General features: G+C 59.6%; 55 protein-coding genes (1 of these 55 cut by a window edge). 23 read left to right on the forward strand and 32 right to left on the reverse strand.

Features of this window, described 5'->3' with window-relative positions; all coding sequences use genetic code 11:
• Positions 1–222: 222 nt before the first annotated feature.
• Positions 223–687 (reverse strand): MarR family winged helix-turn-helix transcriptional regulator, encoded by a 465-nt coding sequence (locus tag CKW18_RS15350; RefSeq protein WP_170947263.1) that lies wholly within the window; start codon positions 685–687, stop codon positions 223–225.
• A 73-nt stretch (positions 688–760) separates the two neighbouring features.
• Positions 761–1717: a LysR family transcriptional regulator gene (locus CKW18_RS15355; RefSeq protein WP_095189567.1), complete on the reverse strand. Its 957-nt coding sequence runs from the start codon at positions 1715–1717 to the stop codon at positions 761–763.
• A gap of 110 nt (positions 1718–1827) precedes the next feature.
• Between CKW18_RS15355 and CKW18_RS15360 the strand changes: the two genes are divergently transcribed.
• A complete protein-coding gene (locus tag CKW18_RS15360; RefSeq protein WP_170947262.1) occupies positions 1828–2577 on the forward strand; it encodes a sulfite exporter TauE/SafE family protein in 750 nt (249 codons plus the stop codon).
• On the opposite strand, the gene CKW18_RS15365 is transcribed toward CKW18_RS15360, so the two are convergent.
• Entirely contained in the window at positions 2567–3421 is an 855-nt protein-coding gene (locus tag CKW18_RS15365) for a LysR substrate-binding domain-containing protein (protein WP_170947264.1), read from the reverse strand. The genes CKW18_RS15360 and CKW18_RS15365 overlap by 11 nt on opposite strands.
• Positions 3422–3517: 96 nt before the next feature.
• On the opposite strand from CKW18_RS15365, the gene CKW18_RS15370 reads away from it, so the two are divergent.
• The gene (locus CKW18_RS15370; RefSeq protein WP_095189570.1) at positions 3518–3739 is read left to right on the forward strand and encodes a DUF1127 domain-containing protein; all 222 of its coding nucleotides are present in this window, start codon (positions 3518–3520) and stop codon (positions 3737–3739) included.
• Positions 3740–3803: 64 nt separating this feature from the next.
• Positions 3804–5030, forward strand: a complete 1227-nt coding sequence (locus CKW18_RS15375; RefSeq protein WP_095189571.1) for a winged helix-turn-helix domain-containing protein — start codon at positions 3804–3806, stop codon at positions 5028–5030.
• 98 nt (positions 5031–5128) lie between these two features.
• Here CKW18_RS15375 and CKW18_RS15380 read toward each other — a convergent pair whose 3' ends face one another.
• Positions 5129–6475 (reverse strand): class II 3-deoxy-7-phosphoheptulonate synthase, encoded by a 1347-nt coding sequence (locus CKW18_RS15380; RefSeq protein ID WP_095189572.1) that lies wholly within the window; start codon positions 6473–6475, stop codon positions 5129–5131.
• Positions 6476–6626: 151 nt separating this feature from the next.
• Here CKW18_RS15380 and CKW18_RS15385 point away from each other — a divergent pair, with 151 nt between their 5' ends.
• Positions 6627–7382, forward strand: a complete 756-nt coding sequence (locus CKW18_RS15385) for a spermidine synthase (protein WP_095189573.1) — start codon at positions 6627–6629, stop codon at positions 7380–7382.
• A 110-nt stretch (positions 7383–7492) separates the two neighbouring features.
• On the opposite strand, the gene CKW18_RS15390 is transcribed toward CKW18_RS15385, so the two are convergent.
• Positions 7493–8284, reverse strand: a complete 792-nt coding sequence (locus CKW18_RS15390; protein ID WP_095189574.1) for a crotonase/enoyl-CoA hydratase family protein — start codon at positions 8282–8284, stop codon at positions 7493–7495.
• A 421-nt stretch (positions 8285–8705) separates the two neighbouring features.
• On the opposite strand from CKW18_RS15390, the gene CKW18_RS15395 reads away from it, so the two are divergent.
• Entirely contained in the window at positions 8706–10379 is a 1674-nt protein-coding gene (locus CKW18_RS15395; RefSeq protein ID WP_008088238.1) for a DEAD/DEAH box helicase, read from the forward strand.
• A 159-nt stretch (positions 10380–10538) separates the two neighbouring features.
• Here CKW18_RS15395 and CKW18_RS15400 read toward each other — a convergent pair whose 3' ends face one another.
• Complete coding sequence (locus tag CKW18_RS15400) at positions 10539–11306, reverse strand: class III extradiol ring-cleavage dioxygenase (RefSeq protein WP_095189575.1); 768 nt, start codon at positions 11304–11306, stop codon at positions 10539–10541.
• A 101-nt stretch (positions 11307–11407) separates the two neighbouring features.
• Between CKW18_RS15400 and CKW18_RS15405 the strand changes: the two genes are divergently transcribed.
• Positions 11408–12064, forward strand: coding sequence for a thiopurine S-methyltransferase (locus CKW18_RS15405; RefSeq protein ID WP_095189576.1), 657 nt, complete (start codon positions 11408–11410; stop codon positions 12062–12064).
• A gap of 198 nt (positions 12065–12262) precedes the next feature.
• Here the strand turns inward: CKW18_RS15405 and htpX are convergent, their stop codons facing one another.
• Entirely contained in the window at positions 12263–13150 is an 888-nt protein-coding gene (htpX, locus tag CKW18_RS15410) for a protease HtpX (RefSeq protein ID WP_007908619.1), read from the reverse strand.
• Between the two features lie 303 nt (positions 13151–13453).
• Positions 13454–14665, reverse strand: a complete 1212-nt coding sequence (locus CKW18_RS15415) for a pyridoxal phosphate-dependent aminotransferase (protein WP_095189577.1) — start codon at positions 14663–14665, stop codon at positions 13454–13456.
• A 224-nt stretch (positions 14666–14889) separates the two neighbouring features.
• Between CKW18_RS15415 and msrB the strand changes: the two genes are divergently transcribed.
• From msrB to CKW18_RS15430, 3 genes are all read left to right on the forward strand, one after another.
• Complete coding sequence (gene msrB, locus CKW18_RS15420; protein ID WP_095189644.1) at positions 14890–15285, forward strand: peptide-methionine (R)-S-oxide reductase MsrB; 396 nt, start codon at positions 14890–14892, stop codon at positions 15283–15285.
• Between the two features lie 228 nt (positions 15286–15513).
• Entirely contained in the window at positions 15514–15999 is a 486-nt protein-coding gene (locus CKW18_RS15425; protein ID WP_095189578.1) for a glutathione peroxidase, read from the forward strand.
• Entirely contained in the window at positions 15996–16457 is a 462-nt protein-coding gene (locus CKW18_RS15430; protein WP_095189579.1) for a MarR family winged helix-turn-helix transcriptional regulator, read from the forward strand. Before CKW18_RS15425 ends, CKW18_RS15430 begins: the two co-directional genes overlap by 4 nt.
• Here the strand turns inward: CKW18_RS15430 and CKW18_RS15435 are convergent.
• A complete protein-coding gene (locus tag CKW18_RS15435) occupies positions 16441–18762 on the reverse strand; it encodes a response regulator (RefSeq protein WP_095189580.1) in 2322 nt (773 codons plus the stop codon). The genes CKW18_RS15430 and CKW18_RS15435 overlap by 17 nt on opposite strands.
• A gap of 166 nt (positions 18763–18928) precedes the next feature.
• On the opposite strand from CKW18_RS15435, the gene CKW18_RS15440 reads away from it, so the two are divergent.
• Both CKW18_RS15440 and CKW18_RS15445 read left to right on the forward strand, forming a co-directional pair.
• Positions 18929–19819, forward strand: coding sequence for an ATP-binding protein (locus CKW18_RS15440; protein ID WP_095189581.1), 891 nt, complete (start codon positions 18929–18931; stop codon positions 19817–19819).
• Complete coding sequence (locus CKW18_RS15445; RefSeq protein WP_095189582.1) at positions 19816–20298, forward strand: GAF domain-containing protein; 483 nt, start codon at positions 19816–19818, stop codon at positions 20296–20298. The genes CKW18_RS15440 and CKW18_RS15445 overlap by 4 nt, the downstream gene beginning before the upstream one ends.
• Here CKW18_RS15445 and CKW18_RS15450 read toward each other — a convergent pair whose 3' ends face one another.
• The 8 genes from CKW18_RS15450 to CKW18_RS15485 form a co-directional block, all read right to left on the reverse strand.
• Complete coding sequence (locus CKW18_RS15450; RefSeq protein WP_095189583.1) at positions 20299–23244, reverse strand: HD domain-containing phosphohydrolase; 2946 nt, start codon at positions 23242–23244, stop codon at positions 20299–20301.
• Between the two features lie 47 nt (positions 23245–23291).
• Complete coding sequence (locus CKW18_RS15455; protein WP_095189584.1) at positions 23292–26936, reverse strand: transporter substrate-binding domain-containing protein; 3645 nt, start codon at positions 26934–26936, stop codon at positions 23292–23294.
• Between the two features lie 8 nt (positions 26937–26944).
• A complete protein-coding gene (locus CKW18_RS15460; protein WP_095189585.1) occupies positions 26945–27571 on the reverse strand; it encodes a response regulator transcription factor in 627 nt (208 codons plus the stop codon).
• A gap of 318 nt (positions 27572–27889) precedes the next feature.
• Positions 27890–29218: a deoxyguanosinetriphosphate triphosphohydrolase gene (locus CKW18_RS15465; RefSeq protein WP_095189586.1), complete on the reverse strand. Its 1329-nt coding sequence runs from the start codon at positions 29216–29218 to the stop codon at positions 27890–27892.
• Between the two features lie 78 nt (positions 29219–29296).
• Entirely contained in the window at positions 29297–30460 is a 1164-nt protein-coding gene (locus CKW18_RS15470; protein WP_095189587.1) for an EAL domain-containing protein, read from the reverse strand.
• Between the two features lie 125 nt (positions 30461–30585).
• On the reverse strand, positions 30586–30924 hold the full coding sequence (locus CKW18_RS15475) for a hypothetical protein (protein ID WP_095189588.1): 339 nt from the start codon (positions 30922–30924) through the stop codon (positions 30586–30588).
• Positions 30921–31307: a phage holin family protein gene (locus CKW18_RS15480; protein WP_095189589.1), complete on the reverse strand. Its 387-nt coding sequence runs from the start codon at positions 31305–31307 to the stop codon at positions 30921–30923. Before CKW18_RS15480 ends, CKW18_RS15475 begins: the two co-directional genes overlap by 4 nt.
• A gap of 2 nt (positions 31308–31309) precedes the next feature.
• Positions 31310–31624 (reverse strand): YqjD family protein, encoded by a 315-nt coding sequence (locus tag CKW18_RS15485; protein ID WP_025113166.1) that lies wholly within the window; start codon positions 31622–31624, stop codon positions 31310–31312.
• A gap of 306 nt (positions 31625–31930) precedes the next feature.
• On the opposite strand from CKW18_RS15485, the gene CKW18_RS15490 reads away from it, so the two are divergent.
• Positions 31931–33139 (forward strand): ammonium transporter, encoded by a 1209-nt coding sequence (locus tag CKW18_RS15490; RefSeq protein ID WP_095189645.1) that lies wholly within the window; start codon positions 31931–31933, stop codon positions 33137–33139.
• Here CKW18_RS15490 and CKW18_RS15495 read toward each other — a convergent pair.
• Positions 33136–34848, reverse strand: a complete 1713-nt coding sequence (locus CKW18_RS15495; protein WP_095189590.1) for a monovalent cation:proton antiporter-2 (CPA2) family protein — start codon at positions 34846–34848, stop codon at positions 33136–33138. The genes CKW18_RS15490 and CKW18_RS15495 overlap by 4 nt on opposite strands.
• Positions 34849–35055: 207 nt before the next feature.
• Here CKW18_RS15495 and CKW18_RS15500 point away from each other — a divergent pair, with 207 nt between their 5' ends.
• The 3 genes from CKW18_RS15500 (at position 35056) to CKW18_RS15510 (ending at position 36684) form a co-directional block, all read left to right on the forward strand.
• Entirely contained in the window at positions 35056–35292 is a 237-nt protein-coding gene (locus CKW18_RS15500; RefSeq protein WP_095189591.1) for a glutaredoxin family protein, read from the forward strand.
• A 112-nt stretch (positions 35293–35404) separates the two neighbouring features.
• Positions 35405–35722 carry a transcriptional regulator gene (locus CKW18_RS15505; protein WP_095189592.1) on the forward strand — a complete coding sequence of 106 codons (318 nt, stop codon included), beginning with the start codon at positions 35405–35407 and terminating at the stop codon, positions 35720–35722.
• Between the two features lie 71 nt (positions 35723–35793).
• Complete coding sequence (locus CKW18_RS15510) at positions 35794–36684, forward strand: pseudouridine synthase (RefSeq protein WP_095189593.1); 891 nt, start codon at positions 35794–35796, stop codon at positions 36682–36684.
• A gap of 79 nt (positions 36685–36763) precedes the next feature.
• On the opposite strand, the gene CKW18_RS15515 is transcribed toward CKW18_RS15510, so the two are convergent.
• Positions 36764–36985 carry a YgdI/YgdR family lipoprotein gene (locus CKW18_RS15515; protein ID WP_008088233.1) on the reverse strand — a complete coding sequence of 74 codons (222 nt, stop codon included), beginning with the start codon at positions 36983–36985 and terminating at the stop codon, positions 36764–36766.
• Between the two features lie 78 nt (positions 36986–37063).
• Positions 37064–37666 carry a molybdenum cofactor guanylyltransferase MobA gene (gene mobA / locus CKW18_RS15520; protein ID WP_095189594.1) on the reverse strand — a complete coding sequence of 201 codons (603 nt, stop codon included), beginning with the start codon at positions 37664–37666 and terminating at the stop codon, positions 37064–37066.
• An 82-nt stretch (positions 37667–37748) separates the two neighbouring features.
• Here mobA and moaB point away from each other — a divergent pair, with 82 nt between their 5' ends.
• Positions 37749–38288: a molybdenum cofactor biosynthesis protein B gene (gene moaB / locus CKW18_RS15525; protein ID WP_095189595.1), complete on the forward strand. Its 540-nt coding sequence runs from the start codon at positions 37749–37751 to the stop codon at positions 38286–38288.
• Positions 38272–39498: a gephyrin-like molybdotransferase Glp gene (gene glp, locus CKW18_RS15530; protein WP_095189596.1), complete on the forward strand. Its 1227-nt coding sequence runs from the start codon at positions 38272–38274 to the stop codon at positions 39496–39498. The genes moaB and glp overlap by 17 nt, the downstream gene beginning before the upstream one ends.
• A gap of 60 nt (positions 39499–39558) precedes the next feature.
• On the opposite strand, the gene CKW18_RS30590 is transcribed toward glp, so the two are convergent.
• The gene (locus tag CKW18_RS30590) at positions 39559–39867 is read right to left on the reverse strand and encodes a hypothetical protein (protein ID WP_170947265.1); all 309 of its coding nucleotides are present in this window, start codon (positions 39865–39867) and stop codon (positions 39559–39561) included.
• 317 nt (positions 39868–40184) lie between these two features.
• Here CKW18_RS30590 and yegS point away from each other — a divergent pair, with 317 nt between their 5' ends.
• On the forward strand, positions 40185–41102 hold the full coding sequence (gene yegS, locus CKW18_RS15540; protein WP_095189598.1) for a lipid kinase YegS: 918 nt from the start codon (positions 40185–40187) through the stop codon (positions 41100–41102).
• Here the strand turns inward: yegS and CKW18_RS15545 are convergent.
• From CKW18_RS15545 to CKW18_RS15555, 3 genes are all read right to left on the reverse strand, one after another.
• Positions 41086–41745 (reverse strand): response regulator transcription factor, encoded by a 660-nt coding sequence (locus CKW18_RS15545; RefSeq protein ID WP_095189599.1) that lies wholly within the window; start codon positions 41743–41745, stop codon positions 41086–41088. The genes yegS and CKW18_RS15545 overlap by 17 nt on opposite strands.
• Complete coding sequence (locus CKW18_RS15550; RefSeq protein WP_095189600.1) at positions 41742–42635, reverse strand: sensor histidine kinase; 894 nt, start codon at positions 42633–42635, stop codon at positions 41742–41744. The genes CKW18_RS15545 and CKW18_RS15550 overlap by 4 nt, the downstream gene beginning before the upstream one ends.
• A 489-nt stretch (positions 42636–43124) precedes the next feature.
• On the reverse strand, positions 43125–43595 hold the full coding sequence (locus tag CKW18_RS15555) for a hypothetical protein (RefSeq protein WP_095189601.1): 471 nt from the start codon (positions 43593–43595) through the stop codon (positions 43125–43127).
• A gap of 454 nt (positions 43596–44049) precedes the next feature.
• Between CKW18_RS15555 and CKW18_RS15560 the strand changes: the two genes are divergently transcribed.
• Entirely contained in the window at positions 44050–44985 is a 936-nt protein-coding gene (locus CKW18_RS15560; RefSeq protein WP_064391361.1) for a chemotaxis protein CheV, read from the forward strand.
• A 190-nt stretch (positions 44986–45175) separates the two neighbouring features.
• Complete coding sequence (locus tag CKW18_RS15565; RefSeq protein ID WP_095189602.1) at positions 45176–45982, forward strand: MOSC domain-containing protein; 807 nt, start codon at positions 45176–45178, stop codon at positions 45980–45982.
• Positions 45983–46054: 72 nt separating this feature from the next.
• Here the strand turns inward: CKW18_RS15565 and CKW18_RS15570 are convergent, their stop codons facing one another.
• The 8 genes from CKW18_RS15570 to CKW18_RS15605 form a co-directional block, all read right to left on the reverse strand.
• Positions 46055–46339, reverse strand: a complete 285-nt coding sequence (locus CKW18_RS15570; RefSeq protein ID WP_095189603.1) for a pyrimidine/purine nucleoside phosphorylase — start codon at positions 46337–46339, stop codon at positions 46055–46057.
• 71 nt (positions 46340–46410) lie between these two features.
• Positions 46411–46953, reverse strand: coding sequence for an exonuclease domain-containing protein (locus tag CKW18_RS15575; protein WP_095189604.1), 543 nt, complete (start codon positions 46951–46953; stop codon positions 46411–46413).
• A 58-nt stretch (positions 46954–47011) separates the two neighbouring features.
• The gene (locus CKW18_RS15580) at positions 47012–48973 is read right to left on the reverse strand and encodes an acetyl/propionyl/methylcrotonyl-CoA carboxylase subunit alpha (RefSeq protein ID WP_095189605.1); all 1962 of its coding nucleotides are present in this window, start codon (positions 48971–48973) and stop codon (positions 47012–47014) included.
• Between the two features lie 108 nt (positions 48974–49081).
• Positions 49082–49879, reverse strand: coding sequence for an enoyl-CoA hydratase/isomerase family protein (locus tag CKW18_RS15585; RefSeq protein WP_095189606.1), 798 nt, complete (start codon positions 49877–49879; stop codon positions 49082–49084).
• Positions 49876–51033 (reverse strand): citronellyl-CoA dehydrogenase, encoded by a 1158-nt coding sequence (gene atuD, locus CKW18_RS15590; RefSeq protein WP_095189607.1) that lies wholly within the window; start codon positions 51031–51033, stop codon positions 49876–49878. Before atuD ends, CKW18_RS15585 begins: the two co-directional genes overlap by 4 nt.
• A 30-nt stretch (positions 51034–51063) precedes the next feature.
• On the reverse strand, positions 51064–52680 hold the full coding sequence (gene atuC / locus CKW18_RS15595) for a geranyl-CoA carboxylase subunit beta (RefSeq protein WP_095189608.1): 1617 nt from the start codon (positions 52678–52680) through the stop codon (positions 51064–51066).
• A gap of 3 nt (positions 52681–52683) precedes the next feature.
• On the reverse strand, positions 52684–53568 hold the full coding sequence (locus tag CKW18_RS15600) for an SDR family oxidoreductase (protein ID WP_095189609.1): 885 nt from the start codon (positions 53566–53568) through the stop codon (positions 52684–52686).
• 12 nt (positions 53569–53580) lie between these two features.
• Complete coding sequence (locus CKW18_RS15605; RefSeq protein ID WP_095189610.1) at positions 53581–55365, reverse strand: acyclic terpene utilization AtuA family protein; 1785 nt, start codon at positions 55363–55365, stop codon at positions 53581–53583.
• Positions 55366–55548: 183 nt separating this feature from the next.
• Between CKW18_RS15605 and CKW18_RS15610 the strand changes: the two genes are divergently transcribed.
• The 3 genes from CKW18_RS15610 to CKW18_RS15620 all read left to right on the forward strand — a co-directional run.
• The gene (locus CKW18_RS15610; protein ID WP_095189611.1) at positions 55549–56172 is read left to right on the forward strand and encodes a TetR/AcrR family transcriptional regulator; all 624 of its coding nucleotides are present in this window, start codon (positions 55549–55551) and stop codon (positions 56170–56172) included.
• A 90-nt stretch (positions 56173–56262) separates the two neighbouring features.
• Positions 56263–57060 carry an ABC transporter substrate-binding protein gene (locus CKW18_RS15615; RefSeq protein WP_095189612.1) on the forward strand — a complete coding sequence of 266 codons (798 nt, stop codon included), beginning with the start codon at positions 56263–56265 and terminating at the stop codon, positions 57058–57060.
• Between the two features lie 87 nt (positions 57061–57147).
• Positions 57148–57157: the 5' end (the start) of a GNAT family N-acetyltransferase gene (locus tag CKW18_RS15620; protein ID WP_095189613.1), read on the forward strand. 1004 nt of this gene lie beyond the right edge of the window; the window shows 10 of its 1014 coding nt (coding positions 1–10); the start codon lies at positions 57148–57150; its stop codon lies off the right edge, out of view.

Here is a 57157-nt window from a genome sequence, read left to right on the forward strand (position 1 = left end):
GGGCTGGAGCACGATCTACATCACAGGCAAAAAGCCTAAGGAGCTGCACGGCTTCCAAATCCCTCCCTCGATGATCAGTCGAGAACTATCGCTCCTGATGGAGCGATAGTCGAGATACAAGGAGCTGTCGAGTGAAACGAGGCTGCGATCGTTTGATCTCGTCTTTTTAAAAGCAAGATCAAAAGATCGCAGCGTGCCGCAGCTCCTACATGGATGCCGTCGTCAGTTCAGGCTGTCTTGCAGATGGCTGCGCAGTACCTGCAATTCCGCTTGCAGATTCTGCAGGCGCTCCAGAGTGAAGCCGCTGGCGCCGAGAATGCATTGCGGAACGGTCTTGGCCTTTTCTTTCAGCGCCCGACCCTGGGCCGTCAGTTCGACAATTACAACTCGCTCATCCTCTCGGCTGCGGGTGCGGCTGAGCAAGCCTTCACCTTCCAGCCGCTTGAGCAGTGGCGTCAGCGACCCCGGATCCGTCAGCAGCCGAGCGCTGATTTCTCCTACCGTCAAACCATCCTTCTCCCACAGCACCATCATCGCCAGATACTGCGGATAGGTCAGGCCCAGCGCTTGCAGCAATGGTTTGTAGACCTTGGTCAGCATCAATGAAGTGGAGTGCAGGGCGAAGCAGGCCTGATTATCCAGCAGCAGGTCTTCGCAGTGGTCGGTAGTGTTGCGGTCGGTGGTCATGTGTAAACCTTGATCAGTGATGCTCATGAATCTAGCGCTCGAATCTTTAATGCGCCAGATAAATATCCCGCCGTTAGTGGCGGCCCAAGTCCCTTTGCAGGGCCAGATCCCACGGCGGCACCGGGCTGAAGCGAGTCTTGAGGTACTCCAGCAACAAGCGGCTGCGTGAGTGGGGTTGCTGCTCCATCCGCAAGGCGTAAATGCCAGTAGTCTCCGGTTCCGGCAGTCCGTTTTCACAAAACAACGGCAACAATTCGCCGCGCAGCAGGTATTCGCTGGCCAGCCAGGTTGGCAAGTGGGCGATACCCAGACCGGCCAAAGCGCCGCATACCAGCGCTTCGGCGTTGTTGGCGCTCATGCGGATGCGCGCGGGGCGATGCAGCTGCATCTGGCCGTCCTGCTTAAAGCGCCAGGCGAACGGCGGGGCGAGACCGTCCCAATCCAGACCGTCATGTTCGCTCAACTGCGCAGGATGATTCGGTACTCCGCGACGCTTGAGGTAGTCGGGACTCGCGCAAGCGATACGTACCATGCTCGCCAGTGGAGTGGCGACCAGTCGGGTATCGGCCATTTGTCCGGCGCGCAGCACCAGATCAACCTTGCCCAGATTCGAGCCGTGCATGTCGACGAAGCTGTCAATCAGGTGCAACTGCACATCGAGCCCCGGATACAACACCAGAAAGTCGGCAATCACCGGTGCCAGGTGTCGGCGCCCGAATGCGGCCGGCGCATCGATGCGGATCAGGCCTTCCGGCGCACTGCTCAGGGACACCGCTTCGGCCCGGGCCAGTTGCAATTCGGCGACGATCCGCCGCGCCCGTTCGGCAAAGGCCAGACCGGCCGGCGTGGCGCGCACGGCGTGAGTGCTGCGGATGAACAGCTGACTGCCGACAGCGCTTTCCAGACTGTCGATGCGTCGCGCGACGGCAGACGGCGTCAGTGGATGAAGACGAGAGGCGGCAGAAAAGCTGCCGCTTTCCAGTACATCGAGAAACAGCCCGAGTTGCTCGGTTAACTGGTTGGGATTCATGTCGGTTCAGTGCTTGTGCGAAAGTGGCATAGCCATTGTGCGTTGCTGTGCGTTTCCCCGCCAGCCGCGACTGCGTAGGATGAATCGCCTGACGTAAGAGGAATTCGGCTGTGATGGAGTTTTTGTTGTATCTGCTGTTTGGTGCTGCCCTCGGCACACTCGGTGGCATCTTCGGTATCGGCGGCGGCTTGATCGCGATTCCGTTGCTTGGCGTGTGGTTTGGTCTCGATCAGCAGATCGCTCAAGGCACGGCGCTGGTGATGGTGGTGCCGAACGTGATGCTGGCGCTGTGGCGCTATCACCAGCGCAATCGCATCGAGCTGCGTCATGCGTTGCCGTTGGCGTCGATGGGCTTCTGCTTTGCGTGGATCGGTTCGATCTGGGCTGTGGGCATCGATGCGCAAACCATGCGCATCGGTTTCGTCGCGTTCCTGGTCGCGTTGTCGGCCTATAACCTGCTGAAGATGTTCGGCGAACGCCCGGCGCCGACGTCCGAGATGCGTTATTCCTGGCCATGGCTGGGTGTACTTGGCGCGGCGTCCGGGACCATGGGCGGCTTGTTTGGTGTCGGTGGAGCAGTGGTGGCGACGCCGGTGCTGACCAGCCTGTTCGGCACCAGCCAGGTCGTCGCCCAGGGGTTGTCGCTGGCGCTGGCATTGCCGAGCACCGGCGTGACATTGGTGACCTACGCGGTACACCACGAAGTGGACTGGATGATCGGCCTGCCGCTGGCCATCGGTGGACTGGCCAGCATCAGTTGGGGCGTGAAAGTCGCCCACGCCATGCCGGAAAAACGCCTGCGTGGGCTGTTCTGCGGCTTTCTGGTGCTGTGCGCGGTGATGCTCGCCTTTAAAGTTTGAAGCCTTCGACGATGTGCTCGGCCAGGCATTCGGTGATCGGCGACGGATTGTTCAGGTTGCGGATCAGCATGATGCTGGCCTCGGGCAACAGCGGCAAATCTTCGCCGGCACCGAGAATGCGCATGTCCGGGGTGATCAGGCTTTCCAGTTGCGCGGTGATCGCCAGACCCGCGCTCACCACCGCCATCAGCGCCGACAGGCTGGTGCTGTTGTAGGCGATACGGTAATCGCGGCCCATCGCGTCCAGCGCATTGCAGGCCCACAAGCGGCAGAAACAATCACTGTTGAACATCGCCAACGGCAGTGGCGTTTGCTCGTGGGCGCTGAAGTTTTGCGCTTCGGCCCAGACGAAGCGCTCCTTGCGCAGCAACTGGCCGATCTCGTTGCCCGGCTCGCGAGTGACGATCGACAGGTCCAGGTCGGTGCGTTGCAGAAGCTGTTTGGTCGACTCGCAATGCACTTCGATCTGGATCAGCGGATAGAACTGCGCGAATCGCGACAGAATCCCCGGCAGAAAGCGCATCACGTAGTCGTCAGGCGTGCCAATCCGCACCGTGCCGACCATGTGCGGCTCGCGCAGGGTGTTGAACACTTCACTGTGCAGCTTGAGGATGCGCCGCGCATAACCGAGCAGCACCTGGCCTTCGGCGGTCAGGCGCACCTGACGCCCGTCACGCTCAAACAATTGACGCTGCAACACGTCCTCTTCCAGACGCTTCATCTGCATGCTCACCGCCGATTGCGTGCGGTTGACCATCTCGCCGGCGCGGGTGAAACCGCCCTGATCGGCTATTGCGACAAAGGTGCGCAGGACATCGGTATCGATACTGGGGTAGGCCGACAATTGATGAATCTCCGTGATGCATGCCATCAGAAACATTCGTTGGATTGATCTTAGCGCTGGCGCGAGACTTGAGCCATCCACAAAGGAGGTCACACGATGAAAGGTCAAACAGAGTACGTAGACGAAAAAAAATATTCCGGCCAAGGCCACATGGTTTCCGACCTGCTGCACAAGTTTAGCCGCTGGTACGAACTGCACCGTGAGCGAGAGTTGCTTGCCAGTCTGAGCGACGAAGCGCTGAAGGACATTGGGGTCAGTCGTGCCGACGTTGAACACGAAGCCGTGCGTCCGTTCTGGGATGACCCGATGCATAAATGATGAGGCCATCGCTACACAAAACCTTCTGGACTGAGGTAGGTTGCGAGCAGACAAGGAGATGCTCATGCCCGCGACACTGTCCTTTTCCCTCAAACAGGCGCGACGTCTGGCGCTGGCTGTCCAAGGGTTCAACGGGCGCCAGCCGCCGAACGTCAACGCAGCTCACGTCAACCGGCTGATCGAACGGCTGGGCCTGCTGCAAATCGACTCCGTCAACGCCGTGGTGCGCTCGCACTACCTGCCGCTGTTTTCCCGTCTGGGTTCCTATTCTTCTGATTTGCTCGACCAGGCTGCCTGGAGTTCGGGGCGTCGTCGCACGTTGTTTGAGTATTGGGGGCATGAAGCATCGTTGCTGCCGATGTCGATGTACCCGTTGATGGGCTGGCGCATGCAACGGGCCAGAAATGGCAGAGACATTTATCAGCAACTGGCGAAGTTTGGTCTTGAACAGCAGGACGTTGTACGCCGGGTTTTAAGTGCGGTCGAAGAACGCGGTGCATTGGGCGCGGGCAGTTTGTCGACCCGCGAAGACAAGCCCGGTCAGTGGTGGGACTGGAGTGCTGAGAAGCATGCGCTGGAATGGCTATTCGCTGCCGGTGAGGTGACGGTGGCGGGGCGCCGTGGCTTTGAGCGTTTGTATGATTTGCCGGAGCGGGTGATTCCTGCATCAATCCTGCAGCAGGCATTGCCTGACGAGGCCGAGGCGCAGCGTGGTTTGTTGCTGCATGCGGCGCAGGCGTTGGGCGTCGGCACTGACAAGGATCTGCGCGATTACTTCCGCCTGAATCCGGGAGATGCGCGTCCGCGTCTGGCGGAACTGGTCGAGAACGGTCAGTTACAGACCTGCGAGGTAGCGGGCTGGCGGCAAATCGCCTATTGCCTGCCGGAACCGAAAATCCCTCGCAAAGTCCCGGCCAGTGCCTTGTTGTCACCCTTCGACTCGTTGATCTGGGAGCGCAGTCGCACCGAGCGGTTGTTTGATTTTCGCTATCGGCTGGAGATCTACACGCCGCAAGACAAGCGGGTTTATGGGTATTACGTGCTGCCGTTTTTGCACAACGAACGGATTGCGGCGCGGGTGGATTTGCGCGCCGAGCGGGCAGCAGGGCGGTTGGCGGTGCATGCGGTGCACGAGGAAGAGCCGGGGCTGGATGATGAGGGGATGTTGGCGCTGGCGTTGAGTTTGCAGCGGATGGCGGATTGGTTGGGGCTTGCGCGGGTGCAGCTCAATTGTCAGCGTGAGAGTGCGGGGCGGTTGCGGGTGGCATTGGCTCAAAGCGGTGGTGACTGAACAGACACCTTCGCGAGCAGGCTCGCTCCCACATTTGATTTGTGTACGACACAGATCCTGTGTGGGAGCGAGCCTGCTCGCGAAGGAGGCGACGCGGTTTAGCGGCGAACCTGCTTCAGGGTCTCAGCAATCAAAAACGCCAACTCCAGCGACTGGTCGGCATTCATCCGCGGATCACAGTGCGTGTGATAGCGATCAGACAACCCGTCTTCAGTAATCGGCCGCGCCCCACCGATGCACTCGGTGACATTCTGCCCAGTCATCTCGATGTGAATCCCGCCGGCATAACTGCCTTCAGCTTCGTGCACCTGGAAGAACTGCTTCACCTCGCCCAGGATCTGCGCGAAATCGCGGGTCTTGTAGCCGCTGCTGGCCTTGATGGTGTTGCCGTGCATCGGGTCGGAACTCCACAGCACCTGCTTGCCCTCGCGTTGCACCGCGCGGATCAGCGCCGGCAAGTGATCGCCGACCTTGTTCGCGCCCATCCGCGCGATCAGATTCAGGCGCCCAGGATCGTTGCTCGGGTTGAGCACGTCGATCAGGCGGATCAGGTCGTCCGGGTTCATGCTAGGGCCGACTTTCACGCCGATCGGGTTGTGCACCCCGCGCAGGAATTCGACATGCGCGCCGTCGAGCTGACGGGTGCGGTCGCCGATCCACAGCATGTGCGCCGAGCAATCGTAGTAATCGTTGGTCAGGCTGTCGCGACGCACGAAGGCTTCTTCGTAATTCAGCAGCAGCGCTTCGTGAGCGGTGAAGAAACTGGTTTCGCGCAGTTGCGGTGAGCTGTCCATGCCACAGGCGCGCATGAACGCCAGGGTTTCATCGATGCGGTCGGCCAGGTGGCTGTACTTCTCGGCCAGCGCGGAGTTGGCGATGAAATCGAGGTTCCACTTGTGCACCTGATGCAGATCGGCAAAGCCGCCCTGGGCGAAGGCGCGCAGCAGGTTCAGGGTCGCGGTGGACTGGTGATAGGACTGCAGCAAGCGCTCGGGATCCGGCACGCGGCTCTTTTCGTCGAAGCCGATGCCGTTGACGATGTCGCCACGGTAGGCGGGCAAGGTCACACCGTTGATGGTTTCGTCGTTGGCCGAACGCGGCTTGGCGAACTGGCCGGCCATGCGCCCGACCTTGACCACCGGGCAACCGGCGGCGAAGGTCATGACGATGGCCATCTGCAGCAACACTTTAAAAGTGTCGCGAATCTTTGCCGCGGAGAACTCGGCGAAGCTTTCCGCGCAATCGCCACCCTGCAGCAGGAATGCCCGGCCCTGAGTCACCTCGGCGAACTGACGGCGCAGTTCCCGCGCTTCGCCGGCAAACACCAGCGGCGGATAACTGGCCAGGGTTTGCTCGACCTGGCGCAGATGCGCGGCGTCGGGGTATTGGGGTTGTTGCTGGATCGGCAGGGCGCGCCAGCTGTCAGGGCTCCAGGGTTGGCTCATCACGGTCTCTAAGGTTCTACGCACGGAAGGCCATGGTATCAGCAAATTAGTGCGTGACCTGTTCCCGCCCCATCGCCGACAATCGCCGCTTTGCCACGGCGCCATAGCGGTGCCATCGCGTCACCGCGCCCGGTGACCATCAGGAGACGAAATGACTGAGGAGCGCGTCGAGCATCTGCTCGCCGAAGTACAGGATGAGTTCGGCGTGATTCGCGTGCTGGAAGTGGCCGATTACCGCTTTCTCGAGTTCGGCGATGCGATCGAGCAGAGCTGCGTGTTCACCGCCGACCCGAGCTGGCTGGAATACGACTACACCCGGGCGATGCTGATTGGCGCGTTGTGCCACGAGCACCCGGAAAGTGCGTTGTTCCTCGGCTTGGGCGCGGGCACGCTGACGCAGGCCTGCCTCAAGTTCCTGCCGCTGGAAGATGTCGAAGCCATCGAACTGCGCCCGGACGTGCCGCGTCTGGCCATTGAATACTTGGGGCTGGATGACGATCCGCGCCTGTACATTCGCGTCGGCGATGCCCTCGAACTGCTACCGAGCGCCGAGCCTGCGGATCTGATTTTTGTCGACCTCTATACCGATGTCGGGCCGGGTGTCGGGCATCTGGCCTGGAGTTTTCTTGGCGACTGTCAGAAACGCTTGAACTCGGGCGGCTGGCTGGTAATCAACCAATGGGCCACCGATGACGGCAAACCACTGGGGGCGGCGTTGTTGCGCGGCCTCTATCACCGGCATTACTGGGAACTGCCGGTGAAGGAGGGCAATGTGATTCTGATTGTGCCGGCGGATCTGGATCAGGCGCTGGACATGCAGGCGCTGACTGACCGGGCCGAAGCGCTGGCGCCGCAGTTGGGGTATTCGTTGCAGTCGTTGATCAAGGCGATTCGCCCGGCGACTTGAGTGGTCAGAAATGGCCCTCTTCGCGAGCAAGCCCGCTCCCACACTTGAAATGCATTCCAAATGTGGGAGCGGGCTTGCTCGCGAAGAGGGCCTGAAGAGCACCACACTTCTCAGATCCCTTTGAAGATGCCCGGGCGCCGTTCAACCAGCGACTTGATGCCTTCCTTGGCATCCTCACTACTCAGCAACTTTTTCACCAGCGCCGGCAACCCCTGCGCCGCCGCTGTCTCACCTTCGTATCGGGCCTGGCGGGCCGACATCAACGTCGCCTGCACCCCCAACGGCGCCTGTCGGGCAATTCGCTCAGCCAGTTCAATCGCCCGGGGCAGCAAGTCCTCGCTGGCCATCACCTCCTGCACCAAGCCCAGGCGCAGCGCATCGTGCGCGTCAAACTCATCCCCGGTCAGCAGCCAGCGCATGGCATTGCCCCATCCGGCCACCTGATGAAAACGCAAAGTCGCACCACCGAAAGGAAAGATCCCACGCTGCACTTCCATTTGCGCGAAGCGGGTATTGCTCGCACACAGGTTGATGTCAGCCGCCAGCATCAGCTCGATACCGATGGTCAGGCAATAACCCTGCGCCGCGACAATTACCGGTTTGCTCACCCGTGGCCCAACGAAAACACCCCAGGGATCGCAGCCGCCGGTCGGAACCCGCCAGCCTTGAGCGAGTGCGGCGCTTGCATTGAGCAGATCCAGACCGGCAGTAAAGTGCTCGCCATGGCCGAACACCACTGCCACCCGCGCCTCGCGATCCGCCTCGAATTCGCCGTAGGCCAGGCTCAGCTCATTGAGCAGGTCGAGGTCGAAAGCGTTGCGTTTGGCCGCTCGGTCCAGGCCAATCAGCAGGACATGGCCACGACGTTCACGGCTGACGCGGCCGGGGCAGGACTGATTCATGGATAAATCCTCGGGCGGGAAGGGTGGGTGCAGCGACCGTATGCCGCACATCGATGAATCGGTTAAGCGCCATCGCCCGCAGGGCCGGGCCTTTGAAAAATAGACCGTTGTGTCATTATCCGCAAAACCCCGTTACACAGCGGTGACACACGTATTCAGGCATTAAAAAAAGCTCCCTTTTCGGGCAAAATCCGGTATAGTGCGCGCCGGCCTTTAACCGGGCCGCGTTTAGGTAGCGCATTTTCCCGAAGTCAGCTTCGACTGCACGTCCGCACTGCGGGCTCTTCCTTGACGATTCTTTTTCATTCATTCGTTTTCGCAAATCCCCGCCGACAAAGCTGCCAGGGCGACTCTTGAGTCTCAACACGGCATGCGCAGCTTTGGAGCATGGGTCTTTGCGGATGCACTTAGAGGCAGACCCATGACCCAGGAAACCGGCGGATTCGCCGCTTTTAATCTTAACCCGAATATTCTTGCAGCCGTCGCAGCGACCGGCTACGAAGAGCCTTCGGCGATTCAGCAGCAATCGATCCCGATCATCATGGCCGGCCAGGACATGATTGGCCAGGCGCAAACCGGTACCGGTAAAACCGCCGCGTTCGCACTGCCTATTCTGCACCGCATCGATCCTGCCAAGCGCGAACCGCAAGCCCTGATCCTGGCGCCAACCCGAGAGTTGGCGCTGCAAGTAGCAACCGCTTTTGAAACCTACGCCAAGCAAATGCCGGGCGTTACCGTTGTGGCCGTTTACGGCGGCGCGCCGATGGGCCCGCAGCTCAAGGCTATCCGTAATGGCGCACAGATCGTTGTCGCTACCCCGGGTCGTCTGTGTGACCACCTGCGTCGCGACGAGAAAGTCCTGTCGACCGTGAACCACCTGGTTCTCGACGAAGCTGACGAAATGTTGAAGCTGGGCTTCATGGATGACCTGGAAGTCATCTTCAAGGCTCTGCCAGCGACCCGTCAGACCGTTTTGTTCTCGGCGACCCTGCCGCAGTCGATCCGCGCCATTGCCGAACGCCACCTGCGCGATCCGCAACACGTGAAGATCCAGACCAAGACCCAGACCGTTACCGCGATCGAACAGGCTCACCTGTTGGTTCACGCTGACCAGAAGACTTCGGCCGTTCTCAGCTTGCTGGAAGTGGAAGATTTCGACGCCCTGATCATGTTCGTGCGCACCAAGCAAGCGACCCTGGATCTGGCCAGCGCCCTCGACGCCAAAGGCTACAAAGCCGCTGCGCTGAACGGTGACATCGCCCAGAACCAGCGTGAGCGCGTGATCGACTCGCTCAAAGATGGCCGCCTGGACATCGTTGTGGCGACCGACGTTGCTGCTCGTGGTCTGGACGTTCCGCGCATCACCCACGTATTCAACGTGGACATGCCGTACGATCCGGAATCCTACGTTCACCGTATCGGCCGTACCGGCCGTGCCGGTCGCGAAGGCCGTGCGCTGCTGCTGGTGACTCCGCGTGAGCGCCGCATGCTGCAAGTGATCGAGCGTGTAACCGGTCAGAAAGTGGCTGAAGTTCGCCTGCCGGACGCTCAGGCTGTTCTCGATGCACGCATCAAGAAACTGACCAACAGCCTGTCGCCGCTGGTCGCTGATGCCGAATCGACTCACGGTGAACTGCTGGATCGTCTGACCGCTGACATCGGCTGCACCCCGCGTGCTCTGGCTGCTGCTCTGCTGCGCAAGGCCACCAATGGCCAAGCGCTGAACCTGGCTGCAATCGAGAAGGAACGTCCACTGGTGCCGAACAACGCACCGCGTGGCGACCGTCCTGAGCGTACCGGTGATCGTCCGGACCGTGGTGATCGCGAGCGTCGCGCGCCAATGCCTTTGGGCGAAGGCCGTGCCCGTTGCCGTACCGCGCTGGGTGCGCGTGACGGTATCGCCGCCAAGAACCTGCTGGGCGCCATCCTCAACGAAGGTGGTCTGGCCCGTGAAGCGATCGGTCGCATCCAGGTGCGTGACAGCTTCAGCCTCGTCGAGCTGCCGGAAGATGGTCTGGACAAACTCCTGACCAAGCTGAAGGACACTCGCGTTGCCGGTAAGCAGCTGAAGCTGCGTCGCTATCGCGAAGATTGATCTGCCCCTGGGCTGATTGATCGAACATAAAAAATCCCCGACTGGTTCGGGGATTTTTTTGCCTGTCTGAAAGATCGCAGCCTGTGGCAGCTCCTACACAGGGTGTACTCATTCCCCACTGTAGGAGCTGCCGAAGGCTGCGATCTTTTGATTCTGTCTTTAACCGAAACGATAGATATCCATACCCAGCGCACCCATCGTGAACCCCTTGTGCGCCACACTGAACTCACCCCCGGCTCCCCGGGCAAAATACAACGGCAACAAATGCTCATCACTCGGATGGCTGCGCACCGCGTTCGGCGCCTGCTGACGGTAGTCGTGCAGTGCGGCTTCATCACCCGTCGCCAGTTTATCGATTACCCAGTCACGGAACGCCCTTGCCCACGGCTCGACGCTCTCTGGGCCTGCATGCCAGTCCAGTTCACGCAGGTTGTGGGTGATGCTGCCAGAACCGATGAGCAGAATCCCCTGTTCACGCAGGCCTGCCAACGCCCGGCCAACACGGGTTTGCAGCGCCGGGCCAGCGCGACTCGGCAGTGAAACCTGCACCACTGGAATATCCGCCTGCGGGTACATCAGCGACAGCGGCACCCAGACGCCGTGATCGAACGGCCGTTGTGGGTCGAGGCGTGCAGGCAGGTTGTTGGTGGTCAGAAGGTCGGCGACCTCTGCCGCCAGTTGCGGATCGCCCGGGGCAGGGTACTGCACTTCAAACAGCGCCTTGGGGAACCCGCCGAAGTCGTGCCAGGTCTCGGGTTGCGCATCGCTGCTGACCAGCAACTCGTGGCTCTCCCAATGCGCGGAGACGATCACGATGGCTTTCGGTCTTGGCAGTTCGGCGGCCAGTCCTGCCAATGCCGGGCCGCTGGCGCCGGGCTCCAATGCCAGCATGGGTGAACCATGGGAAATAAACAGGCTGGGAAGCATGATGGGTTCCTGAGCGTTAAGATGGCTCATCTTCAGTCAGTTCATTGATCTAAATCTAATATAAGTTTTAACGCTTTTTGATCGAATTTTTAGGGGGATGCATGCAGCCTGAGTTTTGGCACAAGAAGTGGGCTTCGAACCAGATCGGCTTTCATTTACCTGAGGTGAACCCGCATCTACAGCGGCATTGGCCGGAGCTGCCACTCCCTGCGCAGGCGCGGGTGTTGGTTCCGTTGTGTGGGAAAAGTCTGGATTTGCTGTGGCTGGCCGGGCGTGGCCACCAGGTGCTCGGCGTCGAGTTGTCGGAAAAGGCCATTGAGGACTTTTTCAGCGAGCATCAGGTACAGCCGCAGATCAGCGACAAAGGCGCGTTCAAGGTCTACCGCAGCGACTCGATCGAGTTGTGGTGCGGTGATGTCTTCGCGCTGACCGCAGAGGATGTGGCGGATTGCACTGCCCTGTACGACCGGGCGGCGCTGATTGCCTTACCGCCGCCGATGCGTGAGCGCTATGCGGCGCATCTTCAGCAGATCCTGCCGCGTGGTGTGCAAGGGCTGTTGATCACGCTGGATTACGATCAAGCGCAGATGCCCGGGCCGCCGTTTGCAGTGGCGGATGATGAAGTGCAGCGGTTGCTGGGCGGTGGCTGGCAGATGCAGATGCTGGAAGAGCAGGATGTGCTGAGTGAGGGCGGGAAGTTTCTGCAGGCTGGGGTGACGCGGCTGGAGGAGCGGGTTTACCGTATTTCGTCTCGTTAGTTTGTGTTGGCTGTTCCGGCCTCATCGCTGGCAAGCCAGCTCCCACAGTGATCTGTGTCGTATCAGAGATCTAGAGATCATCACAAAACCCTGTGGGAGCTGGCTTGCCAGCGATGGGGTCAGTAGGAACAACCCAATTACATCGCCAACAAAAAAGGCCCGCATCACTGCGGGCCTTCTTGTTTTACGCCAGTCTGATCAACCGCGACGACGCAGGGCGTCGATACGCTCTTCCAGCGGCGGGTGGCTCATGAACATGCGGGCAAAGCCCTGTTTGATGCCACCGTTGATGCCAAAGGCATTCAGGGTGTCTGGCATGTGCACCGGCAGGCCCTGTTCGGCGCGCAGGCGTTGCAGCGCACCGATCATCGCGCTGGTGCCGGCCAGGCGTGCACCGGCTTCGTCGGCGCGGAATTCGCGTTTGCGCGAGAACCACATGACGATGGCGCTGGCGAGAATGCCCAGTACCAGCTCGGCGAAGATGGTTGCCACGTAATAGGCAATGCCCTGGCCCTCTTCGTTCTTGAAGATCACCTTGTCGACGAAGTTGCCGATGATCCGTGCAAAGAACATCACAAAGGTGTTCACCACGCCCTGGATCAGCGCCAGGGTGACCATGTCACCGTTGGCAACGTGGCCGATTTCGTGGGCCAGCACGGCTTTCACTTCATCGGGCGAGAATCGCTCGAGCAGGCCCTGGCTGACGGCGACCAGTGCGTCGTTCTTGTTCCAGCCGGTGGCGAACGCGTTCGCTTCGTAGGCCGGGAAAATACCGACTTCGGGCATCTTGATCCCGGCTTCACGGGACAATTGCTCGACCGTCTGCAGCAGCCATTGCTCATGCCGGGTACGTGGCTGGCTGATGATCTGGGTGCCGGTGCTCATCTTCGCCATCCACTTGGAGATGAACAGCGAGAACAGGGAGCCGGCGAAACCAAAGACCGCACAGAAAACCAGCAGCTGACTAAGGTCGAGATCAACCCCGTTGGCCGCCATGAACCCGTTGAAGCCGAACAGGCTCAGGGTGATGCTGGCTATCAGCACGACCGCCAGGTTAGTGGCCAAAAACAGCAGGATGCGCATCATGGTTGTAGAAATCTCCTCAAGCTAAAGATGTAGCGTACTGCGGGGTATATAAGGTGCTGCACCGGGCTATTCAACCGGGTGACTATTTCAAACTGTGTCCTACAGCCGATTCTTGGGTGCGCTCCCCGTTTCCCACGACAGACTCCGATACGTACGACGGACAGTCGCGACCCGTCGCCATTGCCTCAGGCGCAGGAAAACGGTACGAATCGCAAGTGTAGAAGGCTTGTGGAAGCGGGGAATGCAGAAGTGTTGCTGAATCAGACAGTGCGCAACGTTCGGTCGTTGCGCACTGCTGGCCAGTTACTGGCGGTAGGACTTGAGGAAGTTGCCGATGCGGCCGATGGCCATCTCCAGTTCATCCACGCGGGGCAGGGTGACGACGCGGAAGTGATCCGGCCAAGGCCAGTTGAACGCTGTGCCTTGCACCACCAGCAGCTTTTCGGAAAGCAGCAAGTCGAGGACGAATTTTTCGTCGTTGTGGATCGGGCAGACCTTCGGGTCGATTCGCGGGAATGCATACAGCGCGCCCATCGGCTTCACGCAGCTCACACCTGGAATGTCGTTGAGCAACTCCCAAGTGCGGTTGCGCTGCTCCAGCAGGCGACCCTGCGGCAACACCAGATCGTTGATGCTCTGATAGCCGCCCAGTGCAGTCTGGATCGCATGCTGGCTCGGCACGTTGGCGCACAGGCGCATGTTGGCCAGCATGTCGATGCCTTCGATGTAGCTCTGGGCATTGTGTTTCGGCCCGGAGATCGCGATCCAGCCGGAGCGGAAGCCGGCCACGCGATAGGATTTCGACAGCCCGTTGAAGGTCAGGCACAGCAGGTCCGGAGCCAGGGATGCGGTGCAGATGTGCACGGCGTCGTCATACAGAATCTTGTCGTAGATCTCGTCGGAGAACACCACCAGATTGTGTTGGCGGGCCAGTTCCAGCATGCCCAGCAACACTTCCTTCGAATACACCGCACCCGTCGGGTTGTTCGGGTTGATGATCACCATGGCCTTGGTGTTCGGGGTGATCTTGGCCTTGATGTCGGCCAGATCCGGGAACCAGTCGGCGCCTTCGTCGCACAGGTAATGCACGGCGTTGCCGCCGGCCAGGCTCACGGCAGCGGTCCACAGTGGATAGTCCGGCGCCGGCACCAGCACTTCGTCACCGTTGTTGAGCAGCGCCTGCAACGACATCACGATCAGCTCGGATACGCCGTTGCCCAGGTAGATGTCTTCAATGCCGACACCTTCAACATTCTTCTGTTGGTAGTACTGCATCACCGCCTTACGCGCGCTGAACAGGCCTTTGGAGTCGCTGTAGCCTTGGGCGGTGGGCAGGTTGCGGATCACATCCTGAAGGATTTCGTCCGGCGCTTCGAAACCAAACGGCGCCGGGTTGCCGATGTTCAGCTTGAGGATGCGCTGGCCTTCCTCTTCCAGTCGTTTGGCGTGCTTGAGCACCGGGCCGCGAATGTCGTAGCAGACGTTGGCGAGCTTGTTCGATTTGCTGAACTGCATGGCGATGTGATCCCGAAAATGAACGATCCAGACGGCGGATGGACAACCGTACTGGGATTCCTGCGTCTTCACGCAGGCGGACGTCTTGAGCCGTGGCTTTTAGAATCCGTTTGAATGCGCTCGGTCTGACTGCCAGACTGGCGCGTGACGAGGCGCAATCATACGTGCCGCCCGATCCGTGGAAAAGGTACAGATCGGGCTTTTTCAGCCGCTGAGGTGTGATGATGGAAAAGTTGGAAAAAACCCTGGAAGAATGGAAAGCCATGCTCGATCCGCAGCAGTACGAGGTTTGTCGCCTCAGTGCGACCGAGCGCCCGTTCTCCGGTAAATACAACGCCACCAAAACCGACGGTGTTTATCACTGCGTCTGCTGTAGCGAAGCGCTGTTCGATTCCAGAGCCAAGTTCGATTCCGGATGCGGCTGGCCAAGCTTTTACGAGCCAATCGGCGCTAGCGCCATGACCGAGATCCGTGACATCAGCCACGGCATGATCCGCACCGAAGTCAAATGCGCCCGCTGTGACGCGCACTTGGGACATGTGTTCCCGGATGGCCCGCCACCGACCGGTTTGCGTTATTGCATCAACTCGGTGTGCCTGGATCTGGTGCCCCGCGAATAAGTTGCACAATCGAGCGGTTTGATTGACGTTTCCGTAGGAGCTGCCGGAGGCTCGGGCCGCGTTCGGACGATCTTTTGATCTTGTCTTTAAAAACAAAATCAAAAGATCGTCCGAACGCGGCCCGAGCCTTCGGCAGCTCCTACACGGGGGTAATCCTGTTAATTAAATTGCACGCAATTCAATTGCTCGCTATTTTTGCTTCTTCTTCCTGATCACAGAGTGCCGACCATGAGCGACAACCTGCTGGATATCCCGTGCACCACCATCAAGGGTGAGCAAAAGACCCTGGCTGATTTCGCCGGCAAAGCCGTGCTGGTGGTCAATACCGCCAGCAAGTGCGGGTTCACCCCGCAATACAAGGGGCTGGAGGCGTTGTGGCAAACCTATAAGGATCAAGGCCTGGTGGTGTTGGGCTTTCCATGCAACCAGTTCGGCAAGCAGGAACCGGGGAACGAGGGGGCGATCAGCGAGTTCTGCGAACTGAATTTTGGAGTCAGTTTCCCGCTGTTCAAGAAGATCGAAGTGAACGGCGCCGGCGCTCATCCATTGTTCGTGCAATTGAAGAAGCGTGCGCCGGGTCTGCTCGGTTCCCAAGGCATCAAGTGGAACTTCACCAAGTTCCTGATCGGCAAGGATGGTCAGTTGGTCAAGCGCTTCGCCCCGGCCACCAAGCCGCAGGATCTGAGCCGCGAGATCGAAGCCCTGCTCAAATGAATAAGCTGCCCGTTGATTCGCTGAAGCTCGACAGTCAGTTGTGCTTCAAGTTGTATGCCGCATCCCGGGCGGTGATTCGCGGTTACAAGCCGATGCTTGATCAGCTCGGCCTCACCTATCCGCAATATCTGGCGATGCTGGTGTTGTGGGAGTGGCAGCAGAGTGCGCCGGAGCAACCGACGGTCAAGGCTTTAGGCGAACGTCTGGCGCTGGATTCCGGCACGTTGACGCCATTGCTCAAGCGCCTGGAGCAATTGCAACTGGTACAGCGTCAACGCTCGGCGCGGGATGAGCGTGAAGTGCATCTGAGCCTGACGCCCGCTGGGCAAGCGTTGCGCGAGCAGGTCGGGCCGCTCAAGGCCCGACTGCTCTGCGACAGCGGCGTGGATCTGGACCGGCTGGACGAATTGCGCGACGGTCTCGATCATTTGCTGGGCCAGATCAAGGCGCTGTCTTAGTCGCAATCCACTGATCCAGCAGCGCCGCCAGTTCTTCGCGACGAAACGGCTTGGCCAGATAGTCGCTCATCCCCGCTGCGCGGCAGCGTTCGCGCTCCTCAGACATGGCGTTGGCCGTCAGGGCGACGATCGGCAAGTTCGGCCAGCGTCCGCTCTGGCGAATCTGCCGGCTCGCTTCGTAGCCGTCCATCACTGGCATGTTGCAGTCCATCAGCACCAGATCGAACTCCTGATACTCCAGTTGATCCAGCGCCTCCGCGCCATGGGCAGCGACGACGACATCACAGCCGAGTTTGCCGAGCATGCCTTTGGCGACCAGTTGATTGACCGGATTGTCCTCGACCAGCAATACCCGCCCGCGTCGCACCGATGGTGATGTTTCCAGCTGTGCATCGTTGATGGTGGCGACGTCAGGGTTCAGGGTGCGCCGCAGGTTCTGGTAGAGCGCGTTACGCGCGAGCGGGCGTGCCTGTTGTTGCAGAGGGACGAGGGCCGCGGCTTCTTCGCTGGGGAGAAAACTGCCGTAGGCCGTCACCAGCAGAATCGGTGCGGCGAGGGTTGGACGCAGCCCGAACAGGCACTCCGGACAATCGGTAATCAGCACATCAGGACTCAGGTTCAACAGCGAGTCATCGATGGTGCGTTGTTCGTACTCGAGGCCCCAGACCGGCAGCAGACTCTTCAACAATTCTGCCAAACCGCTGCTGGCGGCGGTGATGGCGAGAACTTTCCCGTGCAGGGGGGGCACCGCCAATGCGCGGGTATGACAGGGCAGCGGCAGTTCTGCACAGAACTGGCTGCCAAAACCGATCTCGGAACTGATGGTCAAGCGGCCCTGCATCGCTTCGCAGAGGTTGTAGGTCAGGGCCAGCCCAAGCCCCGTGCCGCCGTACTGACGGGTGATGCCGGCCCCCGCCTGAGTGAACGGCTGGAAGATCTTCACCTGGGCTTCCTGCGCGATGCCAATACCGGTGTCGCAGACTTCGATGCGCACGCCGTCCTTGTGGGTCGACAAGCGCACATCCACTCGACCGAAGCGGGTGAATTTCAGCGCATTGGACAACAAGTTACTGACGATCTGCCGAACCCGGGTCGGATCGCCGAGCACCAGCGCGGGGAAGTGCGGATCGATCAGGCAGGTCAGTTCGACACTTGGCGCCGCATTCTGCGACAGCAGGTTGGCAGTGTCCTCGATCAATGAACCGAGGTCGAACGGGATATGTTCCAGTTCGAGCTGCCCGGCATCGAACTTCGACAGGTCGAGAATATCGTTGAGCAACTCCACCAGCACCTTGCCGGAGTCGTGGGCGATCGACAGCTGTTGCTGCTGTTCGGCATTCAATGGTCCGTCGAGCGACAGGGCGATCATCCCCAGCAGGCCGTTGAGCGGTGTGCGGATTTCATGGCTCATGTTGGCGAGAAACGCTGAGCGGGCTTCGGCCATTTCCAAGGCCGTGCTGCGGGCGACTTCGAGTTCCTGGTTGGACTGGCTGAGGCGGGTGTTGATCGCCTTGAGTTCGGCGGTGCGCGCCGAGACGATGTTTTCCAGTTGGCCGAGGTAATCGGTCAGACGGTTTTCCGCATTGCGCCGCTGCTGGATCTCGGTGGCGATGTTCTCGAATTGCTCATTGGCGACTTTGACCAGCACACCGATTTCATCGTTGGCGTGCCCGGCCGGGCATTCCAGCGTGGTTGGCTCCGCGCTGCGCGGATCACGTCCGCTGAGTTCGCGGATCACCCGTACCAGCGGTTTGGTCAGCATCACGTAAAACAGTGCGAGCAGCAGCCCGGTCAGGATCAGGCTGCGGGCGAAGCCGTTCAGCAAGGTGATTTCTGCCCGGCGCAGGAAGCGGCTGCCGAAGGCATAGGTGTCGACTTCCAGGCTGAGGACTCCCAGTGACTCGTTGGGCCGATGATCCAGATACAGGCGGTCTTCGAACTGGCGCTTGGCGCCGAAGAGAAAATCGCTGATCACCCGATAGCCGCTTTGCGACTCGGGCCGTTTGACGCTGGCCAGCACGGTATTGTCGTTGTCGGTCAGTTGTGCCGAAATGATTGCCGGTGAGCGCAACAGCCCCAGGGTCAACTCCTGGGCCAGCTCTGCGTCGATGTTGTAGGCGATACGTGAAGCCGGGTTATGGCTGATTTCCAGCAAAGACAGGATTTCACGGTTGATGGAGGCGTCTTCACTGGCATAATCGATGCCGATTTGCAGCAGGCTGAGCAGCGTGCCCAGAATGAACCCGACCAGCACAGTAAGCCTGGCTTGTTTGTAAGACAGCCGGTGGGTGAATTTGATATCCATGGGGTGTTGAACCACTTCCGTTTCCCTTCGCTGCTCAAGCATAGTCGATCATGTATCGATACCGAGGTTCCCGAATCGCCTTGTAACAAGGCGCGCGGCGGGAATATTGATCTGCGTGTCGTCGCTGGATCGTCATCATCACTGTGAACGTGCCCGAGGAGAAGACGTGGATTCCCGATTGAATGCTTTTCTTGAACGCGCCGAGTCGGTTCTGGCGCGGATCGAACCACTGTTGCCGGCACTGCGCCCGGAGATTGACTGGAACACTTGCCTGGCTGCGCGTTGGCAGCGTGATGGCCGCAGTGGATACCTGCTGCCGCTGGAAGTCAGCCTCGACATGCGCCTGTCCGACCTGATCGGCGTTGACCGGCAACTCGAGCAACTGGGGCGCAACACCCAACAATTCCTCGACGGCATGCCGGCCAACCATGCGCTGCTGTGGGGTTCGCGTGGTACCGGCAAGTCTTCGCTGGTGCGGGCGTTGCTTGCGGAACATGCCGGCGCGGGCCTGCGCCTGATCGAGATCGAGCGCGATCATCTGGCGGACCTGCCACGGGTGGTCGAGCAGATCGCGAAACTGCCGCAACGTTTTGTGCTGTTCTGCGATGACTTGTCGTTCGAATCCGGTGAAGGCGATTACCGCGTGCTCAAAAGCGTGCTCGACGGCTCGCTGGAGCAAGCGCCAGACAACGTTTTGCTGTACGCCACTTCCAATCGTCGCCACCTGGTGCCGGAGAAGGAAAGCGACAACGAGAACTGGAAACGCGTCGACGGTGAGCTGCACCCCAGCGAAGCGGTAGAAGACAAGATCGCGCTGTCGGACCGCTTTGGGCTGTGGTTGTCGTTTTATCCGTTTACCCAAGAACACTTCCTGAATGTCGTCGAACACTGGATCGGCCAGTTGGCCGCCAAGGCCGGCCTGAGCTGGCAGCGCGACGAAGCACTGGACATCCTTGCCGTGCGTTGGGCCACCGGCCGCGGCAATCGCAACGGACGTTGCGCGTACCAATTCGCCCGTTACTGGGTGGGACTGAAATTGTTGGAGCACAAGGCATGATTGATTTGCAACAGAGCGGCCAGGGCCTCGAAGGCTATGGCATGTTGGCCGCGCAACTGGAGTCGCTGCTGGCGGACGAGCGCGATTTTATCGCCAATGCCGCGCAGTTTTCGGCATTCCTGTTCAACCAGCTTGATGACCTGAACTGGGCCGGTTTCTACCTCAATCGTAACGAAGAACTGGTGCTCGGTCCGTTCCAGGGCCAGATCGCTTGCGTGCGCATTCCGTTTGGTCGCGGTGTGTGCGGCGCGGCGGCAGCCAGTCTGCAGACGCAGCGGGTTGAAGACGTGCATGCATTTCCCGGCCACATCGCCTGCGACAGCGCATCGAACAGTGAACTGGTGGTGCCGCTGGTCAAGGACGGTCGCCTGATCGGTGTTCTCGACCTCGACAGTCCGAAACTCGCGCATTTTGGTGCAGATGACCAGGCCGGTATCGAGCATCTGGCGGCGATCTTCCTGCGTCTGACCGACTGCTGATCAGCGGCTGAGGCCAGCCTTGTGCAACAGGCTGGCCGTATCCACCGTATCGATCTGGCGTGGATCGAGAAAACGCACGGCGTACTGCATATACACGCCGTCATTGATAAATAAGCCAAACAACTGAGCATCGATGTGCGCCTCGCGGCACATGGTGGCCATGATCCCGAGTGCTTCACTCAATGACTTGGCTTTCTTGTAGGGCCGGTCGGCCGCCGTCAGCGCCTCGAAAATATCGGCAATCGCCATCATCCGCGCCGGCAGGCTCATTTCTTCGCGCTTGAGGCGTTTCGGATAGCCGGTGCCGTCCATTTTTTCGTGATGGCCACCGGCGATTTCGGCAATGCTGTCGAGATGGCCGGGGAAGGGCAGGTGGCTGAGCATCATGATGGTCTGCACCATGTGGTGATTAATGATGTAGCGCTCTTCACGGGTCAGCGTGCCGCGAACGATGCTCAGGTTGTACAGCTCGCCACGATTGTACTTGTTGTCCGGTACATCCAGTTTGAAGCCCCACGGATTGTCCTTGGGGATCAATTCGTTGGGATCACGTTCCAGCAGATGTTCGGGCTTGTCCGCCAGTAACGGTTCGCTGACCGGCAAGCTCGGTGCAGGTGTTCGTGTCTGGCGGCGGTTTTCTGCCCATGACACACCCAGACGGTCATCCAGTGTACGCATCCAGGTGCGTCGGCCGAGACCCGCGAGGCGCTGCAGGTCTGCTTCGGCCATGGCTTCACTGCCCAGGTTGCAGCGGGCGACAAATGCAAAGTCGTCATCCAGTGCCGCCAATGTCGCATCACGAATTTCGCCCAGTGACGTTTCGTCTCCTCCCAAGGCCCGCGCCTGCCAGTAACTGATCCACGCATCGCGCTTGAGCACTTCGAAGCGGGTGCGGATCTCGTGGATGCGATCGTTGAGGGTTTCCAGTTTGGTGGCCTTGTCGACCACGTATTCCGGTGTCGTGACCTTGCCGCAGTCGTGCAACCAGGCGGCAATGTGCAAAGCCTCCCATTCATCCTCGGTAGGCTGATAGGCACTGAACGCAGGGGCCTGACTGGCTGCGGCGGCCTGGGCGAGCATCAGGGTCAGCTCCGGTACGCGCTGGCAATGGCCGCCGGTGTAGGGACTCTTGGCGTCGATGGCCCCGGCGAGCAGTTGAATGAACGCATCCAGCAGTTGCTTCTGTCTGGCCTGCAGGCGCTGGCTTTCGATACTCACCGCGGCCGCACCGGACACCGCTTGCAGGAAGGCGATACGGTCGGGCCGCAATTTTTCCAGGTCGGCCGGGGTGCCGCTATCGCTTACCAGCAGAATCAGCAGGCCAATGGTTTCGTTGTGGCGGTTACGCAGGCGAATGCCGATCAGATGCACCCTGGGCGCGGTCATCGCCAGCAGAACCTTCTGCAAATCGCCGGCGTGTTCGAAACCAAGGCTGATGACCACATTGTCGGCGCCGATCAGTTGCTCAAACCACGCCGGCCCCTGTTTTTCTTGCAGGTCCTGACCCTTGATGTCGAACGCTTCCAGCGCTTGTGGCGCGCCATCAATAATCAGCCCATAGGGCTCCATCCGATTGCCATCGCTTTCGCGCAGATAGATCAGCCCAGCCTGTGCCTGGGCGATCTGAACGGTTTCGAACAACACCCGTTGCAGCAACGGGGCGAAGCGGGTTTCCGCGCACAGACTGTCGGTGATCCGGAAGAAGCTGGCCAGAGTGTCTTTCATCCGGGCCATCGAGACGCTCAGTTGATCGACTTCCAGTACCGGTGAACGCCGGGTCAGCGGAAAGTTGAAGTCGAAACTGCGGATCGCGTCGGCTTCCTTGACCAGCGCATGCAGCGGTTTGACCAGAATGCGCGAGATCAACCAGCCCAATGGCAGGCACAGCAGCAGCGTGGCCAGGGTCACCAGCGCACCTTGCCAGCGCATGCGGTAGGCGTCGACCAGCAATTCGTCTTCCGGCACCAGTAACGCCAACTGCAATCCTTGCGGGCCGCCTTCACGCATGCTGCTGCGGGCGACGATCCATTGCCGGTCATTGGCCTTGAGGCGATTGCCGGTGAGGGCGCCGGAGAGGAGCGCGTGCAGGCTTGGGCTCAGGTCGGCGGCTTTGGCCAGATAAGCGGTGCGGTCGTCGACGATCAAGCGGCTGCTGTCGGGATAGGCCACCGCATTGCCGTCGGCATCGAACAGGACGATTTCGGTGGACGGGGTGACGACGTGTTTGCTCAACGTCGCGGACAACGCGGCCAGTGTCAGGTCGGCGCCGATTACCGCGTGTTCACCGCTGCGCCGGGCGAGGGTGGTGCCGACATTGTGGGTGGAGAAAAATACATAGGGCTCGGTGGTGATCTGCCCGGCCTGCTGACGGGCGTCGGTAAACCAGGCGCGACTGCGCGGATCGTAGTTGTCCTCGGGGTTGTCCCGACGGCTGATGGCGGTCAGCGCCTGGTCAAAGAACAGTGATTGCGAGTGAGCCTTGCCTTGTGCGTCGTGCTCGATGCTCCAGACCTGGTAGCTCGCTGCTTCCGGCGCCTTGAGCAGTGCTTTGAGTGCGGCGTTGCGCAGTGGCCGCACCATGAAGAAGTCGCCATTGGCATAGCCCAGATACAGCGAGGCCAGATTCGGGTTGTCGGTGAGTGACTGGCTGAACGGTCGGAGCAACGGCAAGCGCTGGTCGAGCCCTGCGGCCTGAGTGGCGGGGTTGACCGCCAGCAGGCTCAACAGATGGCGGATCGGCTGATAAGTGGCGGACAGGTCGGTGCGGACATCCTGCTCGATCCGGTCGAACAGTTTTTCGCTGCTCGACAGGATGATTTGCGTGGTCTGGTGATAATTGAATAACCCCAACACCACCCCGGTGAGCAACAGGAGAAAAGTGAACATGACGCTGATGTGCACGTGCAGCGGCAACCGGCGTTGCTCCGGGCGCAGTGGGCTGGGCATTTCGGGTTCTCCATGATGGTTAACTCACTGCTCAGCGCCAAGCATAGTTAAGCCCCGCTCATTCTGCTTTGTTCGGTCAGCAGCAGTTGTTGCTGCAGCGCCTGCTCCAGATCGAGCATCGCCAGATTGCTGGCTTCGCGTCGTCGACGGATCTCCTCGGCTGGCAATGTCTGCTGGCAAGCCTGCTCCAGTGCATCGCAGCAGGTGATGAGTTGCCTTGCCTGAGCGATGCGTGCCGCACCTTTGATTTTATGGGCGAGGAGTGCCAGCGCCTGATGATCGGTATCCGGCGACAATCCCAGCAACTCCTGACGATCGAGGCGATTACTGTTGAGCAACTCGGTCATCAGCCGCAGCGCCTGAGCCGGACTGCCTCCTGTCAACACACTCAAACCGTCAAAGTTGAATGTCTGGCTCGGGATCGACGGGCAAATGCCGCTGACCCATTGGCTCAGGACACTCAGGCTCAGCGGCTTGAACAGGCAATCGTTCATCCCCGCCTGTTTGCAGCGTTGAATCTCTTCCGGCAAGGCGTTGGCGGTGAACCCCAGCACGGTGCACGGTGGTTGCTGCAACTGTTTCTCGTGCTGACGAATGGCACGGGTCAATTCGTAACCGTTCATCAGCGGCATGTTGCAGTCGGCGATCACCAGGTCGAATTGCCCGTTTTTCCATCGTTCGAAGCCACTGCAACCGTCCTGCGCAACGCTGAAGTGATGGCCGAGAAACTCCAGTTGCTGACACATCAGCAGACGATTGGCAGGATGATCGTCCACCACCAGAACGTTCAGGGGCAATGAGTGGGGCGGTATCGCCGGCGCGACTTTTTGCGGCGCCGTTTCCGCCGGCAAGGTTTCGATGGGCAGGGAAATGATCACCCGGGTACCGATGCCCAGTTGACTGCTCAGTTGCAGCTGTCCGCCCATCATCTGGCACAGGCTGCGGCTGATGACCAGCCCCAGTCCGGCGCCGCTGCGGCTGCGCTGGGTACCGTTGTCAGCCTGGGCAAAGGGTTCGAACAGGCGCTGTTGATCCTCGGCGCTGATGCCGACACCGCTGTCCTGTACGGTCAGCTGGATCAGTGAGTGTGCCTGATCGCCGCCGGTGATCAGGTCGAGGGTGATGCGCACATGCCCTGATTCGGTGAATTTGATGGCATTGCTGATGAGGTTCGACAGCACCTGCTTGAAACGCAGCGGGTCAAGTTGCACATCGACGGACAGCTCTGGCGGATTGACCGTCAACAACAGGGACAGGTTTTTCTGCCGGGCCAGACCGTCGAAAATACGCACCACCGAGCTGACGGTGGCGATCAGGTTGACACGCTCGGGGCTCAGGCTCAGACGTCCGGATTCGATGCGGGCGATGTCGAGAATGTCGCCGATCAGCCCCAACAGGTCCTTGGCTGAGTGGTAGGCGGTGTCGATCGATGAACGATCGGGGTGCTGCGGGTCGATGCGCCTGAGCGTCAGTTCTAGCATGCCGATCACGGCATTCATGGGCGTTCGGATCTCATGGCTCATTGTGGCGAGAAAGGTGCTTTTGGCCCGATTGGCATCGACCGCCTGATCTTTGGCGGCACGCAGATCGTCCATCAGCTGGCGACGCTCGCTGATGTCGATCCAGCCGCCGATGATGCCCTGGACGTCGCCGCTGGAGTCGCGGTAGGGCAGGATCCAGTGATAAATCGTCAGGCGCTGATTGCCGATGTGCAGCGGCCGGTCGAGTAGCAGCGGCTCGCCTTCAGCGACGACCCGTTGATAATCGGCGTGAAAGGCGCGGGCCTCGAAAGCGTTGCTCAGGGTGCCCTCCATCACACTCTTGCCTATCACTTCTTCACGCCGGGCGTTGAATACCTCCAGGTAACTGTCGTTGCAGCTTTGCAGTAATCCCGCTCGGTCACGTACGTAAATCGGGTGCGGCGTACCGTTGACCAGCGAGCGCATGAACTCGAACTGATCGCTCAAGGCCCGTTCGGCGGTCTTGCGCTGAATGATCTGGTGGCGCATGTAGGCGTTCCACGCCAGTAACACCGACAGAACCAGGCAAGCGCCGAGCATCACTTGATAGAACAGGCGTTGGTAGTTGTGCCAAGTACTTTGCGAGGCGGTCGAGTAACCGCGCCAACGGCCATTGATCACGCCCAGCTCTTCGGGGGCAATGCTCAGCAGTGCTTTGTTGATGATCGACGCCAGCTCGGTGTTGTCCTTTGCGGTCGCTAACGAGAAAGCGGCCTGACCGGTACCGAGGGTGGTAGTGATCTGTAGCGGGCGCTCGAAAATGCGCGATGAGATGAAGTAGTTGGCGATCACCAGCGAATTCACCGCGCCGTCGACCCGGCCTTCGGCAAGCATGGCGACGGCGCTGAAGGTGTCCTGAGTTTCGATCAGATGGATGCGCGGAAACTCGCGGCGCAGGTACTCGACCATCGGGTTGCCCTGAGCAATCGCCACCTGTTTGCTCTTGAGCTGACCCAGATGCGAGGGGCTGTCTGCGCTCTTGCGGGTCAGCAGGACATAGGAGTTCTCCAGATACGGACGACTGAAGATCAACGTCTGTTCGCGTTGGGTGGTCGGCAGCAAGGCTGCGATCAGATCAGCCTGATGGCTGTCGATCTGCTGGATCATCTCGGCATCGTTACGACTGCGCCTGACCTCGAAGCGCAGGCCGGTTCGCAGGCGGATCAGTTCCAGCAGGTCGGCGCTGATTCCGCGAAAATTACCGTCGCCGTCAAAGAAGGTCAGCGGCGCGAAGGCCTCGTTCACCACTACGCTGACCACGGGATGTTGTTTGAGCCATTGTGCTTCCTTTGGGCTCAACTGCAGTTTTTGATCCGTCAGCAGCAGGTCGCTGCCGGCGCTCCAGCGTTTGGCGATGTTGTCACGTTCGCTGCGTGGCACTGCCTTGAGTACGGTATCGATGATGCCCAGCAATTGCGCGTTGTTGCGTCGCACGGCGAAGCCGAATCCCTGAGCTTCCTGTTTGCCGAAATTGGCCATGCGCACGTTATTGAGGTAGCCCTTGTTGATCATGTAATGCGTGGACAGGGTATCGCCAAGGAACACGTCGGCCTGGTCGAACGCCACCGCGTTGATTGCGTTCTGATACGAGGGATAACAGGTGATCAGTGCCTTGGGGTAAAGCGCCTTGATTTCGGCCAGCGGCAGGTAGTGATAGACCATGCTCAGGCGCAGTCCGGCCAGGCCCTCGCTGAGGGTGCGGGTTTCGCCTTCGCGGGTGACCAGCACCGGCTGGTCGACGGCATAGGGTTCGGAGAGGGCGAGGTTGGCATTGGCGGCTTCGAAGCCGTTCGCCGTGCCGAGCAGATCGACTTGCCCATCAAGCAACGCCCGGATCGCGGCATCCCGTGAAGTAAAGCGTTTGACCCGAATCGGCAAGCCTGTGGCCTGACTGAGCAACCCCGCATAGTCGGCCGTCAATCCTTCGTAATCGCGACCGCTGACCGTCATGTCGAAGGGCGGGTAATCAGGTGTCGAGGTGCCCAGTATCAATTCATTACGGGTCAGCAGCCACTGTTGTTGCGGCAGATCGAATACCACCGGTATCGACTCGTTCGCCGATCGACTGAGCAACGCGTAGTCGGGGGACGCCGAGGGCGCGGCAAACACTGGAATACTCAGGCACAGGCAAGCACTCAAAACAATCAGGTAGTCCATCAATCGACTGGGCATGTTGGCTCTCACACGAGTGCGTTACGTTTGGCCATCTCGATAAGTTCTACAAGGGACTTGGCTTTGAGTTTTTGCATCAGGCGTTTTTTGTAGGTACTGACCGTTTTGTTGCTTAGAAACATGCCTTTGGCAATTTCCTTGTTAGTGCGTCCCTGGGCAAAGAGTTGCAATACCATCAGCTCGCGATCATTGACGGCCTTGAATAATTCAAGTTCGGCATAGCGCACATCATCACTGCGTACCGGATTCAGTGCCTGGCTGGGAAAGTAGTTGTAACCGGATAGAACAGCCTTGATCGCACTGACCAGTTCACTCAGATCCTCTTGTTTGCACACATAACCCGAGGCGCCCGATTGCATGCAGCGGATGCCGAACAGCGTCGGGCATTGCGCCGTGAGGATCAGGATCTTCAGCGGTGAACCCATGGCGTTGAACCGGGCGAGGACTTCGAGGCCGTCGAGCTTGGGGATGCTGACGTCAAGGATGACGAGGTCGGGCATGCATTCGCGAACCATCTGCATGGCATCGACCCCATTATCGGTTTCGCCGACAACCTTATAACCTTCATGCTCCAGCAACATTCGAACGGCAAGACGGATGACCGGGTGGTCGTCGACAATAAAAACGGAGTTCATAATCAAATCCCATACGAGCGCGGATAAAGCGCGCACCTTAGCTCAGTTGACTGAGTGGTCGCATGGACTGACATGGCTCTAGTGGCTATATAGGAAAAGTCCTACAAGTAAAGAAGATTGGCCCTACCACTGAACTGGGCTGTGCGTAAGTAGAGAACACTTTATTTGTTGATTGATGTGATGAAAGTTATCTGCAAGTTGCCGATGAAGATTCATGTCGTGTTTTGTTTAAAAGTTGCGATGTTTAATCGATTTTCATGCATGGCGATAAAAGGCCAGGCTCGACCGGCCTGGACGGGGCCGGTCGAGCGTCGCCGTTCAATGATGGGAACGCCCGGTCATTTCCAGTGCCATGTCGCTGGCATAGCTGTCGGTCATGCCCGCGATGAAGTCGATCATGCGCAGAAATGAAGCGTGCAGCGGGCCGTGCGGGTCAGGCGCATTATTGCCCAGCAGATCGAGGATCCTGCGGCTCTTGAACGACGGCGTACGGCCGTTGTGTTGTTCCAGTGCTGCACCGCAGAACGCGTTGAGGAGAATTTCCAGCGTGGTGTAGGCGCCGATTTCATGCAACGTTTTGCGTTTATCCTGAAAGATCTTCTTGCGGGCAATGTCCTTGGCGTTCAGCACGCAACGCTTGGCCGGACCGTGCATGTGTTCCACCAGGTCGCCGGGCAAGGTACCTGCGAGCAACGCGTCCTGTTGCTCGACAAAGGCGCGTGCGGCAGCGTTGGTCAGATGCTCAATGGCTTTGCCGCGCAGAATCGCCAGTTTGCGCCGGCGCGAATCCTGCGGGCCGAGCTGGCGATAGGTTTCCGGAAGATCATCACCGACCAGGCCGAGTAGCAGCGACTCGACTTCGGCGTAGTCCAGCAACTCCATCTCCAGGCCATCTTCCAGATCGATCAGCGCGTAGCAGATATCGTCGGCGGCCTCCATCAGATACACCAGAGGATGCCGCGCCCAGCGCTGTTCTTCCAATTGCGGCAGGCCAAGCTTGTGGGCGATCTGCTCCAGCAGCGGCAGTTCGCTCTGATAGCAGCCGAACTTGTGTTTCTTGTAACCGAGGGAATCTGCGTGACGTGCAGTCCACGGGTATTTCAAGTACGTGCCCAAGGTCGCGTAGGTCAGGCGCGTGCCGCCATCGAACTGGTGATACTCCAACTGTGTCAGTACCCGAAAGCCTTGGGCATTACCTTCGAAATTCAGGAAGTCGCCGCGTTCGGCGTCGCTCATGGCGTCTAGCCAGCCGCGTCCGGCGGCCTGTTGAAACCAGTGGCGAATCGCGTCTTCGCCGGAGTGCCCGAACGGCGGATTGCCGATGTCGTGGGCCAGGCAGGCCGACTGCACGACCATGCCCAGATCGCTGGGGTCGCACCATTCAGGCAGGGCGCTGCGCAAGGTTTCACCGACCCGCATGCCCAGCGACCGACCCACGCAGCTGACTTCCAGAGAGTGGGTCAGGCGCGTGTGAATGTGGTCGTTGCTCGACACCGGGTGCACCTGAGTCTTGCGGCCCAGGCGGCGGAAGGCTCCGGAGAAGATGATGCGGTCATGGTCTTTGTGGAACGGGCTGCGGCCAAGTTCTTGCGGGCTGTGCAGCGGCTTTCCGAGGCGTTCGCGGTTGAGCAGGGTCTGCCAATCCAAGGCTGGTTCTCTCCGTCTGATGACTGTGGGGGGGCGTTCTCCTAGCTTCCCGGTTCGGACTCCAGGCTGCAAGCGTAACTACAGGCCGGCAGCGTCAATATCGATCAACAGCAGGCGTTCACCATTGTCGAAAAACTGCCCGGCCGTCAGACAATATTGATTGCTGGTGGCATCGCGGTAAGTGTTGGACAGCGTCAGGCGCCGCTCCTCCCAGCCTTCGGCGAGCAGATGGTAGAAGTACGGACGCCATGACCAGTTGTGGCCCAGATAACGGTTGTCGGCGACCCAGCCGTTGTGGCGCCATTCAAGGTTGGGGGTGAGCTGTGTGCCTTGGCGGTCGCACTGATAAAACCGCAGCAACCACGGAAAGGCATCCAGTTGTGGCAAGGCGCTGAGCGGCGCATGGGCTTGAGCCCAGGTCTGCAGGATCGCCATCAATGCGCTGAGTTGCTGGCGCATCTGCATCAATCGCCCGCGCTCGGCCAGTTTCTGTTGCACATAGCGTTGGCGCAGTTCGGCAAAACGCGGCACAAACGCGTCTGTGGAGTAGAACGCTGCCTGCGCCCGAGCGAACAGAAACCCCTGGACATAACGCGCTCCGCATTCCAGAGCGAAATTCAGTTGGGCCTCGGTCTCGACCCCTTCGGCGATGATCCAGCAGCCGGTTTTCTCTGCCATCTGCGCCAATGCCTTGACCACGTCACAGCTCGGCCCGCCAAGGGCTGCGGCCTGAAACAGGCGCATGTCGAGTTTGAGAATGTCCGGCTGCAACGCCAGTACCCGATCAAGCTGCGAGTAGCCGGCGCCAAAATCGTCAATGGCGATGCGTGCACCCGCCTGGCGATATCGCGCAACCACTTCCGTCAGGCGTTGACTGTTGCCGCCCAGTTCAGTGATTTCGAAAACGATGCGTTGCGGATCGACACCGTGTCGCGCCAGTTGTTTGAGGCTGGGCAGGGCTTGGTCAGGGCGCAGGCGACTGATCCAGCGCGGCGACATGTTCAGGCTGAGAAACCACTCGGCAGGGGCTTCATGCAGACGGCTCAAGGCGTTGTCACGGATCTGCCGATCAAGGCGGCGCAGGGCGATGGCTGGGGTGCGCGGGTCAGCGAACAGCGGCCCGACCGAGGCCAGTTGACCATTGGCCTGACGCAAGCGGCCCAATGCTTCGACGCCGGCAATACGTCCCGTGGCGGTATCGATAAAAGGCTGAAAGCAGGCGAGCGGTTGCCCGTCGATCACGGGGCCTCCTTAGTTGTTCTTGTTCTGATGGAACCCTGTCGACCGGATAGGCATTCAGGACTGAACCTCTGGGTAAAAGAGGTTCATCCCGACGCTATTGCAAGAATGCAGCCAGCTGCAGTGACTCAGCGTTTGCCCGAGCTTTGCATGACCAGTTTGATCAATGGACCGAGGCTGGTGCCGAGGCGAATCAGGCGGGTCAAACCACCGGTACCGCCGCTTTTCGCGCCTTTGCCGGTGATAAAGCCCAGCAGCGTCACGGCGGCCACGCCCCACAACGGCGCGTGTTTGATGCCGAATCCGCCCTGCAGGTTCTGCGTCATGCCGCGCATTCGCTGCAGGGGTTGCAGCACTTGCCCGGCCTCATGGCGAATTTCCTGTCGGTGCATTTCCATGCGCAGACGGATCAGCGCCTTGCGCATTTCCCGGCGTGAGCTGTTGTGTGGAAGTTCAGGCAGGCTCATGGCAGCAGGCGCTCCCGATCATTGGCCAATTCTTCCAGGGTGCCGTGGAAGGGCGAGGATTCATCGAAGACCGCAGCCTTGAGGCGCAACCCGCAGAAGGCAGCTGCCAGCGTATAGAACACACACAGGCCGATGATCGCAGGCAGGCGATAAGTGTCCCAGAACACAATCAGCACCAAAGTCGACAGGCCGACCAGCAACAGCAGCGCGAACACCAACGCCAGTCCTGCAAACAACAGCAGGCTGACAGTGCGGGCTTTCTGCTCCTGCAATTCGATGCCGAACAATTCGACATGACTGTGCAGCAGACCAAGGACGGCGGCGCCCAGGCGCCGCGTAGAGGAACGGGTGCCCGGAATCGGGCCGGATTCGCCGATCGACATAATCAGCGCCGAGTGGCCAGCAGGCCAATCAGAAAGCCTACGCCGGCAGCGATGCCAACCGACTGCCACGGGTTGGCCGATACATAGTCTTCGGTGGCGGTCACTGCAGCCTGGCCACGATCACGCAAAGTGTCTTCGGTCAGCTTCAGGGTTTCGCGCGCACGCAGCAGGCTGTCGTGGATTTGCTCACGCAGTTCATCGGCCTGGTCGCCGGCCAGGGTGGCGGTGTGCTCGAGCAACCGTTCGGTGTCGGCGACCAGGGTCTGGAAGTCGTTCATGAGGATTTCTTGAGCAGTCTTTGCCTTGATGCTGGCCATGGGTGGATCTCCGTAAGTGGCGTCTGAAGCGTTCGAGTATGAGCCTTGTGTGAAGGTTCAGTACAAATGACTGGTACAGCTTTTGCTACGTCGTGGTGCGTTGTCCGGCGAGTGTGCGTTGTTGTCGGGCAGCGCGCCGGGAAAACCTTAACTCAAATAATCCCGGTTCGTGTCAGGACATCAACCTTGTGCGCCAAAGCGGTTCATCGGACAGGCATATCCGTGACTGCCGGGTCGCAACTTGGTGCATGAATTGTTCGCATGAACCGCTTTGGTGCCTTTTTTCAGCCTTCAGGTCTGCCCTCCATGGAAAATCTGCAAAGCGCTGTGGACACGCTGGTTCACAGCTCCAATACGTTGTTCATACTGATCGGCGCGGTCATGGTTCTGGCGATGCATGCCGGCTTCGCTTTTCTGGAAGTCGGTACGGTGCGGCAGAAAAACCAGGTTAACGCGCTGTCGAAAATTCTCAGTGATTTCGCGGTGTCGACGCTGGCCTATTTCTTTATAGGCTATTGGATCTCTTACGGTGTCACCTTCATGCAACCGGCGGCAGTGCTGAATGCTGATCACGGTTATGGGCTGGTGAAGTTTTTCTTCTTGCTGACCTTTGCTGCTGCTATCCCGGCGATCATTTCCGGCGGTATCGCCGAGCGCGCGCGCTTCGTTCCGCAGTTGTGCGCGACGGCGCTGATTGTCGCGTTCATCTACCCGTTTTTCGAAGGCATGATCTGGAATGGCAACTACGGCCTGCAAGCCTGGCTGGCGGCGAGTTTCGGCGCGGCGTTCCACGATTTCGCCGGTTCCGTGGTGGTGCACGCCATGGGGGGCTGGCTGGCGTTGGCGGCGGTTTTGCTGCTGGGTCCACGTCACGGGCGCTATCGCGATGGTCGTCTGGTCGCGTTTGCGCCGTCGAGCATTCCGTTTCTGGCGTTGGGCTCGTGGATTCTGATTGTCGGCTGGTTCGGATTCAACGTGATGAGTGCGCAAACCTTGCAAGGTGTCAGCGGTCTGGTCGCCGTCAATTCGTTGATGGCGATGGTCGGTGGCACGATGGCGGCGTTGATCGTCGGGCGCAATGACCCGGGGTTTCTGCATAACGGGCCATTGGCCGGATTGGTGGCGATCTGTGCGGGTTCGGACCTGATGCATCCGGTCGGTGCACTGGTGACGGGGGCTATTGCCGGGGCGCTGTTTGTCTGGTGCTTCACGGCCGCACAGGTGAAATGGCGTATCGACGATGTCTTGGGTGTCTGGCCATTGCACGGTTTGTGCGGTGTGTGGGGTGGGATTGCCTGTGGGATTTTCGGCCATACGGCGCTCGGCGGCCTGGGGGGCGTCAGTCTGATCAGTCAGTTGATTGGCACTGCACTCGGTGTGGTGGTGGCGCTGGTGGGCGGCTTTGTCGTGTACGGCGTGATCAAGGCGCTGCACGGGCTGCGCCTGAGTCAGGAACAAGAGTATTACGGCGCTGATCTGGCGCTGCACAAGATCGGCGCAGTGAGTCAGGATTAAGTCTCCTCATCTTCGGCGCCGGGATAAAAGCCATGCAGCAGGCGATAACGGTCACTGCGTACCTGGTCGACTTTTTCCTGCACCTGGCGCGCCGCAAAACCGAGCATGATCAAGGCGTGGGAGGCGAGCATCAGGCTTGACTCCAACAGCTCCGGTACCACTTCGGTGGCGCCGGCGGCTTTGAGTTCCGCCAGTTGGCTGTCGTCGCGGGTGCGCACCAGAATCGGCACCTGATTATTGAGTCGACGTGCTTCCCTGAGGACGCGCAGGGCGACGTCGGTTTGATCGACGGCGATCACCAGCAACCTTGCGCGCAGCAGTCCGACGGCCGTCAGCAAGTCGCCACGTGAAGAGTCGCCGTAATGGACCTCACTTTCGCCAAGGGCCGCCTCCTGGATCCGTACCGGGTCGTTGTCCAGTGCAATGAAAGGCTGATTCGCATTGCGCATGAAGCGGCCGATGGATTGCCCGACGCGGCCGTAGCCGCATATCACCACATGCTTGTCGAGTTCGGCGTTCAGTGCGCTGATCTTTTCGATCTGTGCTTCCTGATTGGGTTTGCGATGCAAAGCGGCGGCTATTCGCGGTGCCGCGCGTAGCAGCAGAGGGGTCAGCAGCATCGAACAAAAGGTCGCTGCGAGCAGAAGTGCACCGAGTTCAGCCGGCAGCATCTGGTTTTGCTGCATCTGCGCCATCAAGGCAAAGCAGAATTCACCGCCCTGCGCCAGGGCGAGGCCGCTGCGCCAGGCGGTCTCATTGTCGTTACCCCGCCATTTCACCAGCAAGGCCACGACGATACCCTTGATCAGCATCAGGCCGACGGTCAGGCCAACGATCAACAGACTGTGGCTGATGAACAGTTGCAGGTCGATCAGCATGCCGATGCTGACGAAAAACACCCCGAGCAGAATGTCGCGAAAGGGGCGGATGTCGGCTTCGATCTGGTGTCGGTAATGGCTTTCGCCGAGGAGCATGCCGGCCAAAAATGCGCCGAGGGCAGGGGACAGCCCCAGCAGATGAGTCAGCCAGGCGGTCAGCAGCACAATGACCAGCGCCAGCAGCACGAACAACTCTGCCGAGCGCGAGGCGGCTACTTCGTGGAACAGGCGTGGCAACAACCAGCGACTGGCCAGCAGCAGACCGAAGAACAGCACTATGGTTTTCGTCAGGGTCAGTGGCAGCGCCCAGTACCAGGCCTGATCGCTACTCCCCGCAAACACCGGCACAAGGGTCAGCAACAGAACGGCGACCACGTCCTGAAACAGCAAGACACCGACGGCGTTCTGACCGTGACTGCTGAACACCTCACCCAGGCTGCTCAGTTCCTTGGTGACAATAGCCGTCGACGACAATGAAAGGCCGGCGCCGAGCAATAGCGCCGGGGTCAGCGGCATCCCCAGCAACATCAGCAGCAGACCGAGCAACGCCGTGCTGATCAGCACTTGCTGACTGCCCAGGCGAAACACCACTTTGCGCAGCGCGATCATTTTCGACAGGGAAAACTCCAGGCCCAGGGAAAACAGCAGGAACACAACTCCCAGCTCAGCCACGTCGGGCAGGTGTTCACTCTCGTTGACCCAGTTGAATGCCGTTGGCCCGACCAGCAGTCCTACGCACAGGTAACCCAATACCGGTGGCAGGCGCAGACGACGGAACAGGGCAATCATCACGAGGGACGACGCAAGGATGATCAGCAGGTTGGCAAACACAAGGCACTCCAATGTCAGGCTCTGGCTTCTCAAGCGTAGAGGCAAAAAGCGCGGGAGCATCGCCTGATCGGCATTTCTGTGAACTGATGTGTGTCAGGGTTTTGTGCGTGAGCCGCAGTCGTTGGCTTTAAAGCCTTTGGGCGGGGTGGCTCGACGGGTTTTCAGGTGCGGCCTAGAATAGACGCACTAATTTTTGGTTGAGCAATCATGCTTCCTGAATGTCAGCTGTTCGGCACCTTGGGGTGTCATCTCTGTGAAGTCGCCGAAGCCATGTTGATGGAGTTTGTCGAGCGCGGGCTATTGGTCGAGCTGGTGGATATCGCTGACGACGAGTCATGGTTCGAGGCTTACAGTTTGCGCATTCCGGTGCTGCGCCGAGTTGACACCGGGGCGGAACTGGGCTGGCCGTTCAGTGCCGATCAGGTCGTGGCGTTACTTCGCTAACCGTTTTTTTGCTTCGTCCCACCGGTCGCCACCCGTCATCCATTGCTTGGCACTTTCCGGCTTATTCGGTTACTGTATGTTCATACAGTAATTGCGTGAGAGGGACGAAACCGTGGTCAATGTCGAACAGTTGAAAAACAGCGTGAACCGGATGTCGGTTGACGTGGTGCGCGAGGCCGTCCTCGAGTTGCGCCTGGACGGGCTGGTCACGGAAGGCAAGACACCCTTCAACAAGCTGCATTTCAACACCTGCTTTGCCGAGATCGAAGCTTTGTTTCAGCGCGCCGGTTATCACAGGCAACTGGACGTGGTCGGTTATCAGGGCTTGCTTTATGCCTTGTATGATCCGGGGCGCTGGGAGGCCGTCGATGTGCTGCGCTGGCTCAAGGAGTTCACCGAGGCCGCGGCACTCAAGTCGATTCCAGCCTGAGCATTGGGCACTAGGTTCGTTCCCCTCAGTGTTGGATAATGCCGGCCTGCCTTGAGGGTTTGTATTTTCGTATGTCCACGTCAACATTTTCTGCTGCACAGAATCAGGCCAGTACCCTATATCTGCCGCCGGGTACCTGGTCGACTGTCCTCGATTGCCTGTGCGAGCACTTCAGTGCCATCGGGCGCGAGCAATGGCTGGATCGGATTGCTCGGGGGCGGGTGCTGGACGGCAACGGCCAGCCGATCCCGGTGGACTTGCCCTACAGGGAAGGTCTGCGCATTCATTACTTTCGCGAGGTGCCGGACGAGAAGCCGATTCCGGTGGTCGAGTCGATTCTCTATGCGGACGAGCACTTGGTAGTGGCCGACAAACCGCATTTTCTGCCGGTGACGCCTGCCGGCGAGTATGTCGAACAAACGCTGCTGCGCCGATTGATCCGCCGTCTGGACAATCCGCATCTGGTGCCTTTGCACCGGATCGATCGGCATACGGCGGGTCTGGTGATCTTCTCGGCCAACCCCCAAACCCGTTCCGCTTATCAGTCGTTGTTCCCGACGCGGCAAATCGAAAAACGCTACGAAGCGATTGCTCCAGCCTTGCCCGATCTGACTTTTCCGTTGGTTCACAAAAGCCGTCTGGTGGATGGCGAGCCGTTTTTCCGGATGCAGGAAGCACCGGGGGTCAGCAACACCGAAACGGCAGTGGAGGTTCGTGAGAAGTACGGCGATCTGTGGCGCTATGCTCTGTTCCCGGTGACTGGCAAGAAGCATCAATTGCGCGTGCACATGACCGCGTTGGGCGCCAGTATCTGCAATGACCCGTTCTATCCGGATGCGTTGAAAGACGTCGTCGATGACTATGCCAGGCCGCTGAAGCTATTGGCCCAAGGGCTGCGGTTTACCGACCCGGTAACAGGCGAAGAGCGCGAGTTCGAAAGTCGTATTACCTTGCAATGGTGATCGCCAGGCGTGTTTTCGAGCGCCCATGAAAAAGCCCGCATGAATGCGGGCTTTCTTGTATCGGGTGTCGACCTGGAGCTTACAGCTCTTTAACAGTGCGAACCTGATCTTTGTTGATGCGGGTTTCTTTGCCGTCCAGCTGTTTGAACTCGTAGAAGCCCGAATCATCATCGTATTTCGGGGTGTCGACGGCCTGGATTTCGCGACCATCATTCAAGGTGATCACTGTCGGCGAGGAGCAACCGGCGAGGGTTGCCAGGCCCAGTGCGAGCATGAGAGTGGCGAGGGTCCGTTGAGTCATGAGTGTGTCTCCGAATGGAATATCTTTTGGTTACTGAGCTTGAGACGTATACAAGGCGTGAGAGTTCCTTGAAGGCTGTCAGTCTGACACAGTGTTGTGCGAATGTAACAGGTCCGGGGTGTTGAGGTTGGCCAGTCGCGGGTCGTTGTCAGGGCACTGCAAGGCCTTGGCGCCGAGCTCGCGCATCACCCGGCCAGGGCTGCGTTCGCCAGCGTTCCAGGCGGTTTCGAATGCTGGCAGGAGGGCCACCGGAATCACGCACAGCAAAGGTTCCCAATGCTCGTCGTGGCGCAACATTAAAGGTTTGTCAGGATGCTGATTGGCGGTTTCACGCATGGTGTGCAATAGCGCCTCATCGACACGCGGGACATCGCATGGCAATACCAGCAGGTGCGAATGGCGCGCGGCTTTCAGGCCAGCGCGAATCCCCGCCAACGGCCCGGGAAAGTCGCCTTCATCGTCCACCACCAACTGATCGGCGAAGGGCGCATAGCGCTCGCGATTGCGATTACACGAGATGATCAAGTCATCGGTCAATGGACGAGTCTTGCGTTGTAAATGCGCAATCAGCGGCTCGCCCAGCCACTCCACCAGGCCTTTGTCCTGACCACCCATGCGTTGACCGCGTCCGCCTGCCAGAAGCAGGATGGAGCAGGGCGGCAGTTGCGTTATCGAGGTCATGGCAGCTTCTCCTGAGGGGCGGCGAAATAATCAGGCGCTGTGATATAACACCCAGCTGTTTCTCCTACAACTGGACGAGCCTATGAAAGCCAAGGCTGATGTACCTTTCGTGCCGCTTAATATTGCGGTACTGACTGTCAGTGATACCCGAACCTTCGAAACCGACACTTCAGGTCAGGTCTTTGTCGATCGCTTGACGGCCGCCGGCCACCGTCTGGCAGAGCGGGTGCTGCTTAAAGATGACCTTTACAAAATCCGCGCGCAAGTCGCCAACTGGATCGCCGACGATGTCGTACAGGTCGTGCTGATCACCGGCGGTACCGGTTTCACCGGTCGCGACAGTACGCCGGAAGCTGTCGCCTGCCTGCTCGACAAACAGGTCGACGGGTTTGGTGAGTTGTTCCGTCAGATCTCGGTCGCCGATATTGGTACCTCGACCGTGCAATCGCGTGCGCTGGCCGGTCTGGCCAATGGCACGCTGGTGTGCTGCTTGCCGGGTTCGACCAATGCGGTGCGCACCGGTTGGGATGGCATTCTGGCTGAGCAACTGGATGTTCGGCACCGTCCGTGCAATTTCGTGGCTCATCTGAAACAGGCGGCGCCTTGTGAATCCCGTGGGTAAGCCGGGCAAGACCGGCAGCTTGATGCCTGTTGAAGCAGCATTGGCGCGGCTGATGGAAATGGCTGAGGCATCGCCGATTGTCGAGCATGAATATTTGTCGCTGGCGCAGGCGCAAGGGCGGGTGCTGGCTGATGATCTGATCTCGACCCTCGATCTGCCACCCTGGCCCAACAGCGCAATGGATGGCTATGCCTTGCATCTGGCCGACTGGACCGGTGAGCCGATGCCGGTCACTCAAAAAGTCTTCGCCGGGCAGGCTCCCGAGCCTTTGAAACCCGGTACGTGTGCGCGGATTTTCACCGGGGCCCCCGTGCCTTCCGGTGCCGACTGTGTAGAAATGCAGGAAAACGCCGAGGTCCAGGCCGATGGCCGCGTGCGCTTCATAGAGGCCATTTCAGTTGGACAGAACATCCGCGCGCAAGGCCAGGAAACCACCGTCGGCGAGTTGATTCTGCAGGCCGGGACCCGGCTTGGCCCGATTGAGTTGGGGTTGTCCGCATCGTTGGGCTGCGCCGGGCTGAATGTAGTGCGCAAGGTTCGCGTAGCGGTGATTTCCACCGGCGATGAACTGGTCGAGCCGGGCCAGACCCTGGGGCCCGGGCAGATCTATAACAGCAATCGAGTCGTGCTGTGCAACTGGTTGCAACGGCTCGGTTGCGACGTGGTCGATGCCGGGATTCTTCCCGATGACCTGGCCATTACCCGCGAACGGCTGGGAGAGTTGCAGGATGTTGACCTGATCCTTTCCACGGGTGGCGTTTCTGTCGGCGAAGCTGACTTTCTCGGGATCGCCTTACGCGAAGAGGGTGAACTCGCACTGTGGAAGCTGGCGATCAAACCCGGGAAACCGTTGACGGTAGGTCACTTTCGCGGTGTGCCGGTGATTGGTTTGCCCGGCAATCCGGCGTCGACTCTGGTGACCTTCGCCCTGCTGGCCCGCCCCTATCTGCTGCGCCGCCAGGGCGTCACTGATCTTGAACCGTTGAAATTCCCTGTGCCTGCCGGCTTCGCGTGGCCTCAAGCCGGTAACAGACGCGAATATTTGCGCGCACGCCTGGAGCAAGGGCAGGCAATCATTTACCGCAATCAAAGTTCAGGTGTCCTGCGCAGTGCCGCCTGGGCCGACGGGCTGGTAGAGGTTCTGGAGGGGCAAACGCTTGAGGCCGGAGAGTTGGTGAACTTCATCCCGCTGAGTGATCTGCTGGGCTGAGCAGTTTGCCTGGAGAGCGCAGGCGGCGGTTGATGACAGCCGCCCCTGCACTCAAGGCAATCAATGGCCGATCAGTGTGACAAGCTGATCAAACCGGCTGTTGGCCACCCATCCCAGCAGACCCATAGCCACGGCGGCAGCTCCTGCCGAATAGGCAAGTCGGTGCTTGATCGATTTGACGTCAGTCCTGACTTCGTCCATATCCCGGCGAATGTACTTGAGGTGGGTTTCCAGCTCGGCGAAACGCGGTTCCATATCTATTTCTCCAGTGGCTTTGGCGCTGTGTCTGAAATCATTTTTCGGTGCGGCTCGACCTTCGGCGACAGGCGCTACCGGACTCACTGGTTTTCTGGCTTCAGGGCTTCGCATGAAAACATCCGCCTGCTGGTTCAATTCCACACTTGCGGCCGAAGCCCTCATTCGATCTGTCGAGCACCGTGAAGGTGTATCCACTCATTACATTCACATCCTTGTGTGTTGTCAGATTGGCGATCAATATCGCCGGCACACGGTGAACCACTGGCATAGTCAGGTCAATTAAGCCGATTCCTCTTGTTTTGTAAGAAAAAATACCGCCCTGTAGGACGAGCGAGCCAGCTGCTTGAATTAATTGTGATTCTTGCGGCTTTTTTCTGAGCTGTAATGGTCAAGATGTTTCATACCCATTCAATGCGAGAGTGACCGTTATGAGTGAACACAGGGCGCTGTTGATTCTGCACGGCAAGCAGGCACTCAACGAAGCGGTGCGTGCTGCCGTCGAAAGCAAGCGCGAGCAGGGCTGGGAGTTGGCGGTAAGGCTGACCTGGGAGGCGGGGGACGCCCAGCGTCTGGTGGAGGAAGCGTTGGCGCAGGGCTTCACGCGAATCATCGCCGGGGGCGGCGATGGCACCTTGCGTGACATTGCCGAAGCGCTGGCCAGGCACCCGCGTAAAGCGAGTCTGGTGCTGTTGCCGCTGGGCACGGCCAACGATTTTTCCCGCGCGGCGGGTGTTCCGCTGGAGCCCGCCGAGGCTTTGGCGTTGCTGGATACACCGCCCTCTGCCATCGACTTGGGTGAGGTGGGCGGGCAGATCTTTCTCAATATGGCCACGGGTGGCTTTGGCAGTCAGGTCACGGCCAATACCTCGGAGGACCTGAAAAAAGTCCTCGGCGGCGCGGCTTATCTGTTTACCGGTCTATCCCGCTTCAGCGAATTGCATGCTGCCTATGGCGAGTTGCAGGGGCCGGATTTCCACTGGTGTGGGGAACTGCTGGCGCTGGGCATCGGTAACGGTCGCCAGGCCGGGGGAGGGCATGTGTTGTGTCCGAATGCGCTGGTGGATGACGGCCTCCTGGACATCAGTATCTTGCCGGCACCGCAGGAGCTGGTAGGCACGCTGAAGAATCTGCTCAGCGACGGCTTCGGGATCGACAACATGTTTGTCCGAGCCCGGTTGCCGTGGGTCGAGATCAAGGTCGCAGAGGGCCTGTACATCAACCTTGACGGCGAGCCGCTGGAGGGCGAAAGCATGCGCTTCGAGGCGCGTTCAGCGGCGATAGAGGTGCACCTGCCGCCGAACTCACCACTGTTGAGCGGCAGGCCATCTGTCAATCATCAAGACTGATGATCTGCTCACGTACCGCAAACAGCACCAGGCCTGCCACATCGTAGATCTGCAGACGCTTCATGATCTGCGAGCGGTGGGTCTCGACTGTTTTGATGCTCAAACCCAGACCATTGGCGATTTCCCGGGTGGATTTGCCACGCACGATCAGGCGCAGGATTTCCAGCTGGCGCGCCGTCAGATTGTGCGAGTCGGCAACTTCGGGCTGCTGCTTCTGGTTGCGGATCAGGGCCTGGTTGATCACCGTGTGAGCGATCGCCGGGCTCAGATAACGCTCATTGTTGCGTAAGGCTTCCAGCGCGTGCTCAAGTTCGGTGGCGGTGGTGTCCTTGAGCAGATAGCCATGGGCACCAGACTCCAGCGCCTGCATGATCAGCGCCGGGTCTGTGTGCATCGACAGGATCAGCACCTTGCTCTGCGGACGTACCCGCTTGAGCCGTTGCAGGGCTTCCAGACCGCCGGTTTCCTTCATGGAAATATCCAGCAGCACGATATCGGGGTTCAGATGCTCGACCATTTCGAGCAACTGCGAGCCATCGCTGGCCTCGCCGATTACCGCGTAGCCGGGAATATCCAGTACCAGAGCGCGCACGCCGGCCCTGATCAGCGAGTGGTCATCCACCAGAAGTAAGTTACAAGTCAACGCATAACCTTATTCGTACTGGCCCGCTCGAGTGCACGGGGCGCCCAGGGGAAAAGTGCTTCGATTTGTGTGCCTTTGCCCGGTTCGCTGGTGACCAGCAAAGTGCCGCCCAGTTGTTCGATCCGTTCGGCCATCCCGGCCATGCCCCGTTGTCCTTCGCGTCCCGGATCGGCAGCCGGAGCGAATCCCAGCCCGTCATCGCTGATTAGCAATGTCAGGCCTTGCGGTAGACGTTGTACGCGGATCAGCAGATTACGCGCCTGTGCATGGCGCAGGATATTGGTGACCGCCTCCTGGGCGATGCGAAAGGCGGCGACCGCCATTTCTTCTGGAATGCCATTGAGGCGCTGCTGGCAATCGAGGCTCCAGTGCACTGAAGTATTGGCCAGTGTCTTGAGCAAATGTGCACGCAGGCTGGCTTCCAGGCCAAGGCTGGTCAATTGGCGCGGGTTGAGAATGGCGGAAACGTCGCGGACCTTGTTCAAGGTTTCTTCGAGCGTTTCGCAGAGTGTGGAGCATTGCGCTTGCAAATCTTCCGGCAAACGCCTTTTCAACCATTCGCTTTGCAGTTTGGCGGCCGTCAGCAACTGGCCTATGTCATCGTGCAGTTCACGGCTGAGTCGGTGGCGTTCGTTTTCCTGGACTTCGAGCAAGCGGTCAGCAAGTTCCTGAGGCTGGAACTTGATGGATTTGCGTGATAAGCGATATTGCACCCAGACACACCCGGTGGCAGCGATGTTGACCAGCAGCAGCCCCAGGCTAAGTGGCGCAGACAGACCATAGGTCAGCAGGCTGCCAAGTGCTGCGACGACGCACAGGATGAGTGTGAACCGGCGTGCGTTTTCCCGGGAAGGTGGCCATGTAGTGAGTGACTTGAGGCTGGCGTACATAACGGATGGAGCCAATGGATGTTCGCTGCGGGTAGACCGTCCGGAGGCTGGCAGGTCTCTGTCTGAAAATGCTGTCAATTATGTTATTGATTTCAACGCTGTGCGGTCAGCGATAGTCAATCGCCAACTTCGCTGGCGATCTGTCACTGAGATCACGGTGCCATTAATGAAGGCAACTAGCGGGCGGCATAATACCACTTAAGATACCGTTGGTCGCGCTCACTATATATATCCAGTGAGTCAGGAAATACGCCTTGCTGGACGCGGGTTCCATAAAGCAGAACAGCCGTTTTATTGTCTTTGATGAATATCGATATTGCCTGAAGTCGGGTTGTTGCACACAGGCAAACCCTTAGGCCGGCGAGAAAAATCCGCGTTTTGTTTGTGTGAGTATTTAATTGGAATTGTCGCTTGCAGGTATGCGGCTACTCAAATGCGACATCCAGTTCCATGGTTTATGCACCCTGGCGATGCAATAAACACGTCGATTCAGGCCTGGCGCTCCGACCAGGATGCGATCGGCAGGGACTTGCTGGAAGCTGCGGGTTGAAACTGACGCTGACTGACTTGAAACGCGAAGGCCTCGATCAGGGCGTTCTGCTCGCTGCTATCGAGGCTCAATTGCCCCGTGGTGTGATCAACCAGCTCAATCTGCCAAGCCATCAACGTGAAACAGTCCTGCAATGCCTCCAGCGCCTGAGCGTGCAAGTCGACGTAGTCCGGTGCGTGGTTGAGCAGGCTGTGGATGTGCAGGGAGAACTCGCAAACCGCCTCAAGTGCCAAGGCTTCGGCCCTGCTGGCGAGCTTGAGGAGGCTGGTGAGCATGCAGTCGATGGCGTCCTTGTCGTTGCTGATCAACTGCAAGTGACTGAGGCATTCTTCGGACTTGGCCAGGAGCGTTTCAGCCTCGACAAGAAATTCGGGGAAGCGTTGTGCCCAGTCTTTACGATCGATCGGCATGCTTATCTCCAACGCGTCATGTCTGATGAGGGAATGCCGTGCGTGCCGACGATCATGAACCGACGAGAGATCGCGCCCTGAGCTGCAAGAGCACAGGTTTTGGGTTTCAAGAGGATGTGTTTCCACTGAACTGCGATCACACACAACAGCCTGACTCCGTTCATGCAATGAGAATGGCGTCACATTAATGGCTATTGGATATTGCGAACATCAGGTTGGGCCTGATTGTGACTAGGGGAATCCCTTAGGCGCGGGAACCTGTGGCGCAAACCGAGGTCGCGCTGCAGAAAAAGGTAGCAGATGAAATCCGCAGCGCCAGTAAAGCATGATGTTAATATGACATCAATGGGTGGTTATGGCATTTTGATGGTGATTTTTACAGGGATCAAGATTCGTCATTGTCAGCCGATAAGCCCTGTTAGTGAATTCATCAGAACAAGCCCAGGAGTCATTGATGGCCGGCATTCTCGACACGGTAGACCAACGCACGCAACTGGTGGGTGAGAATCGCCTGGAAATTCTCATGTTTCGACTGGCCGGGCGCCAATTGTTCGCGATTAACGTGTTCAAGGTTCAGGAAGTCCTGCAACTGCCGAAGTTGACCCTGATGCCCCAGCGGCACCCGTTTGTCTGCGGCGTGGTCAACTTGCGTGGGCAAACCCTGCCGGTGATCGACTTGTCCCAAGCCATCGGCATGCGTCCGCTGGTGCCGGGCCCCAACAGCACCATCATTGTCACTGAGTACAACCGTTCGGTGCAGGCCTTCCTGGTCGGCGGCGTTGACCGCATCGTCAACATGAACTGGGAAGCCATTCTGCCGCCGCCGACCAGCGCCGGACGTCAGCATTACCTGACGGCGATCAGTAAGGTCGACGATCAGTTGGTGGAAATCATCGACGTCGAGAAAGTGCTCGCCGAAATCGTCCCGTACAACGCCAAGGTATCGCGCGAAAAGCTCGATGATCCGGTGCTGGAGCGAGCCCGCGGCCGCGAAGTGCTGTTGGTGGACGACTCCAACGTGGCCCTCTCGCAATTGCGCGACACCCTCGGCCAGCTCGGCGTGAAAATGCACATCGCCAGCGATGGTCTGAAGGCGCTGAACATGCTCAAGGCCTGGGCTGACACCGGCGTGAACATGACCGACAAACTGCTGATGATCTTCACCGACGCGGAAATGCCGGAAATGGACGGCTACCGTCTGACCACCGAAATTCGTAACGATCCGCGTCTGCGGGGTCTTTATGTGGTGCTGCACACTTCGCTGTCCGGCAGTTTCAACGACTCGATGGTGAAGAAGGTCGGCTGCGATAACTTCCTCTCCAAATTCCAGCCGGACAAGCTCGTCGACGTTGTGCGTCAGCGTCTGATGCTCGACGAAGTGCCGGCCTGATCACAACACCAACGCTTGTGTAGGCGCTGTGGAGTGAAACGAGGCTGCGATCTTTTGATCTTTAAGATCAAAATCAAAAGATCGCAGCGTGCCGCAGCTCCTGCAGTGTCGTGCAGTATCCAGACTCAGCCTTTGATTCGCCAATCAAGCTCGTATAGGGTGGCCTTTTTTGCCCACCAGGGAGTTGGCCATGCTGCGTCTGAGCGCGCTTTATCGTTACCCGTTGAAATCCGGCAAGGGCGAGGTTCTGCAAGAAATCGGCCTGGACAAGCTGGGCCTTGATGGCGATCGACGCTGGATGCTCGTGGACGAAGCCAGCGGCCGTTTCCTGACTCAGCGCGCCGAGGCGAGGATGAGCCAGTTGTCGGCACTGTGGAATGCGCACGGCGGACTGGTCCTGAGCGCGCCCGAACACGCGTCGATCGAAATCGCCTTGCCGGGCAATGACGCCGAACTGCGTGGCGTGACCATTTGGCGTGACACCTTGCGGGTGCCGGATGCTGGCGAGGAGGCGGCGAAATGGGTCAGCGACTTCATCGGTAAGCCGACCCGTCTGGTGCAAGTGCCGCTGGATCGCGCGCGGATGACCCAGGCAGGTTTCGGCAAGGACGACGACCAGGTTGCCTTCGCTGATGGTTTTCCATTGTTGTTGATCGGTGAAGCATCGCTGCAACACTTGTCGCAACAGGTTGGACGGCCGCTGGAAATGCTGCGCTTTCGACCGAATCTGGTCATCGAAGGCAGTGACGCGTATGCCGAAGACAGCTGGAAACGCATTCGTATCGGCGAGGTCGAGTTCCGCGTGGTCAAGTCTTGCTCGCGTTGCATACTCACCACCATCGACCCGCATACCGGCGAGCGCAGTGCTGATCGCGAACCGCTGGCCACGCTGCAAAAGACGCGTGCGCAGGCTGATGGTGCGATGTTCGGGCAGAATCTGGTGAATGACAGCAATGGTCGACTTGTGGTCGGGATGCCGGTGGAGATTCTCGAGTAACCCGTTAACGAGGCAAAAAATGCCCGTGTTTTTAAACACGGGCATTTTTTATTGTGCTGCGAAAGCCGCGGATTAACCGCGGTACTCGCACAGGTAAGCGGTGTCGACCGCGACTTTCAGCTGGAACTTGCTGTTGGCCGGTACGTTGAACTGGCTGCCGGCGACGAAGGTTTCCCAGTCGCTGCTGTCCGGCAGTTTGACGGTCAGAGCACCGGATACCACGTGCATGATTTCACGCTGGGCAGTGCCGAATTCGTATTCGCCCGGGGCCATGACGCCGATGGTCGCCGGACCCTCAGCGGTGCCAAAGGCGATCGACTTGACGGTGCCGTCGAAGTACTCGTTGACTTTAAACATGGGCGATTCCTCGAAAAGGGCTAAAAAGTGGGGCGGCCAGTATGCACAAGGCGTTTAGCGCCGTCACGCCCCTAAAGCGGCAGAACCAGCGGTAGCAATCGCGCAGTGTTGCGCGCATCTTCCAGCGCCCGATGTTGCTGGCCGCTGAACTGCATGCCGGCCAGTTGCAACGCGCCGTTGAGCCCCAGCGGCCGCTCCAGGCGCCGGGCTTTGGCGAAGCGTTGCTTGAGGTTCATGTGTGGCACCCGACTCAACACGCTGTCGAGTTGCAGCCGCTGCCATTCCTGCAGTAACTGTTTGCGATCGTAATCGCCCCAACTGGCCCAGCCTTCGAGGCGTGTCTGATGCTGGCCGAGCCAGCGCTCGAAGGCTGGCCAGACGTCCGTCAAGGGTTGCGCTGTGTCGATATTGGCCTGGGTGATGTGCGTGAGCTCGCGACAGAAGGGCGTGAGCAACGGCCGCCGCGTCGGTTTGACGAAGCGTTGGAAGTAATCCTGTTCGCGCCCGGCACGGTCGACCAGCGTGGCGCCGATCTCGATAATTTCCATCTCTGTGACCGGCCAGCCACCCTCATCGGTGGTGGCTTCCAGATCTATGACCAGCCAGTGGGGCATCGCAGGGTTCCTGATTTCCGCGTCCTGATAGATCAGAGCGTAGTCAAATCCTGGCGACTCACTCGACCTGCAACAGAACCTGACGATTTTTTACCTGATCGCCGACTTTGACCTGCACCCGCTTGAGTACGCCGTCGATGCCAGCCTTGAGCGGGTGCTCCATTTTCATTGCCTCCAGCACGACCAGCAACTGACCTTTGCTGACTGGACTGCCTTCGCTGACCAGCACGTCGACGATGGCACCGTCCATCGGCGCCTTCAAGGTGCCGGAGCTGACGCTGGTCTGACTGCCGATCACCGCATGAGTTCGATCCTCCAGGCGTAGGCTGCCGGGGTGAGTGAACAGCCAGAGGTGCCCGGCGTCGAGGCGATAGGCGTGGCGTTGGCGCAGGCCGTCGATCTCCAGCGTGAGCGAGGTCGCGCTGTGTTCGATGAGTGTCAGTTCGAGGCTGCGTTCGGCGGTTTTCACCTGAATCAGGTTATCCGGGAGTTTGTGCAGTTGCAGGTTCCAGTTTTGCTCATCCAGCCCCAGTCGATAGTGCAGCGGGACGCTGGCGTTGTTGCGCCAATGGCTCAAGGGGGGCCGGTGCTGTCGAGCGCACGCCTGGTAGAACAGCACAGCGGCGATGGCCAGTTCCTCGGCACTTGGCGTGTACGTGTGCAGGCTTGGATGATCGTTGAAATGCTGGGGGATGAACCCGGTGCTGAATTCGCCACTGATGAATTGGGGATGTTGCAGCAGACTTTCGAGTAGTCGCTGATTGCTTTGTACGCCAAGCAGAACAGTGTCCTGCACCGCACGCAGCAGTTTGCGTCGCGCCTCTTCTCGGGTGGCGCCGTGGGCAATCAGTTTGCCGAGCATCGGGTCGTAGAACGGACTGACCGATTGCCCTTCGCACAGCCCATGATCGATTCGCGCACCCTGTTGCAGGGCCGGTTCCCATGCTTCGATGCGCCCGGTTTGCGGGAGAAAATCCTGCGCCGGATCTTCGGCGTAGAGGCGCACTTCCATGGCATGGCCATTGAGCACAACTTGCTCCTGTGTCAATGGCAGAGGCTGCCCCTCGGCGATCGATAACTGCCACGCGACCAGATCAAGGCCGGTGATCAACTCGGTCACCGGGTGCTCCACTTGCAGGCGGGTATTCATCTCCAGAAAGTAGAACTGCCCGCGCGCGTCGAGCAGAAACTCAACAGTGCCGGCGCCAACATAATTGACTGCGCGCCCGGCTTTGAGCGCCGCTTCGCCCATGGCCTGGCGTAACTCGGCAGTCATGACCGGGCAGGGCGCCTCTTCAATGACTTTCTGATGGCGACGCTGGATCGAGCAGTCGCGCTCGCCGAGGTAGATCAGATTGCCGTGGTGATCGCCAAACAGTTGCACTTCAACATGTCGCGGTTCGATCAGTGCTTGTTCGAGGATCAATTCGTCGCTGCCAAATCCGTTCAGGGCTTCTGAGCGGGCCGTTCGCAGTTGCGCTGGCAGTTCAGACGCGTCGTGCACCAGGCGCATGCCGCGCCCGCCGCCGCCAGCGCTGGCCTTGATCATCAGCGGATAGCCGATGCGCTCGGCTTCACGCAGCAGTGTCACGTCGTCCTGCTCTGCGCCTTGGAAGCCTGCGATACACGGGACACCGGCGTCGAGCATGGCGAGTTTCGACAGGCGTTTGCTGCCCATCAGTTCAATCGCCTCGGCGCTCGGGCCGATGAAAATCAGACCGGCCTGTTCGCAGGCGCGGGCGAACCCGGCGTTTTCCGAGAGAAAACCATAGCCGGGGTGGATCGCATCGGCACCGCTGCGGCGGGCGGCGTCGAGAATCGCGGGGATGTTCAGGTAGGACTGCTGCACCGGCGCCGGGCCGATGCGCACGGCTTGATCGGCCATTTGTACGTGCAGTGCATCGGCGTCGGCGTCGCTGAACACGGCGACGGTGCGGTAGCCCAGGGTCTGGGCGGTGCGCTGGAGGCGGCAGGCGATTTCACCGCGGTTGGCAATCAGGATTTTGTGCATGGCGGGCATGGGCTGTTCCCTCAAAAGTTGCGGTGTATGTGCTGGCCTCTTCGCGAGCAGGCTCGCTCCCACATCTGGATTCGTTCCCTTGTGGGAGCGAGCCTGCTCGCGAAGCTTTTAGGTGGCCCACCCGGGTTTACGCTTTTGCATGAATGCCAGGGTGCCCTCGACGCCCTCGGCGCCAGTCACCGCTTCGCTGAACCACTGCGCCGCTTCATCGAACAACTCACTCGATGGCTGTCCCGCACTGGCCAGCAGCAATTTTTTAGTCATGGCATTCGCCTGCGGCGCACAACACAAAACATGCTGCAGCACCTCATCGAGCCGCTCGGCCAGTGCCTGCGCATCCTGTTCGACAAAGTGCACCAGCCCTGAACGTCGCGCCTGATGGCCGTCGAATCGCGCAGCGGTCAAGGCCAGTCGACGCGTTTCTGTCAGGCCGATGCGCTGCACTACAAACGGCGCAATCTGCGCCGGCAGCAGGCCGAGGCTGGTTTCCGGCAGGCCGAATTGCGCCTTGTGATCGGCAATCGCGATGTCGCTGACACAGGCCAGACCGAAACCGCCGCCCATCACCGCGCCTTGCAGCAGGCAGATCAGCACTTGCGGCGTGTGCTGCGCCTCTTCCAGCAAAGCGCCGAACGCGCGGTTCAACTCTCGGTAAGCATCGGCACCCTGAGCGCGGGCATTGGCCATGTCCTTGATGTCGCCACCGGCGCAGAAATGTCCGCCACTGCCGCTGAGCACCAAGGCACGGACAGCGCGGTCGTCGTGCACCGCCGCCAACACGGCACGCAGTTCCGCGACCATTTGCAGGCTCATCGCATTGCGGCTTTCGGGTCTGTCGAGGGTGATGTGCAGCACGCCGCCATGCAGTTCCAGCAACAGCGTCTGGCAATCAGGGAGGGTGCTCATTTCTTTTTCCCCGGCAGAATGCCCATCAGTTTGCAGATGATCCCCAGCATGATTTCGTCGGCGCCGCCGCCAATCGAGACCAGCCGCACATCGCGGTAGGCGCGGGCCACCGGGTTGTCCCACATGAACCCCATGCCGCCCCAGTATTGCAGGCAACTGTCGCTGACTTCACGGCCCAGACGCCCGGCCTTGAGCTTGGCCATCGAGGCCAGGCGTGTGACGTCCTGACCTTTGATGTACTGCTCGGTGGCCTGATAGACCAGTGCCCGCAGGCATTCGATTTCGGTCTGCAATTCGGCGAGGCGGAAATGGATCACCTGATTGTCGATCAGCGCATTGCCGAAGGTTTTGCGCTCCTTGCAATACTCGATGGTGCTATCGACGCAATACTCCAGGCCCTTGATCATGTTCGCCGCGCCGAACAGGCGTTCCTCCTGAAACTGCAGCATCTGCATCATGAAACCGGCGCCTTCGTGGCCGATACGGTTGCGCTGAGGCACGCGCACATTGTCGAAAAAAACCTGCGCGGTTTCCGAACTGCGCATGCCGAGCTTGTCCAGGTGCGAGCTGAGACTGATCCCCGGCGTGTTCATCGGCACCATGATCAGCGACTTGTTGATGTGCGGCTTGTCGTCGGAGGTGTTGGCCAGCAGGCAGATGAAATCGGCACTGGGCGAGTTGGTGATCCACATCTTGCTGCCGTTGATCACATAGTCGTCGCCGTCCTTGCGCGCGGTGGTTTTCAGCCCGGCGACATCCGAGCCGGCACCGACTTCAGAGACGCCGATGCAGCCAACCTGCTCGCCGGTGATCGCCGGGCGCAGGAATTCGTCGCGCAGTTCATCGGAGCCGAAGCGGGCGAGGGCGGGCGTACACATGTCGGTCTGCACGCCGATCGACATCGGAATGCCGCCGCAATGGATGGTGCCGAACTCTTCGGCGGCGACAATCGAATAGCTGTAATCGAGGCCCATGCCACCGAATTTTTCCGGTTTGGAAATCCCCAGCAAACCGAGGTCACCGGCCTTGCGAAAAATCTCGTGGATCGGAAAACGCCCGGCCTTTTCCCATTCCTCGACGTGCGGATTGATTTCGCGTTCGACGAACTGGCGGACGGTGCGGCGCAGCGCTTCGTGTTCCGGGGTGAAGATCATTGTTATTGTTCTCCGTAAGGTCCGTGGCGATCAGAACCGGCTGACGCCGAAGCTGTTGGGTTGCAATGTGCGAATGTCCGCTTCGTGGCAAATGTCCAGCAAGTAGCCGAGCAGCGTGCGCGTGTCGCGTGGATCGATCAGCCCGTCATCCCACAGGTTGGCGCTGCCGTAAAGCGCGGTGGATTGGCTGTCGAGTTTCTGCGCAGTGACCTGTTCGAGCATGTCGAGCATTTTCGGATCGGGCACGAGGCCGTCCTTGAGTTGCTTGGCCTCGGTGACAATGCGCAGCACTTTGCCGGCCTGCGCGCCCCCCATCACTGCGGTCCGGCTGTTGGGCCAGGCAAAGATAAAGCGTGGATCGAGGCCACGTCCGCACATCGCATAGTTACCGGCGCCGTAGGAACCGCCGACGACCATCGTCAGTTTAGGCACCCGCGCATTGGCCACTGCTTGAATCAGTTTCGAACCGTGTTTGATCACACCTTGCTGTTCGGACTCGGTGCCGACCATGAATCCCGTGGTGTTGTGGAAAAACAGCAGCGGCGTCTGGCTTTGATCGCACAGCTGGATGAACTGCGCGGCCTTGCTCGCACCGTTCGGTGTGATCGGGCCGTTGTTGCCGATAAAGCCGCAGGCACGGCCCTGAATCTTCAGTTGGCCGCAGATGGTTTGCTGATCGAACTCGCCTTTGAATTCGAGGAAATCCGATTCATCGGCGATGCGCGCGATGATTTCGCGCACGTCGTAGGGCTTTTTCGGATCGTCCGGGATCAGGCCCAGCAGTTCGTCGATAGGGTAGAGCGGCTCTTTGTATTGCGGCTCCGGCAGCCATGGCAGTTGTTCATTCCACGGCAGCATGCGCAGGATTTCGCGAACCTGACGCACACCGTCGGCATCGTTCTCGGCCAGGTATTCGGCAGTGCCGGCGACCTGCGCGTGCATCTCGGCGCCGCCCAGTTCTTCGTCGCTGGCCACTTCGCCGGTCGCCGCTTTGAGCAGCGGAGGGCCAGCGAGAAACAGCTTGGCTTTGCCGCGCACCACCACCACGTAATCCGACAGCCCCGGTTGATAAGCGCCGCCCGCCGTGGCCGAGCCGTGAACCACGGTGATCTGCGGCAAACCCATCGCCGACATGCGTGCCTGATTGGCAAAGCTGCGCGCGCCTTCGACGAAAATTTCCGCCGCGTAATTGAGATTGGCACCACCGCTTTCGGCGAGGGTGACTACCGGCAGTTTGTTTTCCTGGGCGATCTGCTGCAGGCGCAGGGATTTTTTCAGGCCGCTGGGCGAGATAGTGCCGCCCTTGATTGCACTGTTATTGGCGACGACCATGGCACGCACGCCGGACACGTAACCGATACCGGCAATCAAGCCGCCGCCGGCCGCACTGCCGTCCTTGTCATCGTGAAGCTTGTAACCGGCGAGGCTGGCCAGCTCGAGGAAGGGCGCGCCGGGATCGAGCAGCAGATTCAGGCGTTCGCGGGGCAGCAATTGCCCGCGCTTGTCGAATTTCGCCTTGGCTTCGGCGGCCTTGTTCAGCAAGTTCTGTTCGAGTTGTTGCACTTGCTCGATGGCCGTGAGCATCGCCGCGCGGTTGCGGGCGAAGGCTTCGCTGTGCGGATCGAGTTGGGACTGGATCTGCGCCATGGCTTACTCCTTGTCCTTCAAGACGTCGGGACGAAGCACTTCGGGTAAGTACGCCCGATGGAAACCGTTGAACGACTCGCTGGGCGTCGCCTTATGCAGCGGCCACGCACGGCTGCCGAGGCTGGCCGCGCCGTCGATTTTCAAGGTGCTGCCACTGATGAACGCCGCTGCCGGGCTGAGCAGAAACACAATCGCCGCACTGACTTCCGATTCGGTGCCGATACGCTTGAGCGGCACATGCTCGCGCAGGGTCGGAATCACCGCTTTGAACGCGCCGTCGTAAGTGTCCATGCCGCTGGACGCAATCCAGCCCGGCGCCACCGCGTTGACCCGCACCCCGGCGTAACCCCACTCGAACGCGGCGGTTTTGGTGAGGTTGTCCATGCCCGATCGTGCAGCGCCCGAGTGACCCATGCCGGGCATGCCGCCCCACATGTCGGCGAGCATGTTGACGATGTTGCCGCCGTGCTTGCTCATCGACTGGTTGAACACTTCCCGCGCCATCAGAAAGCCGCCGACCAGATTGGTGCGCAGCACGGTTTCGAAACCTTTCTGATTGATCGAGGCCAGCGGCGACGGGTACTGGCCACCGGCATTGTTGACCAGTCCGTGGATCGGCCCGTGTTCTGTGATCAACTCGGTGATCAGCAGTTTGACGGCCTCTTCATCGCGGATATCGCACGCTTTCCAGTGCGCGCGACCACCGTCCTGGGCGATCTCGGCGGCCACTGTTTGCAGCTTTTCCGGCTTGCGCCCGACCAGCAGTATATTGGCGCCGAGGGCGGCGAGTTCATGCGCGGTGCAGCGCCCGATACCGCTGCCACCACCCGTGACGATGATGGTTTGGCCGCTGAACAGATCGGCTTTGAAAATCGACGCGTAAGCCATGTAAACAATCCTCTAGTCGAGCTGGTCGGCGATGCTCTGCGGCACCGGGATCTGGATTTCCAACAGTTGCTGGGCGAAGGCTTTGCCTTGCGGGTCGATGCGTAGACTGGCCACGCCACCGCCGCCGAGGGCGTTTTCCAGGAGAAAATTCAAACTGTGGGTGCCGGGTAGATACCAGCGTTCGACCCGGCCATGAATCGGATCAAGGACGTGGCTCATCCAGTCAACGATCACTGCCGGGGTCAGCGCTTCGGCGATCCATGGCAGGTATTCGGGCTGGCGGGGGAGGACGCCGATATTGCTGTGGTTGCCCTTGTCCCCGGAACGCGCCACGGCCAATTTGACCAACGGTACGCTGGCGTCCGCGCCGCCCTGGGGTTTGGGTGGGTGATGGGGCAGGGGCAAGTCCCGGGTGTCGAGTTCGGTCGGCGAGGGCAGGGTGAACGGATGTTTTTCACCGGCCAGTTCGATGTGCAGGTCGCAGCGACTTTTATCGATCAGAAACGAGAACAGGCGGATCAGCGGATACACCGTTGGCCGCCCGCCGACGATGCCGGTCAGTCCCGGCGCCATACCGGTGGCGGCTTGGGCGATTTCTCGAGAGAAAAGAATCAGCGCCTGTTTGTTCGGATGCCGCACGGCGAGTTTGATCACCACTTCGCGGCTGTCACGACGCTGGCCGTGGGGGCCATAGGTAGCTTCGCTGCCGAGCAGTTCAATGTTGGTTTCGCTATAAGGCCCCCAGCCTCGCTGACTGAACATCTCGGCGGTCTTGTCGAGGATCGCCTGGCTGACGCGCTGTGCTTTTTCCACCGCGTCGATGCCGGCGATCAGGCAACTGGCGGTGCAGCGAAAGCCGTCCGGATACGTGGCGCTGACCTTGTATTTGTCGCTGGGAGGCAGGCCTTTGGCGCCGTGCACATGCACCGCGTTCTTGCCTTGTTGCTGAAGTCTGACCTGACTGAAATCGCAGACCACATCGGGCAACAGATAGGCCTGAGGATCGCCGATCTCGTAAAGCATCTGCTCGCCGACGGTCAGCGGTGTGACCAGGCCGCCGGAGCCTTCGGGTTTACTGACGATGAATTGGCTGTCGGCGCTGACGTCAACGATCGGGAAGCCGATGTGTTCGTAGTCCGGCACGTCGCGCCAGTCGGTGAAATTGCCCCCCGTGCATTGTGCGCCGCATTCGATGATGTGCCCGGCCAGGGCGGCCTGGGCCAGTTTGTCATAGTCATGCCACGACCAGTCGAATTCATGCACCAGCGCGGCGCTGACCACGGCGCTGTCGACGACTCGACCGGTGATGACGATATCGGCGCCCAGTCGTAGCGCCTCGACGATGCCCGGTGCGCCGAGGTAGGCGTTGGTCGACACGCACATCGGCGGCAGTGGCGCGCCAGTGAACATTTCGCTGATGCCGGTGAGTTGTCTGAGTTGCGCTTGCAGGTCATCGCCGAGCAGCACGGCGATCTTGAGCGCTACACCCGCCTTGTCGCACGCCGCTTGCAGGGCGGCGGCGCACGCCTGCGGATTGACTCCGCCGGCGTTGCTGATGACGCGGATGTTCTGCTCGGCCAGTTGCGGCAGCAGCGGGGTGAGCACTTCGACGAAGTCGCTGGCGAACCCGGCCTGCGGGTCTTTCATGCGTGCGCCGGCCATGATCGACATCGTGATCTCGGCCAGGTAATCGAATACCAGATAATCCAGGCGCCCGCCGGCCACCAGCTGTGCGGCGGCGGTCGACGTGTCACCCCAGAAAGCACTGGCGCATCCGATGCGGACGGTTTTGGGCATGTTTATCTCCGACTCAGGAACCTGCGACAGAAGTGTCTGGAGGCTACCAAGCAAGCGCTTGGTTTGTAAACAGCTGAAGTAACTTCTGCCCAAGCGCTTGCTTGGTCGCCGCCGGCGGCTTAAATTGCGCGCAACCCTGCGGTTTCAGGGGGCAACAGACTGATCGACTGTAGGAGAGAACGGGTGGACGAGCAAAAAGCCCTGAGGGTCATGCGCGAATTGGTCGACGAAGGCCAGTTGACCGACCCGGACAGCGCCCGCGGCAAATTGCTGCAAGTGGCGGCTCACCTGTTCCGCAATAAAGGTTATGAACGTACGACGGTGCGCGATTTGGCCGGCGCAGTGGGGATTCAGTCGGGAAGTATTTTCCACCACTTCAAAAGCAAAGACGAAATTCTGCGCGCAGTGATGGAAGAAACCATCCGCTATAACACCGCACTGATGCGTGCGGCACTGGCTGAGGCCGGCAATGTGCGCGAGCGCGTGTTGGCGCTGATACGCTGCGAATTGCAGTCGATCATGGGCGGCAGCGGCGAAGCGATGGCGGTATTGGTTTATGAATGGCGCTCGTTGTCAGAGGAGGGCCAGGCCAGAGTCCTCGCTTTGCGCGATGTCTACGAAGATATCTGGCTGCAGGTGCTCGGTGAGGCCAAGGACGCGGGGTTTATCCGTGGCGACGTATTTGTTACCCGACGTTTCCTCACAGGGGCTTTGTCCTGGACCACCACCTGGTTCCGTGCTGGCGGCAGTTTGAGTCTTGATCAGTTGGCCGATGAAGCGCTGATACTGGTTCTGGAAGAGCGTTAGCGCTTTCTATCGGTTCGGGAAACTGGCTAACTGGGCGAAACCGCCTAGCTTGAATGCATTGATCGGTATTTTTTCGGGGAGTGGGGTGTTTTGAAGTCTTCGCCAATTCGGACGGCCGCGGTGTTTTTGCTCGCAGCGCTGGCGGCATCATCGGTGTTGTCTGTCCAGGCAGCGCAACTGGTTCGGGTCGGCGCTGCGCATTTTCCGCCTTACACCGTTCGCCCTGAAAACGGCGCCGACACGGGGCTGTTACCTCAATTGGTCGAGGCGTTGAATCGCCTGCAACACGACTACCAGTTCGTGCTGGTGCCGACCTCGATTCCACGACGTTTCGGTGATTTCAAGCAGGGCCGGATCGACATGGCGATCTTCGAGAACCCTGATTGGGGCTGGAAAGAGATTCCCCACACCGACGTCGATATGGGGCTTGAGGACGCTGAAATCTTCGTTGCTCAACGCGAAAGCGGTCGCCAGCAAAGCTACTTTGCCGATCTCAACGGCAAACGTCTGGCGCTGTTCAGTGGTTACCACTACGAATTTTCCAACTTCAACGCCGATCCCAAGTTACTCGCGCAAAACTTTAACGCCACCCTGACCTACTCCCACGACAGCAACCTGTTGATGGTGCTGCGCGGGCGCGCGGATATCGCACTGGTGACCCGTTCATATCTGAGTGATTACCTGCTGCGCAATGAGAAGGTGCGTGACGAGTTGCTGGTGTCGCAACGCATCGATCAGGTCTATCACCACTATGCGATTCTGCGTCCGACCGCGCCGATCACTGGGGAGGAGTTCGGCAAGCTGCTGCAGGGGCTGCGCGATAACGGCGAGATGCTGAAGATTTTCGAGCCCTACAGGATCGCCGTGGTGCCGGTGCCTCGTCGTTGAGGCACTGATTTGTGCGCAAAGCCTAAATTTCTCTTCCCGGATCACGTCCCATCGTTGAACTGTCGACGATTACCGTGAGCCCGACCCATGTCCAATC

Origin of the sequence: Pseudomonas sp. Irchel 3E19, assembly GCF_900187585.1 — a bacterium.
GTDB lineage: Bacteria > Pseudomonadota > Gammaproteobacteria > Pseudomonadales > Pseudomonadaceae > Aquipseudomonas > Aquipseudomonas baetica.

Coding starts and splice junctions, on each gene's coding strand:
- CKW18_RS15605 (WP_095189610.1), bottom strand. CDS start 55,365: ATGCCCAAAACCGTCCGCATCGGATGCGCCAGTGCTTTCTGGGGTGAC.
- atuC (WP_095189608.1), bottom strand. CDS start 52,680: ATGGCGCAGATCCAGTCCCAACTCGATCCGCACAGCGAAGCCTTCGCC.
- CKW18_RS15575 (WP_095189604.1), bottom strand. CDS start 46,953: ATGCCCCACTGGCTGGTCATAGATCTGGAAGCCACCACCGATGAGGGT.
- CKW18_RS15480 (WP_095189589.1), bottom strand. CDS start 31,307: ATGTCGATCGGCGAATCCGGCCCGATTCCGGGCACCCGTTCCTCTACG.
- CKW18_RS15385 (WP_095189573.1), top strand. CDS start 6,627: ATGACTGAGGAGCGCGTCGAGCATCTGCTCGCCGAAGTACAGGATGAG.
- CKW18_RS15460 (WP_095189585.1), bottom strand. CDS start 27,571: ATGAACTCCGTTTTTATTGTCGACGACCACCCGGTCATCCGTCTTGCC.
- CKW18_RS15455 (WP_095189584.1), bottom strand. CDS start 26,936: ATGCCCAGTCGATTGATGGACTACCTGATTGTTTTGAGTGCTTGCCTG.
- CKW18_RS15555 (WP_095189601.1), bottom strand. CDS start 43,595: ATGCCGATCGATCGTAAAGACTGGGCACAACGCTTCCCCGAATTTCTT.
- CKW18_RS15570 (WP_095189603.1), bottom strand. CDS start 46,339: ATGTTTAAAGTCAACGAGTACTTCGACGGCACCGTCAAGTCGATCGCC.
- mobA (WP_095189594.1), bottom strand. CDS start 37,666: ATGACCTCGATAACGCAACTGCCGCCCTGCTCCATCCTGCTTCTGGCA.
- CKW18_RS15490 (WP_095189645.1), top strand. CDS start 31,931: ATGGAAAATCTGCAAAGCGCTGTGGACACGCTGGTTCACAGCTCCAAT.
- CKW18_RS15475 (WP_095189588.1), bottom strand. CDS start 30,924: ATGAGCCTGCCTGAACTTCCACACAACAGCTCACGCCGGGAAATGCGC.
- htpX (WP_007908619.1), bottom strand. CDS start 13,150: ATGATGCGCATCCTGCTGTTTTTGGCCACTAACCTGGCGGTCGTGCTG.
- CKW18_RS15395 (WP_008088238.1), top strand. CDS start 8,706: ATGACCCAGGAAACCGGCGGATTCGCCGCTTTTAATCTTAACCCGAAT.
- CKW18_RS15405 (WP_095189576.1), top strand. CDS start 11,408: ATGCAGCCTGAGTTTTGGCACAAGAAGTGGGCTTCGAACCAGATCGGC.
- CKW18_RS15435 (WP_095189580.1), bottom strand. CDS start 18,762: ATGGATATCAAATTCACCCACCGGCTGTCTTACAAACAAGCCAGGCTT.
- atuD (WP_095189607.1), bottom strand. CDS start 51,033: ATGATCTTCACCCCGGAACACGAAGCGCTGCGCCGCACCGTCCGCCAG.
- CKW18_RS15560 (WP_064391361.1), top strand. CDS start 44,050: ATGGCCGGCATTCTCGACACGGTAGACCAACGCACGCAACTGGTGGGT.
- CKW18_RS15580 (WP_095189605.1), bottom strand. CDS start 48,973: ATGCCCGCCATGCACAAAATCCTGATTGCCAACCGCGGTGAAATCGCC.
- CKW18_RS15500 (WP_095189591.1), top strand. CDS start 35,056: ATGCTTCCTGAATGTCAGCTGTTCGGCACCTTGGGGTGTCATCTCTGT.
- CKW18_RS15375 (WP_095189571.1), top strand. CDS start 3,804: ATGCCCGCGACACTGTCCTTTTCCCTCAAACAGGCGCGACGTCTGGCG.
- CKW18_RS15390 (WP_095189574.1), bottom strand. CDS start 8,284: ATGAATCAGTCCTGCCCCGGCCGCGTCAGCCGTGAACGTCGTGGCCAT.
- CKW18_RS15430 (WP_095189579.1), top strand. CDS start 15,996: ATGAATAAGCTGCCCGTTGATTCGCTGAAGCTCGACAGTCAGTTGTGC.
- CKW18_RS15370 (WP_095189570.1), top strand. CDS start 3,518: ATGAAAGGTCAAACAGAGTACGTAGACGAAAAAAAATATTCCGGCCAA.
- CKW18_RS15425 (WP_095189578.1), top strand. CDS start 15,514: ATGAGCGACAACCTGCTGGATATCCCGTGCACCACCATCAAGGGTGAG.
- CKW18_RS15550 (WP_095189600.1), bottom strand. CDS start 42,635: ATGTACGCCAGCCTCAAGTCACTCACTACATGGCCACCTTCCCGGGAA.
- CKW18_RS15380 (WP_095189572.1), bottom strand. CDS start 6,475: ATGAGCCAACCCTGGAGCCCTGACAGCTGGCGCGCCCTGCCGATCCAG.
- CKW18_RS15350 (WP_170947263.1), bottom strand. CDS start 687: ATGACCACCGACCGCAACACTACCGACCACTGCGAAGACCTGCTGCTG.
- CKW18_RS15515 (WP_008088233.1), bottom strand. CDS start 36,985: ATGACTCAACGGACCCTCGCCACTCTCATGCTCGCACTGGGCCTGGCA.
- CKW18_RS15450 (WP_095189583.1), bottom strand. CDS start 23,244: ATGCCCAGCCCACTGCGCCCGGAGCAACGCCGGTTGCCGCTGCACGTG.
- CKW18_RS15355 (WP_095189567.1), bottom strand. CDS start 1,717: ATGAATCCCAACCAGTTAACCGAGCAACTCGGGCTGTTTCTCGATGTA.
- CKW18_RS15485 (WP_025113166.1), bottom strand. CDS start 31,624: ATGGCCAGCATCAAGGCAAAGACTGCTCAAGAAATCCTCATGAACGAC.
- CKW18_RS30590 (WP_170947265.1), bottom strand. CDS start 39,867: ATGCGAAGCCCTGAAGCCAGAAAACCAGTGAGTCCGGTAGCGCCTGTC.
- CKW18_RS15415 (WP_095189577.1), bottom strand. CDS start 14,665: ATGCAGTTCAGCAAATCGAACAAGCTCGCCAACGTCTGCTACGACATT.
- moaB (WP_095189595.1), top strand. CDS start 37,749: ATGAAAGCCAAGGCTGATGTACCTTTCGTGCCGCTTAATATTGCGGTA.
- CKW18_RS15400 (WP_095189575.1), bottom strand. CDS start 11,306: ATGCTTCCCAGCCTGTTTATTTCCCATGGTTCACCCATGCTGGCATTG.
- CKW18_RS15510 (WP_095189593.1), top strand. CDS start 35,794: ATGTCCACGTCAACATTTTCTGCTGCACAGAATCAGGCCAGTACCCTA.
- CKW18_RS15585 (WP_095189606.1), bottom strand. CDS start 49,879: ATGAGCACCCTCCCTGATTGCCAGACGCTGTTGCTGGAACTGCATGGC.
- CKW18_RS15565 (WP_095189602.1), top strand. CDS start 45,176: ATGCTGCGTCTGAGCGCGCTTTATCGTTACCCGTTGAAATCCGGCAAG.
- yegS (WP_095189598.1), top strand. CDS start 40,185: ATGAGTGAACACAGGGCGCTGTTGATTCTGCACGGCAAGCAGGCACTC.
- msrB (WP_095189644.1), top strand. CDS start 14,890: ATGGAAAAGTTGGAAAAAACCCTGGAAGAATGGAAAGCCATGCTCGAT.
- CKW18_RS15445 (WP_095189582.1), top strand. CDS start 19,816: ATGATTGATTTGCAACAGAGCGGCCAGGGCCTCGAAGGCTATGGCATG.
- CKW18_RS15600 (WP_095189609.1), bottom strand. CDS start 53,568: ATGGCTTACGCGTCGATTTTCAAAGCCGATCTGTTCAGCGGCCAAACC.